Origin of the sequence: Sphingomonas sp. R86521 (assembly GCF_042466235.1) — a bacterium.
Lineage (GTDB): Bacteria > Pseudomonadota > Alphaproteobacteria > Sphingomonadales > Sphingomonadaceae > Sphingomonas.
The window spans coordinates 174471-230915 of sequence record NZ_JAXHBY010000001.1 but is presented as its reverse complement, the minus strand read 5'-3'; the positions used below and the strand labels follow the sequence as shown (position 1 = coordinate 230915).

At 63.7% G+C, this 56445-nt stretch carries 54 protein-coding genes and 1 tRNA gene (2 of these 55 running past the window's edge); 16 read left to right on the top strand and 39 right to left on the bottom strand.

The window, feature by feature from the left end; all coding sequences use genetic code 11:
- A protein-coding gene (locus SJY20_RS01150) for a spermidine synthase (protein ID WP_380784771.1) crosses the window boundary here: on the bottom strand, positions 1–573 show its 5' portion. 111 nt of this gene lie to the left of the window's left edge; the window shows 573 of its 684 coding nt (coding positions 1–573); its start codon is at positions 571–573; its stop codon lies off the left edge, out of view.
- A 136-nt stretch (positions 574–709) separates the two neighbouring features.
- On the opposite strand from SJY20_RS01150, the gene SJY20_RS01145 reads away from it, so the two are divergent.
- A complete protein-coding gene (locus SJY20_RS01145) occupies positions 710–1606 on the top strand; it encodes a fructose bisphosphate aldolase (protein WP_380784770.1) in 897 nt (298 codons plus the stop codon).
- 1380 nt (positions 1607–2986) lie between these two features.
- Here the strand turns inward: SJY20_RS01145 and SJY20_RS01140 are convergent.
- Complete coding sequence (locus SJY20_RS01140) at positions 2987–3760, bottom strand: SDR family NAD(P)-dependent oxidoreductase (RefSeq protein WP_380784769.1); 774 nt, start codon at positions 3758–3760, stop codon at positions 2987–2989.
- Positions 3761–3971: 211 nt separating this feature from the next.
- On the opposite strand from SJY20_RS01140, the gene SJY20_RS01135 reads away from it, so the two are divergent.
- Positions 3972–4895, top strand: coding sequence for a LysR family transcriptional regulator (locus SJY20_RS01135; protein ID WP_380784768.1), 924 nt, complete (start codon positions 3972–3974; stop codon positions 4893–4895).
- A 337-nt stretch (positions 4896–5232) separates the two neighbouring features.
- On the top strand, positions 5233–5652 hold the full coding sequence (locus SJY20_RS01130) for a DoxX family protein (protein ID WP_380784767.1): 420 nt from the start codon (positions 5233–5235) through the stop codon (positions 5650–5652).
- Positions 5653–5955: 303 nt separating this feature from the next.
- Here the strand turns inward: SJY20_RS01130 and SJY20_RS01125 are convergent, their stop codons facing one another.
- From SJY20_RS01125 to SJY20_RS01110, 4 genes are all read right to left on the bottom strand, one after another.
- A complete protein-coding gene (locus SJY20_RS01125; protein WP_380784766.1) occupies positions 5956–8928 on the bottom strand; it encodes a two-component regulator propeller domain-containing protein in 2973 nt (990 codons plus the stop codon).
- Between the two features lie 1130 nt (positions 8929–10058).
- Positions 10059–10550, bottom strand: a complete 492-nt coding sequence (locus tag SJY20_RS01120; protein ID WP_380784765.1) for a DUF6438 domain-containing protein — start codon at positions 10548–10550, stop codon at positions 10059–10061.
- A gap of 32 nt (positions 10551–10582) precedes the next feature.
- Positions 10583–11011 carry a hypothetical protein gene (locus tag SJY20_RS01115; RefSeq protein WP_380784764.1) on the bottom strand — a complete coding sequence of 143 codons (429 nt, stop codon included), beginning with the start codon at positions 11009–11011 and terminating at the stop codon, positions 10583–10585.
- Between the two features lie 138 nt (positions 11012–11149).
- Complete coding sequence (locus SJY20_RS01110; RefSeq protein ID WP_380784763.1) at positions 11150–12049, bottom strand: LysR substrate-binding domain-containing protein; 900 nt, start codon at positions 12047–12049, stop codon at positions 11150–11152.
- 92 nt (positions 12050–12141) lie between these two features.
- Here SJY20_RS01110 and katG point away from each other — a divergent pair, with 92 nt between their 5' ends.
- The 5 genes from katG (at position 12142) to SJY20_RS01085 (ending at position 19762) form a co-directional block, all read left to right on the top strand.
- Positions 12142–14370: a catalase/peroxidase HPI gene (katG, locus tag SJY20_RS01105; protein WP_380784762.1), complete on the top strand. Its 2229-nt coding sequence runs from the start codon at positions 12142–12144 to the stop codon at positions 14368–14370.
- A 265-nt stretch (positions 14371–14635) separates the two neighbouring features.
- Entirely contained in the window at positions 14636–14764 is a 129-nt protein-coding gene (locus SJY20_RS01100; RefSeq protein ID WP_380784761.1) for a hypothetical protein, read from the top strand.
- 231 nt (positions 14765–14995) lie between these two features.
- Entirely contained in the window at positions 14996–15628 is a 633-nt protein-coding gene (locus SJY20_RS01095; RefSeq protein ID WP_380784760.1) for a response regulator transcription factor, read from the top strand.
- Between the two features lie 159 nt (positions 15629–15787).
- On the top strand, positions 15788–16405 hold the full coding sequence (locus tag SJY20_RS01090; RefSeq protein ID WP_380784759.1) for a response regulator: 618 nt from the start codon (positions 15788–15790) through the stop codon (positions 16403–16405).
- A gap of 387 nt (positions 16406–16792) precedes the next feature.
- Positions 16793–19762, top strand: coding sequence for a triple tyrosine motif-containing protein (locus SJY20_RS01085; RefSeq protein WP_380784758.1), 2970 nt, complete (start codon positions 16793–16795; stop codon positions 19760–19762).
- 192 nt (positions 19763–19954) lie between these two features.
- On the opposite strand, the gene SJY20_RS01080 is transcribed toward SJY20_RS01085, so the two are convergent.
- Positions 19955–20662, bottom strand: coding sequence for a FadR/GntR family transcriptional regulator (locus tag SJY20_RS01080; protein ID WP_380784757.1), 708 nt, complete (start codon positions 20660–20662; stop codon positions 19955–19957).
- Between the two features lie 422 nt (positions 20663–21084).
- Between SJY20_RS01080 and SJY20_RS01075 the strand changes: the two genes are divergently transcribed.
- Entirely contained in the window at positions 21085–21837 is a 753-nt protein-coding gene (locus SJY20_RS01075; RefSeq protein WP_380784756.1) for a polysaccharide lyase family 7 protein, read from the top strand.
- Positions 21838–22061: 224 nt separating this feature from the next.
- On the opposite strand, the gene SJY20_RS01070 is transcribed toward SJY20_RS01075, so the two are convergent.
- Entirely contained in the window at positions 22062–23675 is a 1614-nt protein-coding gene (locus SJY20_RS01070; RefSeq protein WP_380784755.1) for an FAD-dependent oxidoreductase, read from the bottom strand.
- 542 nt (positions 23676–24217) lie between these two features.
- On the opposite strand from SJY20_RS01070, the gene SJY20_RS01065 reads away from it, so the two are divergent.
- Entirely contained in the window at positions 24218–24874 is a 657-nt protein-coding gene (locus SJY20_RS01065) for a sulfite oxidase-like oxidoreductase (protein ID WP_380784754.1), read from the top strand.
- Positions 24875–25045: 171 nt separating this feature from the next.
- Here SJY20_RS01065 and SJY20_RS01060 read toward each other — a convergent pair whose 3' ends face one another.
- From SJY20_RS01060 to SJY20_RS01050, 3 genes are all read right to left on the bottom strand, one after another.
- Positions 25046–25711 (bottom strand): LLM class flavin-dependent oxidoreductase, encoded by a 666-nt coding sequence (locus SJY20_RS01060; RefSeq protein ID WP_380784753.1) that lies wholly within the window; start codon positions 25709–25711, stop codon positions 25046–25048.
- A gap of 54 nt (positions 25712–25765) precedes the next feature.
- Positions 25766–25921, bottom strand: coding sequence for a hypothetical protein (locus tag SJY20_RS01055; protein ID WP_380784752.1), 156 nt, complete (start codon positions 25919–25921; stop codon positions 25766–25768).
- A 457-nt stretch (positions 25922–26378) separates the two neighbouring features.
- The gene (locus SJY20_RS01050) at positions 26379–27077 is read right to left on the bottom strand and encodes a pirin family protein (protein WP_380784751.1); all 699 of its coding nucleotides are present in this window, start codon (positions 27075–27077) and stop codon (positions 26379–26381) included.
- Positions 27078–27189: 112 nt separating this feature from the next.
- Between SJY20_RS01050 and SJY20_RS01045 the strand changes: the two genes are divergently transcribed.
- Entirely contained in the window at positions 27190–28119 is a 930-nt protein-coding gene (locus SJY20_RS01045) for a LysR family transcriptional regulator (protein WP_380784750.1), read from the top strand.
- 179 nt (positions 28120–28298) lie between these two features.
- Here the strand turns inward: SJY20_RS01045 and SJY20_RS01040 are convergent, their stop codons facing one another.
- Positions 28299–28901, bottom strand: coding sequence for a response regulator (locus SJY20_RS01040; RefSeq protein WP_380784749.1), 603 nt, complete (start codon positions 28899–28901; stop codon positions 28299–28301).
- 26 nt (positions 28902–28927) lie between these two features.
- Positions 28928–29533 carry a M17 family peptidase N-terminal domain-containing protein gene (locus tag SJY20_RS01035; protein WP_380784748.1) on the bottom strand — a complete coding sequence of 202 codons (606 nt, stop codon included), beginning with the start codon at positions 29531–29533 and terminating at the stop codon, positions 28928–28930.
- A 196-nt stretch (positions 29534–29729) separates the two neighbouring features.
- Between SJY20_RS01035 and SJY20_RS01030 the strand changes: the two genes are divergently transcribed.
- A complete protein-coding gene (locus SJY20_RS01030; protein WP_380784747.1) occupies positions 29730–30752 on the top strand; it encodes an alpha/beta fold hydrolase in 1023 nt (340 codons plus the stop codon).
- A 243-nt stretch (positions 30753–30995) separates the two neighbouring features.
- Here the strand turns inward: SJY20_RS01030 and SJY20_RS01025 are convergent, their stop codons facing one another.
- The 8 genes from SJY20_RS01025 to SJY20_RS00990 all read right to left on the bottom strand — a co-directional run bounded on the left by SJY20_RS01025 (position 30996) and on the right by SJY20_RS00990 (position 38185).
- The gene (locus tag SJY20_RS01025) at positions 30996–31145 is read right to left on the bottom strand and encodes a hypothetical protein (RefSeq protein WP_380784746.1); all 150 of its coding nucleotides are present in this window, start codon (positions 31143–31145) and stop codon (positions 30996–30998) included.
- Between the two features lie 500 nt (positions 31146–31645).
- Complete coding sequence (locus tag SJY20_RS01020; RefSeq protein ID WP_380784745.1) at positions 31646–32524, bottom strand: alpha/beta fold hydrolase; 879 nt, start codon at positions 32522–32524, stop codon at positions 31646–31648.
- Positions 32525–32577: 53 nt separating this feature from the next.
- Positions 32578–33204, bottom strand: a complete 627-nt coding sequence (locus SJY20_RS01015; RefSeq protein WP_380784744.1) for a hydrolase — start codon at positions 33202–33204, stop codon at positions 32578–32580.
- A gap of 154 nt (positions 33205–33358) precedes the next feature.
- The gene (locus SJY20_RS01010) at positions 33359–34825 is read right to left on the bottom strand and encodes a sensor histidine kinase (protein ID WP_380784743.1); all 1467 of its coding nucleotides are present in this window, start codon (positions 34823–34825) and stop codon (positions 33359–33361) included.
- A 220-nt stretch (positions 34826–35045) separates the two neighbouring features.
- On the bottom strand, positions 35046–36527 hold the full coding sequence (locus SJY20_RS01005) for a mechanosensitive ion channel family protein (RefSeq protein WP_380784742.1): 1482 nt from the start codon (positions 36525–36527) through the stop codon (positions 35046–35048).
- A gap of 116 nt (positions 36528–36643) precedes the next feature.
- The gene (locus SJY20_RS01000; protein WP_380784741.1) at positions 36644–36919 is read right to left on the bottom strand and encodes a hypothetical protein; all 276 of its coding nucleotides are present in this window, start codon (positions 36917–36919) and stop codon (positions 36644–36646) included.
- Positions 36920–36924: 5 nt separating this feature from the next.
- Positions 36925–37494: an NADPH-dependent FMN reductase gene (locus SJY20_RS00995; protein ID WP_380784740.1), complete on the bottom strand. Its 570-nt coding sequence runs from the start codon at positions 37492–37494 to the stop codon at positions 36925–36927.
- 91 nt (positions 37495–37585) lie between these two features.
- Complete coding sequence (locus SJY20_RS00990) at positions 37586–38185, bottom strand: YceI family protein (RefSeq protein ID WP_380784739.1); 600 nt, start codon at positions 38183–38185, stop codon at positions 37586–37588.
- A gap of 234 nt (positions 38186–38419) precedes the next feature.
- Between SJY20_RS00990 and SJY20_RS00985 the strand changes: the two genes are divergently transcribed.
- Both SJY20_RS00985 and SJY20_RS00980 read left to right on the top strand, forming a co-directional pair.
- The gene (locus SJY20_RS00985) at positions 38420–38734 is read left to right on the top strand and encodes a hypothetical protein (protein WP_380784738.1); all 315 of its coding nucleotides are present in this window, start codon (positions 38420–38422) and stop codon (positions 38732–38734) included.
- A gap of 9 nt (positions 38735–38743) precedes the next feature.
- A complete protein-coding gene (locus tag SJY20_RS00980; protein WP_380784737.1) occupies positions 38744–39664 on the top strand; it encodes a pirin family protein in 921 nt (306 codons plus the stop codon).
- A 68-nt stretch (positions 39665–39732) separates the two neighbouring features.
- Here the strand turns inward: SJY20_RS00980 and SJY20_RS00975 are convergent, their stop codons facing one another.
- The 11 genes from SJY20_RS00975 to SJY20_RS00925 form a co-directional block, all read right to left on the bottom strand.
- Positions 39733–40425, bottom strand: a complete 693-nt coding sequence (locus SJY20_RS00975) for a YoaK family protein (protein WP_380784736.1) — start codon at positions 40423–40425, stop codon at positions 39733–39735.
- Positions 40426–40450: 25 nt separating this feature from the next.
- A complete protein-coding gene (locus SJY20_RS00970; protein ID WP_380784735.1) occupies positions 40451–41797 on the bottom strand; it encodes an alginate export family protein in 1347 nt (448 codons plus the stop codon).
- A 40-nt stretch (positions 41798–41837) separates the two neighbouring features.
- A complete protein-coding gene (locus tag SJY20_RS00965; RefSeq protein ID WP_380784734.1) occupies positions 41838–42278 on the bottom strand; it encodes a DoxX family protein in 441 nt (146 codons plus the stop codon).
- Between the two features lie 2 nt (positions 42279–42280).
- Positions 42281–43186 (bottom strand): glyoxalase, encoded by a 906-nt coding sequence (locus tag SJY20_RS00960; protein WP_380784733.1) that lies wholly within the window; start codon positions 43184–43186, stop codon positions 42281–42283.
- A 20-nt stretch (positions 43187–43206) separates the two neighbouring features.
- Positions 43207–45051, bottom strand: coding sequence for an amidohydrolase (locus tag SJY20_RS00955; protein ID WP_380784732.1), 1845 nt, complete (start codon positions 45049–45051; stop codon positions 43207–43209).
- 83 nt (positions 45052–45134) lie between these two features.
- Entirely contained in the window at positions 45135–45401 is a 267-nt protein-coding gene (locus SJY20_RS00950; protein WP_380784731.1) for a DUF1427 family protein, read from the bottom strand.
- A gap of 24 nt (positions 45402–45425) precedes the next feature.
- The gene (locus SJY20_RS00945; protein WP_380784730.1) at positions 45426–46262 is read right to left on the bottom strand and encodes an alpha/beta fold hydrolase; all 837 of its coding nucleotides are present in this window, start codon (positions 46260–46262) and stop codon (positions 45426–45428) included.
- A gap of 75 nt (positions 46263–46337) precedes the next feature.
- On the bottom strand, positions 46338–47000 hold the full coding sequence (locus SJY20_RS00940; protein WP_380784729.1) for a hydrolase: 663 nt from the start codon (positions 46998–47000) through the stop codon (positions 46338–46340).
- A gap of 706 nt (positions 47001–47706) precedes the next feature.
- The gene (locus SJY20_RS00935; protein ID WP_380784728.1) at positions 47707–48132 is read right to left on the bottom strand and encodes a response regulator transcription factor; all 426 of its coding nucleotides are present in this window, start codon (positions 48130–48132) and stop codon (positions 47707–47709) included.
- 43 nt (positions 48133–48175) lie between these two features.
- On the bottom strand, positions 48176–48946 hold the full coding sequence (locus tag SJY20_RS00930) for a sensor histidine kinase (RefSeq protein WP_380784727.1): 771 nt from the start codon (positions 48944–48946) through the stop codon (positions 48176–48178).
- Positions 48947–48989: 43 nt separating this feature from the next.
- Entirely contained in the window at positions 48990–49523 is a 534-nt protein-coding gene (locus SJY20_RS00925) for a helix-turn-helix transcriptional regulator (RefSeq protein ID WP_380784726.1), read from the bottom strand.
- 310 nt (positions 49524–49833) lie between these two features.
- On the opposite strand from SJY20_RS00925, the gene SJY20_RS00920 reads away from it, so the two are divergent.
- Positions 49834–50424: a TMEM175 family protein gene (locus SJY20_RS00920; protein ID WP_380784725.1), complete on the top strand. Its 591-nt coding sequence runs from the start codon at positions 49834–49836 to the stop codon at positions 50422–50424.
- A gap of 389 nt (positions 50425–50813) precedes the next feature.
- A complete protein-coding gene (locus SJY20_RS00915) occupies positions 50814–51311 on the top strand; it encodes a Rid family hydrolase (RefSeq protein WP_380784724.1) in 498 nt (165 codons plus the stop codon).
- Between the two features lie 373 nt (positions 51312–51684).
- Here SJY20_RS00915 and SJY20_RS00910 read toward each other — a convergent pair whose 3' ends face one another.
- The 7 genes from SJY20_RS00910 to SJY20_RS00880 form a co-directional block, all read right to left on the bottom strand.
- Positions 51685–52047 carry a hypothetical protein gene (locus SJY20_RS00910; RefSeq protein WP_380784723.1) on the bottom strand — a complete coding sequence of 121 codons (363 nt, stop codon included), beginning with the start codon at positions 52045–52047 and terminating at the stop codon, positions 51685–51687.
- A 307-nt stretch (positions 52048–52354) separates the two neighbouring features.
- A tRNA-Val gene (locus SJY20_RS00905) sits at positions 52355–52430 on the bottom strand.
- A 63-nt stretch (positions 52431–52493) separates the two neighbouring features.
- Positions 52494–53417: a hypothetical protein gene (locus tag SJY20_RS00900; RefSeq protein WP_380784722.1), complete on the bottom strand. Its 924-nt coding sequence runs from the start codon at positions 53415–53417 to the stop codon at positions 52494–52496.
- Positions 53418–53484: 67 nt separating this feature from the next.
- A complete protein-coding gene (locus SJY20_RS00895; protein WP_380784721.1) occupies positions 53485–54918 on the bottom strand; it encodes an NAD(P)(+) transhydrogenase (Re/Si-specific) subunit beta in 1434 nt (477 codons plus the stop codon).
- Between the two features lie 138 nt (positions 54919–55056).
- Positions 55057–55356, bottom strand: coding sequence for an NAD(P) transhydrogenase subunit alpha (locus SJY20_RS00890; protein WP_380784720.1), 300 nt, complete (start codon positions 55354–55356; stop codon positions 55057–55059).
- Positions 55356–55727, bottom strand: a complete 372-nt coding sequence (locus SJY20_RS00885) for an endonuclease domain-containing protein (protein ID WP_380784719.1) — start codon at positions 55725–55727, stop codon at positions 55356–55358. The genes SJY20_RS00890 and SJY20_RS00885 overlap by 1 nt, the downstream gene beginning before the upstream one ends.
- Positions 55728–55869: 142 nt before the next feature.
- Positions 55870–56445: the 3' portion of an NAD(P) transhydrogenase subunit alpha gene (locus tag SJY20_RS00880; protein ID WP_380784718.1), read on the bottom strand. Its footprint extends 546 nt past the window's final position; the window shows 576 of its 1122 coding nt (coding positions 547–1122); the start codon falls outside the window, past its right edge — the gene reads right to left on this strand; its stop codon occupies positions 55870–55872.

The following is a 56445-nucleotide window of genomic DNA, read 5'->3' as shown; positions in this document are numbered from 1 at the left end:
TTTCCTGAAGACCGGATCGGCCGCGGCGGACCAGATCGAAAGAATGCCGCCGGGCGTCAGCGCCCGCTTGGCGGAAGCCAGCCCGCGCATGGAATAGAGGCGATCGTTGGCTTTCCGCGTCAGCCCGTCCGGACCGTTGTCCACATCCAGAAGGATCGCATCGTATGCTGACAGCGTCTCGGCGATGATCTCGGCTACGTCCCCCTGCACCAGCCGCACTCGCGGATCGTCCATGCAGTCAGCCGTCAGGTCCGTCATCGGTCCCCTCGCCCAGGCGATGATTTCGGGAACGAGCTCGACGACCGTGATCCGGGCGTTTTTGTCCAGAGCGGCGAGAGCCGCACGGAGCGTGAAGCCCATGCCGTAGCCGCCGATCAGAAGATGAGGCCCGGCCCGATCGTCCAGTCGAGCGCAGGTCATCACGGACAACGCCTCCTCCGACCCGCTCATGCGCGTGCTCATGAGCTCAACGCGGTCATGCAGGATCATGAAGTCGCCGCCACGACGGTACAGCCGCAGCTCCTCGACCGCACCCGGCACGGCCGCCGTTCCAAGGAGTTCTCGAGGATGCATGTGGTGCCTACCTTGGGGCTGCCGCACGGCGTCATGCGGGGGAGCAGGAGCCGAGCGTGGCGCGACGGAGCCAATTGTCCGTGCGCCCGTTTCGGAGAGGGGTTCGTTACCCCCAGAAGGCAAGAGAGTACATCGCATGTCATACGAGGAGATGGCGACCCGAATGTCGCAGAAGGCAGGCTTCATAGCTGCCTTGGACCAGAGCGGCGGATCGACGCCGGGCGCGCTCAGAGCCTATGGCGTCCCGGACGACGCTTACACCAGTGATGCTGAGATGTCCGCGCTCATCCATGACTTCCGGGTCCGAGTCATGACTGCTCCTTCGTTCACGTCGGACAAGGTGATCGCCGCAATCCTCTTCGAGGCGACCATGGACGGTACCATCGGCGAAACGCCCGTGCCTACCTTGCTCTGGGCCGAGCGAAGGATCGTGCCGTTCCTCAAGGTCGACAAGGGGTTGGAAGGCGAGACGGACGGGGTCAGCCTCATGAAGCCCGTACCTGGCTTGGAAACGGTACTCGGCCGAGCAGTGAAGCTGCGCATCTTCGGTACGAAGATGCGCTCTACCATCCGGCTTCCGTCACCCAGCGGCATTTCCTCGATAGTCACCCAGCAGTTCCAGTTCGCGGAGCGCATCGCCGAGTTCGGCCTCATGCCCATCATCGAGCCGGAGATCCTGATCGGAAGCCCCGACAAGTCCGGGGCGGAGGCGATCCTGCTCGACGAACTGCTCGCGAGTCTCGACGCGCTGCCGTCCGAGCGAAGCGTCATGCTCAAGCTAACCATTCCGGATGTGAGCGATCACTATGCTCCCCTGGCGGCACATCCTCGGGTTACACGGGTCGTAGCGCTTTCAGGCGGCTATTCCCGAGACGAGGCATGCCGGAGATTGTCGACCGATCACGGCATGATCGCGAGCTTCTCCCGCGCGCTCATCGGCGACCTGCGGCACGACATGGACGACGCGACGTTCGACGCAGTCTTAAAGACCGCGATCGACCAAATCTATCTGGCTTCGACGAAGAAGACGTAGACCGCCAGAAGCGGATAGCTCTGCACCCAGCGAGCAGGTGAGGCCGGTGGAGGCCACCTCGCAGTCCTCCAGAAGGTCGTTCCGCGGGCCTCGCGCATCAGCTGATGCGCGCTTTGCGCCAACGCGTCGATCCCGTCGGTCCGGTCAATCCCGTCGAGCGCGTTGCCGGGTTCGTGCCTCGGCGAAATGGGCTGCGTCGCGGTGTTCCGACAACCCTGTGGATAACTCGTGGCCCCGGACGGGGATAATCCGGATAGGGGGACGTTCCGAGGCACCGTTGTGGAGAACCCTGATGTTGTCCACACCTCCGCACACAGCAGCCGATTCTATCCTCAGGCTGTGAATAACGGGGGTGGCTGTATCGAATCGGCGGAATTCGCCGATGCGACGGTGGTCAACCTGTTGGCGATTCAGGGACCATGTCGTGGTGCCCGCGATCCACCCGCCAACTACTTCAACAATCTCTTTCTAGATTCTTCTTATAGAGGAAGGTATCCGCGGACCGGTGAATACCGACGTGCCGGAGAGAGCCTCTCGCGCTTTCGAGGGGAGCCAAGACGTTCGGGCTGGTTCGGCCGGGTTCCAGCACCGGATGCGCGAGCGTAGGCGGAAGCGCCGATCGGACGGACCGTCGCGGTACACTCCGAGGGCCTCAGTGAACGGGTTTGCCGAATTCGTGATCCGGCACGTCTGCCGGCGACCGTTCCACCGCTGGCGGTGGGGCGCTCGCGGACGCGATGGGCGTTCTCGATCGCGCTTTGGGGAACATGGGCTGCTGCACCATGTTCGTCGCAACGATCTCTCCTGAAGCCAGCCCGTGGCGCAACCTGTTCGCCTCGTGATCCCCGTCTCTTCGTCGGATCGGCCGTGCCGCCTAAGTGTTTCATGGAGCCTGCAACCTTGCCGTGGTTCGACGAAGATGCACCTTATTGCAACGTCGATCATGTGATCGGTCGAGCAGGATAACCCCGGAATCCGCTCCACGAAGGCAGCGTCGCCTTCCGCTATGTCAGAGGGCTCCATACGTTCCTCAGCGCCGTCGCGTTCGATCAGTTACAGACGCAGATCGCGTTCTCGGTGGAGACGGCGGTCGAGGTCTCGCCACGGAGGGGGCCGGCGGATTCGTCTCACTGGAGGACGAGGACTGGACCGGCTGGCTCCTCACGACGATCCCGCGCTCGCCTGCTCATCCGGACTTCGCAATCGCCGACCTGACGCCGTGGATCGCGTCCGCGCTGGCCCTTGCCGAAGAGATCGTGTCGGCCTGAACTGCGCAGAACGCCTCGGCGTGCAGGTTTGGCGACCTCGTTTGGAAACGACGTCCCGGCTCCGTGTCCGTCAGCGAATGCCAACGCTCGCAGTGGACGCCATGCTCTCCTCTCAGACGATGGTAGGAGTGATGCCGCCATCGACGCGCAGCGCCGCACCGTTGGTGGCCGACGACAGCGGACTTGCGACATAGGCGACCATCGCCGCGATCTCTTCGGGCTCGATCATTCGTTGAATGAGGGACGTCGCCCGGTCCTTCGCGAAGAAGGCCCGCTCGATCTCCTCGGCCGGAGCGTCGGGATCTTCGGCTACGCTCTTCAGGAAGTCGACGATGCCTTCGGAACGGGTCGTTCCCGGCATCACGGTGTTGACCGTCACGCGCGTCCCCTTGGTCAACCCTGCCAGTCCGCGAGAGATCGACAACTGGGCCGTCTTGGTCATGCCGTAATGGATCATGTCGGACGGGACCATCACCCCGGACTCGCTCGAGATGAAGATCACTCTGCCCCAATCACGTGCGATCATCCCCGGGAAGTACGACCGTGCCAGCCGGGCACCGGACAGCACGTTGATTTCGAAGAAGCGTCGCCAATCCTCGTCGGTGATCTCACCGAATGGTTTTGCCTCGTAGATTCCGAGATTGTTGACCAGCACGTCGACGTCGGGAACGGCCTCGACCAAAGCCTCGGCGCCCTCGGCGGTTGCTGGATCGGCAAGCACGCCACGCGCTCCGATCTCCGCCGCGACAGCATCCAGCTTCGTCTGATTGCGGCCGCAGATCACGACGTCCGCGCCCTCTGCCGCAAGGCGGCGCGCGATTTCCAGACCAATTCCGGCGGTCGAACCGGTGACGAGCGCGGTCTTGCCGCCGAGTTGCAGATCCATGTTGCTTCCTTTCAACCGTTCCAATCGGAGGCGTCCGAAGAGCCAGTCAGGCGACATTCCGCCCGAGCAAGCCGGGCGGGTCGAGCATTATCCGCGTCGCCCGTCGTCATGCCACTTCCGTGAGAGCGATATGGCGCCCGCCACTGCGGTTGATAACCGGCGACCGTTCCACTTAAGCATGGAAGCGAATTCACAGATCAGGACGAGCCGGATGGACAATCGCGCTGGCGAAATGCAGGTGTTCGTCGCAGTCGTCGAGACCGGAAGCTTCTCCGCCGCTGCGCGACGGCTGAAGATGACTCCGTCCACGGTGTCCAAACTCGTCGTTCGGCTCGAGGAGCGGCTGGGGGTTCGCCTGGTCGAACGGTCGACGCGGCGACTCTCGCTGACGACCGAGGGTCATCTGTACCACGAGCGCGCACTGCGGATGCTGTCCGACCTGGACGAACTCGAACGGGAACTCACGGTCGGCAGTGCAGGCGCCAGCGGCACCGTCCGCATAAACGCATCCGTAGCCTTCGGTACCATCGCGGTCGAACCTCTCCTTCCCGCCTTCTGGCAGGCGCATCCGAACATCGTGATCGACCTGTCGCTTTCGGACGAGATGGCCGACCTCTATCTGGAACGGACGGACATCGCGTTCCGCGTCGGTGGCATGGACGATTCGTCGCTCACGGCGCGAAGGATCGGCACGGCTCGACGTCTGATCGTCGCGGCCCCCGAGTACCTCGACCGCAACGGCATCCCGACGACGGTCGAGGACCTCGACCGGCACAACTGCCTTGGCTTCAACTTTCAGCGGACTCAGCCGGTGTGGCCCATGCGGACGGGCGGCCGCATAGTCGACCGCATGGTCGCGGGCACGCTGCTCGCCAACAACGGCGAGACAGTCCGGCGCCTGGCCGTCGCCGGCGCCGGACTTGCCCGTCTAGGGGAGTATCACGCCCGGGCCGACCTTGCCGCTGGCCGACTCGTCGAGGTCCTGGCCGACGCGGGCGTGGGCGACGAGGAACACGTCGCCGCACTCTATCTCGGTCCGCATCGGCTTCCCGCCAGGGTCCGCGTCTTTCTGGAATTCTTCGTGCCTCGGCTCCGGACGTTCATGATTGAAGGCGCAGTCCTCGATCCGAACTAGGTGACGTCGTTCTCCGTTGGAGCCACTGCGAAAACGCGTCCGCCCGCCCCCGAGCGCCAACGACTGGCAGGGCGTCCGAGCCGCCGAACGGGTCGGTAGCGGGACCTCCTTGGCGGAGGCGGGGCTGACGGTGAATGGCCGATGCAGTCGGCAGCGCGGCATCCCGATGATCGCGTCGGCGGATCGGTCGAACAGCGGCAAGGCCGCGACCGGTCCGCTCTGGCATTCCAAGATGTTCGAACGATCCAAACAAGATAATACGACTTTTCCAGATTGCAGGCAGGGCCATCTTCCAAGCATCCGGCGACCGCTTAGTGCCGCCGAAAGGAGATGTACAATGGCTACGCTGCCCTTCAATTCCACAGACGTTTCTAATCCGACCTCCAATGCACTGCCGCTGATCGGAAGGGTCGGCATCGCCACCATCTTCATCCTCAGCGGACTGTCCAAAATTGCAGCTCCCGCGGCAACCATCGGATACATCGAGTCCGTCGGGCTGCCGCTACCGCAGCTCTGCTTCGCCCTAGCCGCGCTCGTGGAACTCGTCGGAGGCGCAGCGCTCGCCCTCGGCTACCGGACGCGGTCAGTCGCTTCTGTACTGGCGGCCTTCTCCATCGTCACGGCGCTTATATTCCACTGCGAACTCGGTGATCAGAACCAGTTCATCCACTTCTTCAAGAACGTGGCGATCGCCGGCGGACTCCTGAACGTAGTCGCCTTCGGTGCGGGCACCTGGAGCTTCGACGGACGTCGTTGAACTTTCGAACGGCGTGACCGCGCGTTCGCACCCGGCCACGCCGTTCGATCAGATTCTGCGGAAGAGGCGCATGTCGCCGCTCGCACCACCTCAAGCGCTCTCGTTCACTCCTACGCGTTCAGTCGGCCGAACGGCCCGCTTTTCAAAGGTCGGCGCTTGGCCAGGTCGGTGGCTCCGAATTCTTGCGAAGCAACTCGAAGGATGGCGAACGGCAACGGCTGCAGTCCCGACTTTGTCTCCGAGGGATCCGCGTCGGCGGCAAGGATGACGGACCGTTTGAAAATCGAGCACATCATGGCTTCGCTAGCGGCTTCGGGGGCCGATCACCGGAGCAGTTCTCCACCATCGTTGCCGGACGTAGCAAGTTGACGATGGGACTACGACCTGCACGCTGGTGCCTCCGCTAGCACGTCGGGACACCACCAGCCGTGCCTTCAACACGCGCGCGCGCTCCCGCATGCCGATTAGCCCGAAGTGCCCGGGCTTGGCGCCGGCGAGTTCGATCGCGGGATCGATGCCGATGCCGTCGTCGGCGATCGTGACAGTCAGCGCTCGACTTTCGAACTCGACCGTGACGAGTATGTGATCCGCACCAGCATGGCGACGTGCATTGGATACGGCTTCGCTCACGATGGCGTCGATTTCTTCGACGACTTCATCGACGATCTCCCTATCCGCGCCGTTGAACGCGATGTCGGCTTCCCGACCCACCGTGGAAGTGAGGTTCGCCCGCAGGTCCCCCTGCACTCGGTCAGTGCGAAGGGACATCACGCGCTCGCGCCCTTCCAGCAGCACGTCGTCGCTCCGATTCAACGCCGCTTCCATCAACACGCGTTCCCGCGTCGTCGGCTTGAAGGTGTCCGCAATCGCCTGGAACCGCAACATCAGGCCCTGGACGCTCTGCAGGAACGTATCGTGGAGCTCGCGCGCAATCCGTTCACGCTCCTCCGCCTGCGTCCGCGCCCTACGACGCATGCGCTCGCCGATGACGCTCATTCTCCAGCGATGCCCGATCCAGATCAGAGTCAGCACGACGAGGCCGCTCAGGATCAGGAACCAGCGTGTCTGATAGAAGGCCGGGGCGACGGTGAAGGCGAGCGCGGCTCCCGGCTCCTGCCATTCGCCCATTCTCCCGTTCGTCTGGACGACGAACCGGTAGGACCCCGGGGAGAGATTGGCGAAGCTCACCTCCCTACCATCTTCCCGGTCCACCCAGCGGTCGTCGGCCCCCTGCAGCATCGTCCTGTAGCGGCGTTGGAGCGCGGTGGTCAGATCGAGCGCCCCGTAGACCAAGGTCAGCGTTCCCGGGTTGTTGGGTAGCTTGAGATCATGAGGGTCGGCGTACGTGCGTTCAGGGAGCTTGGCGCTTGCGATCCTGATCGAAAACGGCGGCGCCATCCCGACCGTCGTCACTCCGGCACCCACCGTCATCACGCCGCGACGCGTGAGCATCCACAACGAGCCGTCGCCTCCAGTCGCCGCCTGCAGCCCCACGTTCCGTTGGGGTACCGCGATGCGTGCGTCATCCTGATCGAACGTCTCGTGGGGGATGGGCCGATGCGGATGGGCGAACGCCTGATCGAGTGCCTTCGTCGCCACTCGGAATATTCCGTAATATCCGATGAGCCAGGTCCGCCCATCGGGTTGCGCCGTGATCCCTTTGATGTTTCGAAGCCAGGGATGATCAGAGACGTCGAGCTTTTCTGAACCGTGCTCGCCAAGGCGGAGGAGTCCCGTAACGCCGCCCAGCACGAGCTGCGGTGCGTCGTACCCGAATGCCAACGGCTGTTCGAACCCGATTCGATCCCCGTGCCATACTTGCAGCCGTGTGCCGTCCAACCTGACGATGGCGTTGAGCTTCGTAATGACGACCGGGCGGTTACGGCGATCGATTGTCACTATGTACGGCACGCCAAGCGACGCCGACAGCATGTGCCTCCGCCAAGCGCCGTTCCTCAGCTGAACGAGACCGAACGTGTCCGATGCCACCCAGAGCGCTCCTTCGCGGTCGACAGCGCAGGATGGCAGATCGCTGACGCTGTCAGGCAGACGAACTCGCTCCCCGCGGTTCGGCCCCGACACTGCGATAGCCTCGTCGTCGTCCAGGGCCCAAACCTGATGACTGGCGCCGGCGCACAGCGCGCTGACGCCCTCCCGTATGGAGACGGCGAGACGGCTCGGTCTTCCGACCGTCATGGACCAGACGGCGTCACCACTCGCGACGAAGACCCGACCGTCCACAACCGCCATATGGTACCCCATCGGGGCGTTCCGTGGCAGATCGGGGACGTCCTTGATGAGCGCAGTGCGAAATCTGTCCAGTCCTCGCTCGCTTCCGATCCATATGTTGCCCCCCCGGTCGGAAAGCACCGCCCAGGCACGGTCGGAAGCCAAACCGTTTGCTTCCGTGATCCGACCGATCTTTCCGTCGGCAGGGAGAACGCTGAAGGCACCGCTCGTCACCGTCACGGCCCAGATCCGAGCACGATCGTCCATGATGGCTTTGATGAACTGGTTTGCCGGAGATCGTGCGACCGGCGGCCGCGGCGCAGACCGAGCACCCTCGTCCCACGCCGGCAGGCCGCGCAACCCTTCCGTATCCAGCAGCCAGAGGACATCATGCCGATCCTCAAACAGGGACGATACCTTCTTCGGCTTGAACGGCGCCCGTTCCAGTATCCCGCTTCCCCTGCGCTGATAGAAGAGATCGCCCCATGCAGGTATCCACGTCGTACCGTTGCGAGCTACGAACACCTTTCCGGGTTGATCGATCGGCTGCCCGTTGGACATGACCGTTTCTCGCCACTCCCGACCTGCCAGCCGCCACAGACCGGACATTTCGCCGCTTCCGGATGCCCACAGGCGACCCGTCCGATCAAAGCTCAGATCGGTGATTTCCAGTGGCGGTTTTGGCATGCGTGCGCTCAGCATCACCCCGTTGGCGAAACGGGAAACTCCCCCATGCCCGCCGTAGCCGACCCAGACCCCCCCGCTGGGATCGGCCACCAGCGCGGTCACCACGATGGCAGTCCTTCGCTGCCCCGGCGGCGGCGTAATCCGTTCGAACACCAAACCATCGAAACGGAACAACCCGTCGTTGCTGCCGATCCAGAGGTAGCCGTCCCTGTCCTGCGCGAGTGCACCTATGAACCGCGGAGCATGATCTCGCAGCGTCCAGCTTCGATGGACGAGCTGCAGGTCCTGTCCGGATCCCGCCGACGGCAGCATACAGGTCGAAAGCAGCCCGGCAAGAAGCGCTATGAATGTCCGCAGCATGCTATTGTGCACGTAGCCGCCCGACCGCCCGCTCGCAGGCACCCTGTCGCAAGGTCTACCGACGCGGTAGCGGTTTCGCTTGATCGCTTGGCACCGTCGGATGTTCATCTTGGCCGCGGGGTCTGTACGGATTCGGACGAGCACGCGAACTGGCGGTATGCTTCGCTTTCGGTGGTCGCCGACGATCCATGTCTGTTCCAGACCGAGCAATGGTTCATGGCCGTTCCGATCGAGCGGAGAGAGACTCGCCATACGATGGTATCGCATTCCCATTCAACGTTGTGCCGACAGAACCGCTGACGAGCATGTCGATTTGTCGGTGCCGTCCTCATCTAACGATCGGAAACTAGGCGAAGGTCGCCCTCCTGCCTTACCGCTCGCCGCGTACCCGAACGTATCAACTAGTGCCGTGCCGGTCTGAACAATCACCGCTTCCGCAAGCGCGGTCGACATCAATCAGCTTATCCACGCGATCGGTTCGCTGAATCCGCAAGCGGTGACGGTGTGGCTCTGTCGATCGAGGACAGGACCGCCGCGGCGCACGCCATGCCAAGCACAACGACGACAATCCCCGGCATTACGCTCCTCCAGCTGCTGCGCTCGGATCGACGCGGACCAGCGACAGGAACCCGAGAGCCTCCACAGAGGACGACGATACCGAGCGCTAGACCAGGCAGAACGCGCGAGCTTTATCTCGGAAGCCCTGTGGGTCATTCGACGGAACGATGACCTCTCGGAGCTTCTGAGCGGCCGTAAGCCGACGATTCTCACGGCAAAGTTCACCAGGCAGCCGAGGCGGTCACCGCGGTTCGCGTCCTCGATCGGTGAGCGACCGACGCGCCTTTCCTGTCGATGCAGCTCAGCGGCGCTGGCATGCACTGGGAGAGACAAGGCATGTAAACCTCGTCCATCGGAACGGCGCGACGTTGGCCGCCGCCTTTTTTTTCTGCAACCGGGTGGAGGACGTGTATGTCCAAGCCGCTAGGCGACCTCCACCCAACCGTAGGCAGGCTCACCGAGAAGTCGATTGAATCGCCTTCTGAGCATCATCCGTAATAGGCACGTTGGTGACTACGGCCTCGCGATTGAAGCGTTTCTCGTCGCAGAACGCAACGGTATCGCAAGGGATGTCACCCGCGCGACTCACCTGGGCGCGTGGTCTGCTTCGTCCAATCTTCAATGCCGAGCCTTTTGGGAACGTCGCGGAGGATCCGTACAAGCGTGTTTCCCGGGCCGCCGGGACAGCCGCTCGGCACCGTAGCTACTGTTTTCCTGCCGTTGGCACCGGTCCAGGTGACCGTATATTCCGAGGTATCGGATATCGCTGCAGTGCATTCGATCGCCGCTTCCGCGCCGGTCGCCGGCTGGAACACCGCAAGGTCGCGTGCAAGTTCGCGGTAGGCTTCCGCACCGGCGTCCTTGGCTCGCTCGCCCAGAACGGCGGTATGGCGCTGGCCGAAGAAGCGCGCCGTGCCATCGGACGCGAAGCTGGCGGTGTAGACCGGGCAGAAGCCGAAGCACGGTCCTACGGAAATGGTGATCGTTTCGGAAGGGGCCGGTGATGATGCGAGAGGTGTGCTGACGGTTGGAGCGCTGACGCACGCCCCGAGCATCAGCGTCATGGCTAACGTCACCTTTCGAACTGATGACCCGCTCATCTCGCCGCACCGGGCATGCCGGCGGGAAGCATGTAGGCCGGGCAGTAGCGATAGGCAGAGGCGCCACGCCCCGTGCGCATCGTGAAGGTCAGCGCGTCCGGCACCGTGACGACCTGGCGCTGAACGACTCGCGGAGCGGGACCCGCACCAGCGTCGATGCACGACTGGCTGACTTCGTACGCTTCCCCACGTCGCGACAGGATGCGCGCGCGGCACGAGCGGGAGTGCGCATCGCTGATGCCGCGCCCGTCATATTGACGAATTGCGGAGTTGGGGGCGGTGCCGCACGAGACCCCCTTCTGCACGTAGATCCCAGGCTTCAACTTGTACACGCCGCCCGGCTTCGGCGACGTGTCAACACTCGCGGCGGCAGCGCCTGCCATCGCGAGGCCTGCAATAGCAGCAACGGTCTTCAAAAGAGGCATGTCGCTCCGTCCTTATGTACTGTCGGCGTCAGCCCCTAACGGGTCGAACCTGAACCACAGACGTTGGCGTTGGCGCAAAACCTTTATTCGTCGAGCGTAGCGAGGATTAATTAGGAGGTTCGGAGAGCATTTGCGGCGTTAAGCTGAGCCGCCCGCCGCTTGCCTGATCGTCTCGCCAAGCAGTCTGAAGTCGCTCGTACGCGGATGGCCGCTGCGCCAAACCAACGCGATCTGTCGCTCCGCGTTAAGGGCCGGCGCCGGCCGCGGCTCGACGCGCGTGCCGCCAAGGATGCCGGCGTCGATCGCCATCTGTGGGAGCAACGTGTAGCCTAGACCGGCATCGACCAGTTGTACGAGCGTGTGCAGCGTGGAGGCGACCAGCCGGCTTTCAGCCTCCGAAGCTGCCCGGTTGCAAGCCGCAAGAGCGTGCTCTTTGAGGCAGTGTCCGTTCTCAAGCAGAAGCAATCGGTCATCGTCGGGATCGCATAGCGGCGACGCCATCTCATCCTGTCCCTTAGCCGCGACGAGGATCAGGCGATCGACTGATATATTGATGCTTTCGACCTCGCCGCACTCGACCGGCAGGGCGAGCAGCACACAATCGATCGCACCCCGCTCCATCGCTTCACGGGCGACGCTCGTCACCATCTCCCGCACATACAGCTGCAGTCGCGGCCAGTCGCGCGCGATCGCGGGCAGGATACTGGACAACAAGAACGGCGCAACTGTAGGGATCGCCGCCAATCGCAGGCTGCCCACAAGCGGCTCGTACGAGCGCTGCGCAGCGACATGAAGGTCTTCGGCAGCTCGCACCATCTGCCGAGCGCGGACCACGATCTCCTCGCCGATCGGGGTGAAGCGGACATGGCGCTTGGAGCGCTCGACCAGGCTTGTCTCAAGCACACGCTCGAGCTCAGCTATGCTCGCGGAGAAGGCGGATTGTGAGATGAACGAGGCGACAGCCGCCCGTCCGAAATGCCCATGCTCGTGGAGTGAGAGCAGATACGACAATTGCCTGAGCGACGGGAGGGGCTTCATCGACTGAAGCGATAGCAGAAAACTCTTTAATTCATTGGATAAATTTGTTCCTCAAATTTAAACCTGGAATATCGCATAAGAGGAGTAGCTAAATGGCCGACGAAGATCCTAGCGCGCGCTGCCCGATGGGCGGAAAAGGCGGCGGTGCGGGCACTGTCCGTTCGCTGCTCGGCCGGACCAACAAGGATTGGTGGCCCGACGTTCTTCCGGTCGAAATCCTTCACCAGCATGGCGTGTCGCCCAACCCCATGGGCGAGGACTACGACTATGCAGAGGCGTTCCGGACGCTCGACTATGCGGCGCTGAAAGCCGATCTCACCGCGCTGATGACCGACAGCAAGCCCTGGTGGCCGGCGGACTATGGTCACTACGGCCCCTTCATGATCCGCATGGCGTGGCATGCCGCGGGCACCTACCGAGTTACCGATGGGCGTGGTGGCTCTTCGTCAGGCCAGCAGCGCTTCGAACCGCTCAACAGCTGGCCGGACAACGGGAACCTCGACAAGGCACGGCGCCTGCTATGGCCGCTCAAGCAGAAGTACGGCAAGCACATCAGCTGGGCCGACCTGTTTATTCTGGCCGGCAACGTCGCCATTGAGAGCATGGGCGGCCCGACCTTCGGCTTCGCCGGCGGCCGCAAGGACGTGTATCAGTCCGAGGGCGACACCTATTGGGGCGCCGAGGAGCAGTGGATCGGGCACGCCGAGCATAAGTCGCGGATCCGCCCGGACGAGGAGCTCGAGCTCGAAGGGCCGCTGGCCGCCGACTCGATGGGCCTCATCTACGTGAATCCCGAAGGCCCCGGCGGCAATCCGGATCCTCTCGGTTCGGCCCGTGACATGCGCGCCACCTTCTCGCGCATGGCGATGAACTCGGAGGAGACGGTCGCGCTTACTGCGGGCGGCCACGCCTTTGGCAAGACGCACGGCGCGAAGCCCGCCGAGAATTTCGGTAAGGAACCTGCTTCGGAAGCCGTGCACATGCAGGGCCTCGGCTGGCTCACCGACAGCGAGGAGATCGGCAAGGGCCACATCACCACCTCGGGGATCGAGGGTGCGTGGTCTAACAACCCGACGAAGTGGACCGGCGACTATTTCCGCCTGCTGTTCAAGTACGAGTATGAGCTGACGGAAAGCCCCGCGGGTGCGAAGCAGTGGACGCCGATCAACCAGGAATGGGAGGACATGGCTCCCGACGCGCGCGACCCGAGCAAGCGCGTGCCGACGATCATGACGACGGCGGATATGGCTCTGAAGATTGACCCTGAGTTCCGCGCGATTTCCGAGCGGTTCCGTGACGACCAGGCGGCGCTCGATGACGCCTTCGCGCGTGCCTGGTTCAAGCTGACCCACCGCGACATGGGTCCGAAGGTCCGTTACCTCGGGCCGGAGGTGCCGGAAGAGACGCTGATCTGGCAGGATCCGGTGCCCGAAGGAACGACGCCCAGCGATACCGATGTTACGTCGTTCAGGGAAAAGGTCCTGGCCTCTGGCCTCAGCGTTGGTCAGCTCGTGAAGACCGCCTGGGCCTCCGCCTCGACCTACCGCAAGTCCGATCACCGGGGCGGTGCCAACGGCGCGCGTATCGCGCTGGAGCCTCAGAAGGATTGGGCGATCAACGAGCCCGCGGAGCTTGCGACGGTGCTTGCCAAGCTTAATGAGTTGCGCGGTGCGATGTCGCTTGCCGACGCGATTGTTCTCGCGGGTTCGGTGGCAATCGAGAAGGCGGCGAAGGATGCCGGTTTCGAGATCAAGGTGCCGTTCACCTGTGGTCGCGGGGATGCAACACAGGACTGGACCGACGTCGAGAGCTTCGCATGGATGGAGCCGCAAGCCGATGGCTTCCGCAACTATCTCAGGACGCGGCAGACCGTGAAGACCGAGGAGTTGCTTCTCGACAAGGCTTCGCTGCTCGGTCTGTCGGCTCCCGAAATGACGGTTCTGCTCGGTGGTCTGCGCGTGCTGGGCGCCAATCACGGCGACAAGCCCGAGGGCGTGTTGACCGATCGCAAGGGTCAGCTGACCAACGACTTCTTCGTTAATCTGCTCGACAACGAGACGTTCTGGCAGCTCGTCGACACGGCGAGTGACGAGGAATTCATCGGACACGACCGTGGCGGGAAGGGCGAAAAATGGCGCGCCACCCGTACGGACCTGGTGTTCGGCTCGAACTCGCAGCTGCGCGCGACGGCCGAGGTCTATGCTGAGAATGGTAACGAGGAAAAGTTCGTCAAGGACTTCGTCAAGGCCTGGGTGAAGGTCATGGATGCCGACCGTTTCGACGTGACCGCCAAGCCGGTGACTTCGAACATCGCGACCTGACCGCGGCTAGAACGGGAGAAAAGGCGGTCGCGAGAGCGGCCGCCTTTTTTTGTTTGGAGACCGCTGAGCGCACTGGCTGAAGGTATCCCACCCTTGGCAGTAAACGGGACACGCTACTAACATCGCGAGGTTCACCGCGGATAGCGAACGCCAATTAGCGCTGATATCCACAGACAATTTTTGAGCGATACGTCCAAACGGCGTGTCGTAAATCCAATATGAGGCGGAAACCGTGCGCTATGGCCCTTGAAAAAGGAGCCGGCCGATGAACCCCCTCGAACCACAGGACGTCACACCCGAGATCGATCGCGAGCATGTTGATGCTGCGATCGACGAAGCCGAGGAGGAGAGCTTTCCAGCCAGCGACCCCCCGTCCGGCTCGCGGTTCGACTAGGCCGTGCATATGACCGGAGTTCAATTCGGAGCGGTCGACGTCCAGCAAAACCGGCAATCGGCCAGTTGATTGCGGACGGCTTCGTGGGCGACCCGGGCGGAAAGGAGTAGCGGATCTATCAGACGGACGTCCCATGGTCCCATTGCACGGCCCAACGAGCTAAGCGCTAGTACGACAGGCTCATTTCGCGGTACCTAATGCGTTGCCGAACGAAGAGGAAGAGATCACGCCATGCACGACACAACCACGGCGTTGGTCATCATCGTCGACGACGATCCGCTCGTCCGCGGTGCTCTCGACAGCCTGTTTCGATCCGTCGGCTTGGCAACCGCCTGCTACGGCAGCGCCGCCGAAGTCTTGGGCGCGCCCATGCCCCAATCGCTGTGCTGTATGGTCGTCGACGTCCGGATGCCGGGCATCGGCGGTTTCGAGTTTCATGATACGCTTGCCGCGCGGGGCGTCAGCGCCCCGATCATCTTCTTGACGGGCCACGGTGACATCCCGATGGGAGTAAGGGCGATGAAGGCCGGCGCCGTCGACTTCCTGACGAAGCCCGTGCGCGACCAGGACATCCTGGACGCAGTGAACACGGCGCTGGCGAAGGGCCGTCAGCGTTTCGCGAGCGATCGCGATGTGGCGTCGTCGGTCGCGCGACATAGCGCGCTGACGCCGCGCGAATCGGAAGTCATGGCAGGCGTCGTTCGGGGTCTGCTCAACAAGCAGATCGCCGGTGAGCTCGGCATCGCCGAGATCACGGTCAAGATGCACCGCGCTAACGTCATGAAGAAGATGGGGGTCCGCACCGTCGCCGATCTCGTCCGATCGGCAGAACGCCTTGCTCGAGCAACCGACCAACATGGGTGATCCCTTCTTCTTCGCGCCACACCGACGCACGGTGCAGGAAATGGGAGGCAAGCGCTTCAGCGGCGCCATCGCATTGCGAGTCCAGATCGCGGCATCGGCACTGGTTGGACGAATGCCGGGCGGGGATGAGGCCTCGAGCGGGGGATCGGAACCATCAGCATGACCACGCCGATCCGCATAGCCGTAGTCGACGATCATCCTTTCCTGCGGGACGGAGTACGTGCCGTTCTCGACACCCAGGCCGACATGGTCGTCGTTGCGGAAGCGGAGCGGGGCGAACAGGTGCTCGAAATGTTCGAGCGTCACAATCCGGACATCATCCTCATGGACCTGCAGATGCCCGGCATGGGCGGAGTTGCAGCGATCGAGGCGTTGCGCGCCGTGCATCCCGGGGCCCGAATAATCGTACTGACCACCTATGCCGGCGATACGCGAGCTCTACGAGCACTGCGATCCGGCGCCGCCGGCTACCTGCTCAAGAGCAGCATGCGCAGAGAGCTGCTGCTGGCGATACGCTCGGTGCACGCCGGCAAGCATACGACCGTGAAGCTCGAAACGGATCTTCGCGGTCAGACTGATGAGGCCATAACTACGCGGGAACTCGAGATACTGAAGCTCGCGGCCGATGGAAATTCGAACAAGATGATCGCCATACGCCTTGGCCTGACCGAGAGCACGATCAAAGGGTATATGAAGACGATCCTCGCCAAGCTCGGTGTCGCCGACCGAACCCACGCCGTGATGATCGCCGCAAAGCGAGGCATCATCAATCTATAGTTCGCGCCGCAGAGGCGGTTCTGCGCCCAATGAACCAGATGCAAGGGACTGCTCACCTGCCGATGCTCGCAACGTACTGAGTTGGACATGACCGCCGATAACGAAAGTGGAGGCAACACGGTGCAAGGTGCCTGCAGATGTCGCCTCGATTTTGCGGACCAGGTACGCCTCGTAAACCCCGGCCTTGCAAGCACCGACGAAACCCATGTTCACAGAATTCAATACTGCGCCCATGCTACGTCCATGAATTCGAAGCGGCGACTGCGGCATCCGACGATCATGCGAGGTTCTCGGCCCTTTCGATCCATGCGGTCGAGCATGCTGGCCCTATCGTTCGGACTCAGCGCAGTGCCGGCTGCAGGACGAATAGCACTCGATCATGCCCCCATGAACGACGTGAAGCACGTCAGCTGGCAGATGGAGAACGGAGCGCCAAGCCGGATCGGCGCGTTGGGACAGTCCCGCGACGGCTATCTTTGGATCGGCAGCGTCGAGGGGCTTTTCCGTTTCGACGGAGCGGCCTTCGAGAAGATCCGACCCGAGCACTGGCGCGGGGGACCCTTCGTCGTTTCTGCAATCCTGGGCGCCAGTTCCGGCGACGTGTGGGTGGGACTCGGACGTAGCGGCGGCGCGATGATCTACCGTGCCGGTCGGCTCCTCGACACGCATATGCCCAACCCGTCTCGCGAGGTGGTTGGCATGGCGGAGACCCGTAACGGTGCCGTGTGGGTTGCTCGCGGCGGCCGGATCGTCGACACCCTGGCTCTCTACCGCAATGGCCGCTGGGAGCGGGCCGGCGCCGACTGGGGGCTGCCGACTCAGCGCGCATGGCAGCTGCTTGTCGCTCGAGACGGCGCTCTCTGGATAGTCCTGAACGACAGAGTGATGCGTCTAGCGCCCGGGGCCAGACGCTTCGAGAAGACCGGAGGATACGTGACATGGAGGGCAAACATCGCCGAAGATGCGTCGGGGCGGATGTGGGTGTCCGACGGCAACGGCACGCGCCCTTTGGATCTGCAGGCTCAAAAGGGGCCCTCAGCCGCATCAGGGCATTCGCCGCGACGCCGTTCGAGCACTACCATCCGGTTTGACGGCAAGGGGCGGCTTTGGGGCACGACCCCGGCCGAAGGCCTGTTTCGAATGGACGCTCCGCACGACCCGGGTTCAGCGAACCGTCGTGCGGTTTCGCAGTCGAGGAAATGGTTCACCGACGCCGACGGAATGACATCCGACCAGGCACGCTCCCTGTTCGTCGACCGTGAGGGGAACGTATGGGCCGGGACCGAACTCGGACTGGACATGCTGCGAGACGCCGACGTGAACGTCGAAACGGCCATCCCGGCCAATTCGGCGGAAAGCTACCACATCGCGGTCGCAGACGAGGGAACCGTCTACGTCACCGATGCCGACACCCTGTATCGAATCAGAGCAGGACGGTCTCCCGAAAAAGTCCTGCGAACGGCTACGAACCCGGCGACGTTATGCCCGGCGCGCGACGGCGGAGTCTGGCTGACGCTCCGCGATCGTCTCCTTCGGGTCACCGCCGACCGGGTCGAACGGTTCGCAAAGCCGATAAACTCGACCTACTACGGCTGCGCTGAAGACCGTGACGGGCGGCTTTGGCTGCCAGCCGTGGACGCCGGCTTGCTGTGGCGTCAAAAAAGCGGTGCCTGGCAAAGCTGGCCCGGTTTCCGCGCCGGTGTCGGAGTGCCTGGCGACGTCGCTCTCGATGCACGCGGTAAGGCGGCCATACTGTTCCGCAACAGGCCTCCGACGTTGAAGGGCGCTCCATTCATAAGCGTCGTCAAAGAGCGGCTGCGCGTCGGCAATCTCGAAAGCCTTCTGCCTGGACGCAGGCTACTGATGGTAGGGGGCGCGCAAGGCTTGGCGGCGTTGACGGAAGGTCGGGTCCTGACGCTGAGCGCCAAGGAATATCCATGGGTCGGGTCGATCAACGGCCTCGTCCAGACCGTATCCGGGGACACCTGGACCATCGGGGACGCTGGAATTGTCAGGATGCGCACAGCGGCGTTGGACGCCGCTTTCAAGGCACCCGGCGTGCCCCTTCCCCGCCGGATATTCGACTTCAATGACGGCGTGAACAGCTTCGCTCAGAAGGCGTCAGGACCACAGGCGGTTGCGGGGGGAGACGGCAGGCTGTGGTTCCTGACGCGTCGCAACGTTCTAACCGTCGATCCGCGGAGGCTTGAACGCAACTCCATGGCGCCATCGGTCTCCATCAGGTCGCTGATCGTAGGAGACCGTCACTTCCGCGACCCGCTGAACATCGAACTGCCTGGAGGGACGACGACGCTTGCGATCAACTACACCGCGACGAGCCTTACCGTCCCTTCGCGGGTCCGGTTCCGCTACCGGCTTGAGGGAGCCGACGCGAACTGGATCGACGCGCAGAACAGGCGCGCTGCCAGCTATTCCGACCTTGGGCCCGGGACGTATCGCTTTCGCGTCATCGCCAGCAACAACGATGGAGTGTGGAACCGGGATGGAGCGGATGTGCGCTTCACCATTCTCCCGACCCTCGTCCAGACATGGCCCTTCCGTCTGGCGGTCTTGGCGGCGTTCGGCCTTCTCCTCTGGATCCTGTATTCGCTGAGGCTGAGGCAGGTGAGCGCACAGATACGCGGGCGCACGGAAGCGAGATCGGCCGAACGCGAACGCATAGCACGGGAACTGCACGACACCCTCCTGCAGGGCATGCAGGGACTGATCATGCGTTTCCACGCGATCGGCGAACATCTGTCGGAGAGCGATCCGACCCGGACTTCGATCGATCAGACCCTGGATCGGGCGGATGATCTCCTTATGGAGGGACGCGAGAGGGTGCGAGATCTGCGCAAAACCCACGACGCCTGCCTGGAAGCGTTGCTACGCGAACTAGCCGATGCACAGCCGTTCGATCCGTCCACGAAGGTACAGGTCGTGAGCAATGGCAACGCTCGTCCCATAAACGGTCCGATCGCCGAAGAAGTAGGACGCATCGCAGGCGAGGCAATGTTCAATGCCGCCCGGCACGCGGAGGCGGACCGCGTCGAAGTCCGGGCGGATTACGGTCGCAAGCGTCTCGTGGTCACCATTCTGGACAACGGCATCGGCTTCGACGGGGATGGCCCGCGACGTGCCCAACAGCAGGGACACTATGGCATGCTCGGGATGCACGAGCGCGCTGGTCGGATCGGAGCACGAGTCGACATCGTCGGGCGGCTTGGACAGGGAACGACCGTGGTCGTCACCATCCCCGCATCACTTGCGTATCGATCGGAAGCTGGCAGCCATTCCAATCCGTTCGGGCGCCTCTGGTACTTTCTGACCAAAGGATCCCAGGCTCGTCCGGTCTGAGCGCGGGCGACCACACAGACCTGTGCCTTCCTTTGACCGTGTGGCTTCACTTCGCGCGTGAACCGCACATCTTCTATCGTTCCAGGCGCGGAAGTGCACGGCATCACCGAAACTCCAGAATCGGGTTTCGCGTTCGCAGGGCCGGCGCGAATTAGCGTCCGGGACTCTCCCCCTATCGGAAGCTCGACGATCTCAACCCCTGGTCGAGAGGCTCTCATACCGCTCGAAGCTCTTCTGCATGTGTGCACGTGCTGCACGAAATGCTCGAGATGGATCTCCTGCTTCGATGGCGGCGTAGATCGCCTCGTGGTCCTGGTTGATCGTACGGGCGTGGGCTTTGTGCGTCTCGGGATCGTCCGCCTGAAGATAGAGCTTTCGCGACGGAACTAGTCGAACGCCGAGGAATGACGTGAAGCGCTCGAAATAGTCGTTCCCCGTGGCCCTTGCGATCGCGGCGTGGAAGGCGGCATCAGCCATCACCGAACCGTCGACTTCCTCGCTGCTGTCCATCGCCGCGAGAGCTTCGCGCATCGCTGCGAGATCGCTTGCCGATCGACGCTTCGCAGCGAGTTCCGCCATTTCGCTCTCGAACCCCATCCGCATTTCGAGAAGCTTCAGGACGTCCTCGATCGCCTCCACTTCCTCCGGTGCCAGCTGGAATGCTCTATAATGCGCGGCGGGAGCGACGAACGCGCCGGCGCCGCGGCGAGACTCGAGCAGTCCCCGCGCGGATAACCGCGCGAATGCTTCACGCACTACGGTTCTACTGACGCCGAAATCATCTTCAATCTGCTTTTCGGTGGGAAAGCGGTCGCCGGGATTGAGGGCACCCGTCTCGATCCGAGTTTCGAGCTGCCGAACGAGATCATCGGCTAGCGTGGCGGCCTTCGTCACTTTCATACGCGTCTTTATCACCCTAAAGAGGGAGTGGCAGCCCACTCTTTAGGGGGCTAGCGGGCTCACCACCAACTGCTTCGGTAAGCCTCGAGGATCAAAGCGATTTTCTGTTCGCATGCCGCCGGACACTCCGCGGCGCACCGACGATCATCCGCATCGAGCTCTGAGTCAGAGTTGCCGCCCTTGCTGGCGGTGTCCTCGACGCGGAAAGACCAATCATCCAGCAACGTTGTCATACAACTCGTTGACGGGTCGCGTGAACCGTGCTTGTATGCCGACGGCGACAACGAGCGCCATCGAGTCGTGCGGCTAGATTGGGCTCAGGCCACATACCATGCCGTCGATGCGAGAGGATGATGTCTCCGAGGCATCCCGGGAACGCCGAAGGCGTGCCGAGATCGCGACTTCGGACAGGAGGGCAAAAGATGACGTATCCGACATACAGCGTTTTGCGAATGACATCGATCATCGTGGCCGTAGCAACAAGTTGTTCCGCTGCGTTCGCCGAGTGTTCGATTACGATTCCCACCGCTACCAGCACGGCTTCCTATGGAACGCTGCAACTGCCGGTCGACGCCAATGGCGACGGGAAGCCCGATACCGTTTCGGGTAGCCAACTGCCGAGCTACTCTAGCCAGTTCTTCGAACGGCAAACCGCCGCCCGCGTCGTCATGAGGGTTCCCTCCAGCGGCTTGGCCACTACGCCGAACTCGAAGTATCCGCGGTCTGAACTCAAGGAGAACCGGACTTGGAACGTGAACGACGGCTGCGCCGCGCAGGCGGCGCGGGTTAACATCTACGACCTCCCGGCAAGCGGCGACATCGTCATCGGTCAGATACATCAGGAGGCTACGACGCCACGCCCGCCGGTCGAGCTGCACTACACCAACGGGACGATCCATGCGGACGTGCTACAGAAGAACACTACCGAGTCGGGAAGTCCGCGCACGCGCCTGACCATCAAGACCGGGATCCCTACGCACCAGTTCTTCAGCTATTCGATCACTCTGGAAAAGGGTGGCCTGTTGAGGGTCACCGTCAACGACAAGTCGCAGACGACTTATCTCGACTCGAGCTTCGACAACAGCAAGCTGTACTTCAAGGCGGGGAACTACACGCAGGACACCAACGGCGGCAGCTCGGTTGGGTTCGAGGGGCTCAGCATCAAGCACAACTAGGAACGACACGCGCGCTTCCGTCTCAGACCGGCACGTAGCGATCGACATCGCGAGAATCGACCTCGGTCGTCGCGATGTCGGTTGCGCGGCAAGCCTTCCTGCGATCAGATCGCCGTTCGACGAATTGGCTCGGAACAAGCCGAACACACCGCCTGGTCGGCGCGTCGGCCACATGGCAGAGTACGGAACGCGTCGCGCGCGATCCATTTCGGCTTGGCGGCGTACTAGGTTACTTCGACGGGCGAACCTCGCTTCGACTGCTCCATGGCTTCGATATAATGGTGGATCGCCTGAACGACGACGGAGCCTTCGCCCACCCCGGCGGCCACTCTCTTGACCGAGCCGGCCCGTACGTCGCCGATCGCGAAGATCCCCGGCTTGGCGGTAGCGTACGGACAGCCCAGCGGGCGTCCGGACTCGTCGTTGCCCGTCACGACGAAGCCATTCGCATCCAGCGGCAGGCAGTCCTGTAGCCAAGCGGTATTCGGCTCGGCTCCGATCATGACGAACAGTGCGCCGCACGTTATGCGGGTCGTCGCCCCCGTCCGTACGTCGCGCCACTCCACCTCATCGAGCGTGGGATCTCCATGGAGGGCACTCACCTCGCTGAATGGGTGCAGCGTGATCGTGGGAGACAGCGCGATCCGTTGCACGAGATAGTCCGACATGGTTGCAGCGAGTCCGGACTTCCGGATCAGCATGTGGACGTGCCCCACGTGTCGGGACAGGAACATGGCCGCCTGCCCGGCGGAGTTCCCGCCGCCGACCACGACCACGTTCTGGTTCTCGCATAAGGATGCCTCCATCGCGGTAGCGGCATACTGTATGCCAGCGCCCTCGTAGAGTTCGTAGCCGGGTACCGAGAGGCGCCTGTACCGCGCACCTGAAGCGACGACGACCACGGACGCCTGCAGGGTCTGCCCATCCTCGAGCTCGATCCTGTGGGGTGTGCGGGAGCAGTCAAGGCGCGTCGCCGCTCTCGACACGGCGATGCGCGCCCCGAACTTCTGAGCCTGTATCTGCGCGCGTCCCGCCAACGCCTGACCGGAGATTCCGGTCGGAAAACCAAGATAGTTCTCGATGCGGGAGCTCGTGCCGGCCTGTCCACCGGGCGCCAGACCCTCGATCACTACGGTCCTCAGACCTTCGGATGCGGCGTAGGTCGCTGCGGCCAACCCGGATGGACCCGCGCCGACGACCGCGACGTCCCAGACCTCCTCGGAAGAGAAGGGCTCGGTGAGACCCAGCTTGTCGGCGAATTCCATTATGCTCGGATTCCGCAGCACGGCTCGATCGCCGGTCACGACGGCCGGCAGATCGGAGAGCTCGAGACCGGCTGCTACCATCGCATCCGCGGCGCTCACGTCGGTCATGGTGTCGATCAGCCGCACCGGGTACCCGTTCCGGATGGCGAAGCGCTCGAGCCGGAGGGTATCCGCCGAACCACCGGGTCCGATCAGGGTCACGCCGGCTTCCCCATGATGGACGAATCCCATCCGACGCAGAATAAAGGCGCGGATGATCAACTCGGCTATATCTGGTTCCGAGGCCATCAATCTGCGGAAGTCCATCGCAGGCACGCGCAGGATGCGGGCCTGCGTCAGAGCACAGGCGCCCACCAGGAGCGACCGGGCGCTGAGGTGATCGAGTTCGCCAGTGAACTGGCCCTGGCGATGAACGGTCAACAACCGTTGCGTGTCTCCGTCGTCTGCCCGGAAGATGCCGATCTCGCCATCCAGGACGACGAAGAAGTCGGCCTTGCGTTCGCCACGGGCGAAGAGGACGGCGTCCTTCGCAACCGTCTCTTCGCGACCGTACGCACGAACCCGCTCGATCATGGCTTCGGATAGAACAGGAAAGATCTGTCCTGCCCGGGCGTACGGATCCTCGGTGGGAGTCGGCGCGTGGCGCATGAGTCGAGATCTCTTCGATGCAGGGAGCCCATCGGACCCTGGGAACTGACTTCAGGTATCCGTTCGGTCCGCCGACCGATTGGCCGGCACTGATCAGACTTGTACTGGAAGCCCACATTCGCGAGCTGATCGATCCTGGGTACGCAATCAACCTCGCGGACGCCTATGCGTTGCACGACCGCAACTTGTTCGACATGGCGCTAAAGCGGTAGGCGCTTACCCACCGCGTAGTAACGACAACGCCCACCATCTTGCCGGAGGCGACGCCGGTCGATTGATCGAAGGGATGCCTCGCTCGGAGCGGGTCGAACTCGTGCCGGCTTCGAAGAAGGGATAGCCTGTGCGGCCCACCCCGTATGCGCGTCGACCGTTGTAAAGTTACGCGGAGGAGAACGTGGCGTCGGATTCCGATGACGCCGTCGCTTTCATACAAGACATCAGTAGGCGAATGGCATGAGGATCGCCGGATGAACAACGAGATCGATCCCTCGAAGAACAAGCTCACCCGGAGCAAGATTGCGCGAGCGAAGGCTCACCACACCACGGTTGCGACGCCTGACCTGTGGTCGGTCGAACGCCTGCCGCCGGGGCAGCATCTGACCGAAAAGTGGCCGGTACTCGATCTCGGCATCGTGCCGGAGATCGCTCCGCGGGACTGGACGTTGTCGATCGACGGCATCGTTGGCGGACCAGTGGTTCTCGCCTGGCATGATTTCCTGGACCTTCCCCAGGTCGAGCTTCGGTCGGACATCCACTGCGTCACCGCCTGGTCGCGTTACGACAACGAATGGGCAGGCATCGCCACGTCCACCTTGGTCGTCGAGTTTCCGCCGCTGCCGGACCGGGCTCATGTCGTCCTGACGTCCCACGACGGCTATACCACGAACCTGACGCTTGCGGACTTCTCCAATTCGGGCGCTCTGCTTGCCCACAGCTGGTCCGGCGAACTTCTCGCACGCGAACACGGAGGCCCGGTCCGCGTGGTCGTCCCGCATCTGTATCTTTGGAAAAGCGCCAAGTGGCTGCGGCGGATCAGCTACGTGTCGTCGGACGAGCCCGGCTTCTGGGAGACCCGAGGCTACCACAACCGGGGAGACCCTTGGCGTGAGGAACGCTATTCGTAGGCCCGTCTCGCACTGTAGCCAAACGTGCGGCCGTTCCTTCGCCTCCTGGCTCACCGCCAACCGAGTGCCGGCGCGACGTGCTTCAGGATCGCGTCGATCACATGCGCACAGTAATCCACGCCGAGCTGGTTGGGGACCGTCAACAGCAAGGTATCCGCTTCCTCGATAGCTTCATCCGCTCGCAGCTGTTCGACGAGCCTGTCCGGTTCGCCCGATTACGACCTGCCGAAGATCGCGCGCATTTCGTCGATGATTCCAATCTGGTCGCTGCTCTCGCCGCGACCGAAATATGCTCTGTCCCGATCGTCCATCAGCGCGAATAAGACGCAGCAGGCCGGGTGGGTTGGGAAACATCGGTCTCGGGCTCGGTTGCGCGAAGCCATCGCCCTTCAGCAGGTCCAGGAAGACCTCGGCGTGACGCCGTCCCATGTCCGCGTCGGTCTCGCCTTCTTCGGGAGCGTACCCGAAATGACGCCAGCCATTCACGACCTGCTCGGGCGAGCCACGACTGAGTCCGAGCTGCAGCCGGCCACGGCTGATCAGATCGGCGGCGCCCGCATCCTCGACCATGTAGAAGGGGTTCTCGTAGCGCATGTCGATGACGCCGGTGCCGATCTCGATGCGGCTCGTCTTGGCTGCGACCGCGGCCAGCAGCGGGAAGGGCGAGGCGAGCTGCTGCGCAAAGTGATGGACGCGGAAGTAGGCGCCGTCGGCACCCAGTTCCTCGGCCGCCACGGCAAGGTCTATCGACTGCAGCAGCGTGTCGCCCGCGGAGCGAGTCGCCGACTGCGACGACGGCGACCAATGGCCGAACGACAGGAATCCGATCTTCTTCATATGACCTCCATAAAGCAACGTGGCTGACGGTGGGGACCAGAGCCCGGGCGGCGATCAGTTCCTGTTGCGCTCGAGCCGTTCGATCGTCACCGCCAGCGCGGTCGATACGTTGGCTGCGATGAGATGCTCGCCGATCGAGTCAGCGAACTTCAAAGTATCGTCCAGAAGCGTGCGGATCTTCTCCAGAAGCTGTGAATTCTCGACACTCATCTGGCACTCCTCTGCCACGCCCATCGCAGGGCCTTCGCGACCGGAACACGCGTCAGCGCGACAGCGGTCAGCAAGACTGTTCGCAAACCGCCGGAAAGTACCGTCGATGCACGGGCCAGAGCGTTCCACGACCTTCCTTCGGGATTGGACTACGCGGGGACCATGAGCCAGTCGCGTGCGCCGAGCTTGGCGATTCGCTTGGCGATTTGGATGAAGCGCACATGCTGCGCTGCGAGCCGGGCGCGCTCCCGATACAACGGAATCAAGCCGGCCTTCGGGTCGGCTGACGGAATGAACGGATCTCGGGGGCTCAGCCGCGATCGCCCCGGAAGCCCGAACTCATAGCCGACTCGTCGGTATCCCCGACCTTCCGGCTATGCTTCGCGATGCTGCATCGCGGTGCAGGTGAACATAGGGTCGTAGTTGCGCCGCCGGCGATGCCGGCGGCGCAGAGCATTCAGGCCGCGTCGACCAGGACGATCTCGCTGTCCTCGATGGCGGTGACCCGCAGCGTCTCGACCTCTGAGATCGCGACGCCGTCGCGCTCTCCTACGCGCTGTCCTTCGATCTCGACCGCGCCCGATGCCGGCACGAGATAGCCGCGACGGTTCGCGCCGAGGGGATACTCGGCAGTCTCGCCGGCTTTGAGCGTCGCGCCGACGACGCGGGCGTCGGTACGGATCGGAAGCGCGTCGTCGTCACTGTCGAAACCGCTGGCCAGCACCACGAACTGCCCGGAACGCTCGCCCTTGGGGAACGGCTTCGCACCCCAGGCCGGCTTCTCGCCCGAACGGCTCGGCTGGATCCAGATCTGGAAGATCTTGGTGGTGACGTCCTCCTCGTTGAATTCCGAATGGGCGATGCCGGTGCCAGCCGACATGACCTGGACGTCGCCGGCCTCGGTCCGTCCGGAATTGCCCATGTTGTCCTTGTGCGTGATCGCACCCTCGCGGACGTAGGTGATGATTTCCATGTCGCGATGGGGGTGGGCCGGAAAGCCGGACTTCGGCGCGATCGTGTCATCGTTCCAGACGCGGATCGAGCCCCAGTTCATGCGCGAAGGATCGTAGTAGCTGGCGAACGAGAAGTGATGCTTCGCATCGAGCCAGCCGTGGTTGGCGCCGCCGAGCTTCGAGAAAGGACGAACTTCGATCATGTCGTATCTCCTGGATGCGGGGACATCGATCCTCGCTGCCCAACCCAGATAAGCCCTATCGACTTGCCCGTTCAGGGCGATAAAGTCTCGGGTGTCATTCGAGGAAGTTGAAATGTCGAACCCGGGTACGCCGACCTACGAACAGCTCCGGACATTTCTAGCGGTCGTCGACAGCGGCAGCTTCGCCGCCGCGGGTCGGCGGCTCAACCGAGCGGTTTCGGTGGTCAGCTACGGCATCGCCAACCTGGAAGCGCAGCTCGGAGTGCTGCTCTTCGATCGGGAAGGAACTCGCAAGCCGAAGCTGACAGTCGCCGGACGAGCGGTGCTGGCGGAGGTGAGAGCCATCGGCGAAGGATTCGATGGACTGCGTGCCAAGGTGAAAGGACTGCTCGAGGGGCTCGAGGCGGAGGTCAATCTGGCCGTCGACGTCATGGTCCCAGCCGACAGGCTGGGCGCGATCCTCCGCAGCTTCAATGCCGAGTTCCCCACAGTCGCGCTGCGACTGCATGTCGAAGCGCTCGGTGCGATCACATCCCTCGTTCTGGAGCAGAAGGCCGTGATCGGCATCTCAGGTCCGCTTTCCGCCGGCGTTGAGGGCGTGGAGAGCGTATCGGCCGGATCACTAGCGATGGTGCCCGTCGCGGCCCCCGACCATCCACTTGCACGCCTGGAGCGGATTCCGCCCGGTGCGGGACGCGAGCACATCCAGCTGGTGCTGACCGATCGATCGCCGCTCACCGAGGGTCGCGACTTCTCGGTCATGAGCTCGCGGACCTGGCGGCTCGCCGACCTTGGCGCCAAGCACTCGCTGCTGCGCGAAGGCGTCGGTTGGGGCAACATGCCCCTTCCGATGATCGAGGGCGATCTCGCCTCTGGAACTCTCGTCCGATTGGCCATGCCGGATCACCCTGGGGGCATCTATCGCTTCTCGGGCGTCTGGAGGCGGGACCTGCCGCCAGGACCGGCGGCCTCGTGGCTGTTGCAGCAGTTCGTTGCGCGTGGAGCGTCCGATGGAAATACAGAAGAGCTCGGCGACGTATGATGCATATCCAACGGCATTGGCCGGGACCGATACTTGGGATCCGATCACAGGTAAGATCGCCAAGGGGACGGTCGTCCGCGTGAACGAGTAGCTTCGCGCAGGAATCCTCGAACACGGCAGGTCGCTACGACTTCGCGAAGCGCGGCACCTGGCGCGACCCTCGTCCGATTAGGTGAAGGTTAAAGTTCGATCAGACCGCGCCGCGCTGCAAGAGCAACGGCGTGCGTCCGATCGACCGCATCGAGTTTCTGGAATATCGTCTTCATGTGGCTCTTGATCGTTTCCTCGGAGACCCCCAGGCGAGCGCCGATCTGCCGGTTCGAACTCCCGATCGCTGCAAGTGCAAGTACGCTGACCTCGCGGTCGCTCAAGGGGTCGCCTACGGCGTTCAAGGCAATGTCGGTCGCTACCGCGGCGTTCAGGTGCTTGCCTCCGGCATGGACCGACCGGATCGCGTCGAGGAGCTCGGTGCGAAGACTGCTCTTGAGCAGATAGCCCATCGCGCCAGCCCTGAGCGCCTTCAACGCCTGAGCGTCGCCGGAATAGGTCGTCAGAACGATTATCCGCGCATCGGGGCTCACGGTTCTGATCCGCGTGATGGCTTCGACGCCGTTCATTCCCGGCATCTGCAGATCCATCAGGACGATGTCTGGCAGATGTTCGGCATACAGCCGTATCGCTTCCGTCCCGCTGCATGCCTCGGCTACCACGGTCAGATCCGGCTGGACTTCGATCATGGCGCGGACCCCGTCGCGTAGGAAGGGGTGATCGTCGACGATCATGACGCGGGCAGGATCTGGCACGGGGACTATCTTCCTGCGATCGTTTTGAACGCCGACCGTAATTCATCCGCATGCGTCTGGAAATCCGTCGCGCCCGAGCAGAAGGTCCAGCGTTCCAGTACATGCGCACGACGGGCGGGAAGCGTACCCAGCAGTCCTGCCATCATCGGCTCCCCTGTGCCAGCAGACAGTCTACGCGGCATCCCGCTGTCCGAAAGCGAAGGAGAGAATGCGACGCTCTGCTTGTCGAGGCGCAACGCCTCTGCCGCGGCCACCGCCACCGCATCCCGGAGCACGGACGGCGACCAGTCCTGCGGCGTGCCCAGGCCGACGATCAGGACCGCATCGGCCTTCACCGGCGCGGCGGGCGCGCCGAGAACCATGGTCTCCCCAAGCGCGCAGCGAAAGATGCCGTCGGCCCGTAGACGGGTCAGCGCGCCCTGAAGGGCCTGGTCCAAGCGAAGAAGCGCGCCGGTCGGACTGTCTCCTACGAACTCCCGAGTGAACATGCCTACCACCGTAAGCGACACATCCGCATCGACGGCGTTGCAGATGTCGATCTGGACATCCGTATTTTCCCACCGGCCGATGGTCTGAGGGGTGATGGGCGAGTGATTGTCCGTCGATGCCAAACGCTGAACTCCCGTACCCGGCGAAGCATAGCCGGATGTTGAACGACAACTTGGTCGTCGACGTGGGGTTGGCATCGGGAAGGCATCACGTCGTGGACGCGAATGATGTTTTCGGACGATCGTTGCGATAAATTTCATCCGGGCAGCATGGGACGTCGACATGTGCCGTCCGTCCAAGTCCCGTTCGGTGCGCACAATGCGCGATGCGGACCTTAAGCCATCTGGAAGCATCATCATTAAAGGAACGACGATGGCCTTCGACCCAACGAACCCTTCTGTTTCGACGGTCTCGCGGCGCGGCCTGATTGGCGGCGCGACCATGGCGATCGGAGCGGCGGCGGTTCTCGGCGAGACCCCTTCGGTCGCTGCGGTCGCTCCGGCCGCAGGAAACGTCGGAGACGGCTTCGTGACCGCGACCGACGGCGCGCGGCTCTTCTACAAGGATTGGGGCAAGGGACAGCCCGTGATGTTCCATCACGGTTGGCCACTGACCGCTGACGACTGGGATGCGCAGATGCTGTACTTCCTGGGCCACGGATACCGCGTGATCGCCATGGATCGGCGCGGGCACGGACGTTCCACGCAGACGACCAGCGGCAACGACATGGATACGTATGCGAGCGACGTCGCGACGCTCGTGAAGGCGCTGGACCTTCGCAACGCTATCCACATCGGCCACTCGACCGGTGGCGGGGAGGTGGCACGATATGTAGCGAGGCATGGCCAGGGGCGCGTAGCGAAGGCCGTGCTCGTCAGCTCGGTACCTCCGATCATGGTCAGGACGCCAAGCAATCCCGGCGGCCTGCCGAAATCCGTGTTCGACGGGTTCCGCAGCCAACTCGCAGCCGATCGAGCCGAATTCTACTGGCAGGTCCCGGTTCCGTTCTACGGGTTCAATCGACCCGGCAAGCCGGTGATCGAGGGGGTCCGCAGGAACTGGTGGCGTCAGGGCATGATGGGCGGAGCCAAAGCGCAGTACGATTGCATCGCGGCGTTCTCGGAGACCGATCAGACCGGCGACCTCAAGGCGATGACGGTGCCGGTCCTCGTTCTCCAGGGGGACGACGATCAGATCGTGCCGTACAAGGATGCGGCACTTCTTCAGGCGAAGCTGATCCCGAACAACACGCTGAAGATCTACCCGGGCTTTTCGCACGGGATGCTGACGGTCAACGCGGACGTGCTGAACCCGGACATCCTCGCATTCCTCAAGAAGTAGGAAACGACCGATCTACGGCTTGATGGAGACCCTGCCGTCAACGACGGAAGCGTCTCCATCGACTTTCGGACTCTGCGTCGCGATCGCCAGCGGTGGACGTCGCGCGGAAATGCGACCCCAGGTCTGGGCGGCGACATCGGGCTCTTCCGAAGCATATCGCGAAATTTGCCCAGATGGAATCGAACCTGGGTCGTATCCTGCACTGGTGCGGAAAGAACGCTCTCGGGTCGGCGACGGCCGTCGTCAGCGGCGGCCCGCCTCGAAGTGACGCGCCGCGTCCGCCCATTCCGATGCGGCACGGTTCGGCGTCGGACCGACGATGCTGAACAGATTGCCCATGTACTCGGCCGACGCGGTCCAGGTGCCGTCCCCGGACGCCCGTATCTCCACCATCACTCGACCGCCGCCGACCGACACCAGCCGTCTCAAACGATTTGACCATGATGGCCGGCGAGTGCCGACGTCTGCGACTGGGAATGGCGCAAGGAGGTCATGACGGTCTCCCCGCGCCTGAATCTTGCGGCCTATGAACGTATCGGATGCCGCCACTACAACGCGGCCTGACGATGCCAATGAACCCGACGATTGTGGAGAGCGCGATCAAGGCTCGGCTGCGATGGAGCTCCCGGAAATCCATGCGAACGTCTCCTTCCTGAACGGTTCCGGTCCTCGTCCGACCCGAGGGGAAGGAGGTCTAGGATATGCAGGCTCCGCTTCCTGAGCGAGGCTCGGGGACTCTCCGATATGTCGGCTCGGAAACGCCGCCTCGGCATTGGGACGGGACAGTGCAGGTGAGCTGCTACGGAATTTTCCAAAGACCCGACCCGCAGCGGCAGTCGGTTGAACTAACATCGAACCCGGTTCGGCCCCGGCGATCGCCGGGGCCTCTCCGATCAACGGGCAGTCGCCGCCTCTTCGATGAGATCCGCAACGGCCTTCGGGTTGGACGTCATCACGACGTGCGACGCGCCGGCGATGACGACGGTCTTCTTGGAACCCGCGCGCTTCGCCATGAAGGCCTGGACCGCCGGCGGGATGTTCTTGTCGGCGGAGCCGTAGATGAACCAGTTGGGTCGCGTCTTCCAGCTCGGCGCCACCGTGGGTTCGTTCAACGCGCCCTCAGTGATGGGGCGCTGCGTCGCCGCCATCAGGGCCGCCTCGGGGGCGGGAACGTCGGCCGCGAACTGAGACGGAAACTTGTCCTGCTGAATGTACAGATCCTTCGAGCCGTCCGGAAGGACGACTGGGGGAGCCAGGGTGGCGCCAAGCGTCGCGCCCGGGAACTTCCCCGTCAGCCCGGCGCTCGTCTCGCCCGCCTCGGGAGCGAACGCGGCGACGTATACGAGCGCCTTCACGTTCGTCGCGCTGTTTGCGGCGTCTGTGATGACGGCACCGCCGTACGAATGCCCGACGAGAACGACCGGAGCCTTGATCGAGTTGACGACGCTGGCGACCGACGCGGCATCCGTCTTGACGCTGCGCAGCGGATTGGATGCCGCGACGACGGAATAGCCGTCGGCGCGGAGGCGCTCGATGACGCCGTTCCAGGATCCGGATTCCGCGAACGCTCCATGGACGAGCACGATCGTCGGACGCTCGGCAGGACCGGCCTTGCCGGACTGGGCTGTCGCTGCCGTTATCGGGAACAACATGGCCATGGCCATCGGGATATACGCGAACGTCGTCATTCCGGGTCTCCTAAGTACAGAGGCGAAGGCGCCTTCCATATCGACGTTGCTCGCACCGCCGATGTCGGTCTTGGCGAATATCATCACGAATAGTACGGTCGGATCACACTATCTCGCTTGCCCACGCCGCACCGCGATCAGGCGGGCTTGATCATGTCGCGAGCATAGTCGAGACCGATCCCGTATCCGCCCCCATGATCGACGACGATGGAACGAGACGCCTCGTAGGTGTCGTGCCGGGTCCAATCGCGCTGCAGTTCAAGCAGAAACTGGAGCCAGGAGGTCATGACCGCTCCGGCCTGTTCCATACGCCGGAGCGCGGCGTCGTGGCTGGCGGAGGTCAGCCCCCCACAGGCATCGGCGACGACGCGGACCTCGTGGCCCTCCGCCAAAGCCGAAAGCACGGGAAAGCTGACGCAGGCTTCGGTGAGAAGGCCGGCAATGACGATCACCCTGCGGTCCGAAGCCAGTATGGCCGACTTCGTCGCTTCGTCCTCCCACAGATTCATGTTCCGACGTTCGATCGGGGTTGCCCCCGGAAGAACCGCTCGCAGCGGCGGCATCAACGGGCCGCTGTAGACCTTCGACGCCGACGTGCTGACGACGATGGGCACCTCGAAGGCGACGGCGGTGCGAGCGAGCGCCACTGCATTGCTTCGAAGCACCTGTCGGTCTGAGGAGCCCGCTGCGAAGGCGAGTCCCGCCTGCTCATCCACGAGCACCACGGAGCAGTCTTCGGGACGGAGAAGTGGGCTGCCGGTCATGGGGACCTCCTGTGTTAACGTCTCCGTCTAGAGCTTCGTGCCAATTCGCTCTTGGTCAGAATGCGCACGGCTTGGATCAACCGACTGAGAATTGCCGGGCAACAGGGTGACGGCCGTCGGACGTGTTGCCGGCCGCTAGATCAACCGAACGCGCCTATGCTACCTCGACCTCGTGGGAATGGCTCCGTGCGCTGCGTGACTTGGACTCCGACGCATGCGGAAGAGTCAGTTCGACGACTGCGCCTCGCTCGTCCCCGTTGCGCAGGAGGATCGTTCCTCCCAAGCTGTCCATCGCGGCCTGGCAGATCGAGAGACCGAGACCCATGCCGGCCTCCTTCGTCGTGAAGAACGTCTGGAACGCGCTTTCCTGGGAGCCTTCATGCCACCCGGGTCCCTGATCGGCCACCATGATCACCGCGTTGGTGCCGCCGTTCAGCCCGGAGAGCGTCACCACGCGTTGGTTCGGCGGCACTGCTTCCATCGCCTGCAGGGCGTTGACCACCAGATTCACCAGCACCTGCTTCAGGAGGATCGGGTCGCCCTGGACCGCGATCGGGGTCGGCGGAAGATCGAGTACGATGCGTGCCTCGTGATCCGCGACCTCGCGCGCGACCAGAACCGCAGTCTCGTCGAGCAGTGCGTTCAGGTCGATCGGAATGGAGACCATGTCGGCCTTCCCAACCAGCGACCGCACTCGCTGGACGACGTCCCGGGCATGACGGGACGCCTCGCCCAGATGGATCAGCGCTGCGGTGACCTCCTCGAGGTTCGGTTGGTCCCGCCGCATCCATCGGAGAGCTGCATCCGAATAGCTGTGGATGGCGGTCAGCGGTTGATTGATCTCGTGAGCGATCAGTGCCGACATCGCACCGAGGGCGCTCGCACGCTGCGCATGCGCCAGTTCGGCGGTGGTCCGCACGACCTGGGCCTGCAGCGCCTTCTTCTCCGCGATGTCGAGGATGCTGCCCGGCACACGGTCGAGAGGCTTGTCGCCGCCAAGACCGAAGGCGACGATGATGTCGATCCTCCTTCCCGACAGGGCCTTTACGCAGGTCTCAGCTTGGAAGACGGTTCGCCGTTCGTCAATCGCGACGATGCAGTCGGCAAAACTCTCGTCCGTCTCCGGAAGGAACATGTCGAGATGCGAGAAGAACGCCTGCTTCGTCGCAACTCCCATCATCTCCAGCGCGGTCGCGTTGACGTCCGTGATGCGGACCATTCTGCGGGCCTCGATCACGAAATCGGGGTTTTCCGCCACATAGCGCCGCATGTCGGTGCAGCCGTTCCGCCTGACCTCGGCTATCGCTGCCTGCACGCGCGTGAAGTCGTGCTCCCAGATCGCGACGGCGAGCGTGTTGAATACGGTTTCGTAGCGCGCTTCGCTGTCCGTAAGTCCCGCAGCGATGTCGCGAGAACGAATGAGTAGACCAGCCGTAACGAAGTTCGCTGCCAGACTCACGCCTAGCCGAAGTGCCGCCCCGACGTTCAGATTCGAGCCGCTGTCGAGCACGAATGCCATTACGGTCAGCGCGGCGCAGGCCGAAGACCAGATCACGACGCGCGATCGCTTCGCGTCGTCGCTGGCGGCAAGAAGGAGCACCAGAACGTAGAGGACGGCCACCGCGCCGCTAAGCCGGCTGAGAAGGTCGCCGGCAAACACGCAAAGGGCCGCAAGTGGAGCCGCAACGCTGCCGAGTGCAGGCTTGGCAGCCTTCCATCCGTGACCGGACGTTCTTTCGAACGGTTTGGCTGGGCTCTTCGTCACGCCGTCCAACGTAGCGCGCGACACGTCTTGCGTTCAGCCCCGCGTGGGGGCTTCCGCGCCCCCCCATTCGTACCGTTCAGTCCTTTCCGGTTGAGTTCCGCCGGCCGGAGGGCCCGCTCGATGCGAAGAATCTTCGGATGTTGTGCAGCAGGGCACCCGGGCCCTGCGGGTATGCGCTCGCCTCCGCAGCGACCTTCCTATCCAGAAGCGTCAGCCCACGATGCACGGACTGTTCGAACGCCACCGCCAACTCCGGGTCCGCGGCGAGGATCGGCAGCAGCGCCGTCGGCGGCAAGGAGTATACGGCGCTCGGCGTGAACGCGGTCGCGGTCGCCGCATGAGGTGCGCCGGTCAGAAGGCCGATCTCTCCGATGTATTCGCCAGCGCCGATCCTGCCGATCGACGTCACCCCCCCTTGTCCGTGGCGGGTGATCTCCACGATCCCCGATCCGACCATGTACAGCGTCTGATCCTCGTCGCCCTCGCGAAAAAGGACTTCGTCCGTCTTCAGACGCCGATGCTCCATGCGCGCGGCGAGTTCGGTCTGCTGCTCGGCCGTCAGGGACGCGAACAGTTCGATCTCGCGCACGAGTCGGAGGGCCGGCGGAACGGCATCGAGCAGCGCATTAGTGGGCGATACTTCATCGAGAAGCCCCGCGTGTCGAAGCTGCCGATGCGCATGCTGAAGGAGGAAGCTCTTCGTCGTGGCTATCTCCCGGGTCGTGCATACGAAGAAGTCGATCGCATAGGCATTCGTCCGGACGCCGAGCCTCACGACCGTCACGACGGCCGGGGGTGAGGCAAGAATGTTGGGGCAGAGCAGCGATGCGTGCTTCAGGAGCACTATGATCCTTTCAGGCGGGATCCATGCCGGACAGTTCAGCATGACCCTGGCCGACCGTCGCTCGGTGGGAAAGCTACGGTTCAGGATCTGAGCCTTCGCCACCACGCTGTTCGGTATGGTCGCGACGTCCTCGCCATCCGTCTGTATGCGGATGGATCTCCAATTGACCTGGACCACGAGGCCTTCGACACCCTCGCCCAGCGTCACGCGGTCGCCCACGCTGAACGGGTGCTCTATTCCTACGGCGATGCCCGAGAACACGTCGGCGAGCGTGTTCTGGAGCGCAAGGCCGATCACGACCGCGATGATGCCGGAAGTCGCGAGCAGGCCGTTCACGGGCAACAGAAGGACGAAGTTCAGAACTATCAGGATTGTGGCGATGTAAACCGCGGCCGAGAGGAGGTCCGACGTTATGCGCGCTTCACGCGATCGCTCGTCGTGGCCAAGGAGCCGCCCGATCCCGGCCGTCGCCAAGCGGGCCGCAGCATACCACCACACGATCCCGACCGCGCGGAGCCAATGCCCTTCCGGACCCATCGGAACGTTCGCACCGGTGAGAATCGGCGAAGTGTCCTCACGGAACAGTACGCAGCCCAGCAGAACGAACAGCGCAAGATCGAAGGTCGCCCGGATCGCCTCCGATCTCGATCGGACCAGCAGGGTCCCGACGAGCGTCACGACGAGAAGGCCGATCGGGAGAATGAACGTCGTCATGGGTGCGTCCTCCGACGGATGGGCATCGTTCGCGCGTAGGAGGCCTCGTCTCTCGCTCCCTCCGAGCATTGAACGTCACTCGGACGGGATCGTGCTGTCGAGCGTGACATCGGTCGTCAGCGCCGCCTGCCGGACAACAGCGGAGCGATTACCACGACGAGAAGCAGGACCGCGATCGTCGCGATCAGGTGGTCCTCCAGGTAGCTGTCGAGTCGCAGCCACAGCATGAAGGCGAGTACGAGTACGAAGGCGGCGCCGGCCAAGCCCCCGTTGCGACCGGCCGCGCCGTAGCGGACCGACGCAGGGGAAACGTTCGGCGCCTTGGCGGTCCCGCGTCGCGTTTCTGTCTTCAAGTCGTGCAAGGCAGGCCTTCCGGTGACGAACGTGTCCATCGTGGTCACCTCCTGGCCATTGCCGCGAGCGCCGCGAGCTGCTGCGCGATCAGCGCCTTCGTACTCTCATCCGTGATCTTCTGCGCTTCGGCGTCGATCTTCGACGAGACGTTGCCGATCATGATCTCCGGCTTGTTCAGGACGTCCCCGTCGAGGAACACCATCACCTGACGAAGGTGATACTGTGCGCGGGCACCGCCGATGGCACCGGGCGATGCCGTCTGGATCGCGACCGGTTTGCCTGCGAACGGAGCTGGAGTCGTTCGCGAGAGCCAGTCGAGCGCGTTCTTCAGAGCGCCCGGCACCGAATAGTTGTATTCGGGCGTCACGATTATCACACCGTCGGCAGAACGGATCCGTTCCGCCATCTCCAGCACGGCCGGGGGAAACGCCTCGGCCTGAACGTCCGCGTCGTAGTGCGGAATGTCCGCCACCGAACCGAGAGCATCGATCGTGACGCCCTCGGGCGCGAGCTCCGCCAGCGAGCGTGCGACGGCGTAATGGTAGGAGTTCCTCCGGAGGCTCCCGAGAAGCGTGACGAAACGGAGGGGTCTTGAAGAGTTCATCTGCGTCATCCTTGAGCGAGAAAGGTTCTGGTGTTCGAGAGGGGCGGTCCTGACCGTGGTCGATGAAGGGCCGCCCCGGCACCGTGCGTCGCCTCAGCGACTAGCTCGCCTTCTCGAAGGCGCCCGCGATGGTGATCGTGACCTCGTCTCCGACGAGCGGCGCATATTTGCTGACGCCGAAATCGGTACGCCTGACATGGCCGGTCGCCTTGAACCCCACCGTGTACGCCTTCGACAGCGGATTGACGCCGGCCCCGCCGAAGGTCGCATCGAGAACAAGAGGCTTCGTGACGCCGTGCATCGTCACGGTCCCCGCGATCCTGGCACTGGCCACACCCGTGCGCGTCACGGTCGTCGAGACGAACCGAATCGTGGGGTACTTGGCAACGTCGAACCAGTCCGCGCTGCGCAGCTCCTCGTCCAACTTGGAATTCGTCGTCGAGACGCCTTCCACGGGGAGCGAGATGTCCAGCTTCGTCTTCGCGATCGCCTTCGGGTCGAGCTCCAGCGTGCCCGTCGCGCGGGGAAACACGCCGAAGAATTCGCTGAACCCGAAATGATTGACGTCGAACGCAACGAGCGTGTGGTTCGGGTCGGTCCTGTACGTTCCGGCCTGCACGTCGGAAGCGGAATGGGTCACCTGCGCAGCGAGGGGTCCCGCCAGCGCAAGGCTGATGATTGCGAAATAGCCGATCTTCATTTCTGATCTCCAGACCTTCTGCCGTCCCGATGGGCGGGACGATCACGATGGACGGTAGTTGGGCACCCACGTCGGCGCAGAACACTGGGGAAATGTCGGCGGAAACGTTCAGGAAAATAGAAAGGCCCGCGGTTTCCATCATTTCTATTTTGTTGGACGTTTCCATTGAATTTATCCGGCTGCCGGTGCGGCCGGCAGGGCGGTATTCAGTGATCGCCAACTAAGGAGGTTCCCATGGACGACGCAGCCAGACCCAAGCTCACCGACTCGGAATGGTCGGCCGTCTCGGTTGCCCTCGACGCAGCCAGTCAGTGCGGCTGCGTAACCATGCGATCCAGTCCTGGAGGTCTGACGAGCCGTCTCGGTCGTGCCCTGCTCGGTCGGCGCAACAGACCGAACCTCCCCGTTGATCCGAAGCTGGAGGCCATTCAGCGGTTCGTGTGTGCGACCAGTCGTCGTCGCAGGCCCGCCAGCGAACTGGCACCGGGCCTGGTCGCCCAGGGCTTCAATCACGCGCAGATCGACGCGATCGCGCTGCTCTCCATCTGAGGAAACGACATGTCCATCCGTTCCAGTGATCACGACGCCGTCGACACGGTCATCCTGCCTCCCGTTCGCGACCTCGGAGACGGCTTCAGCGTTCGCCGCGCGCTTCCCTCGGCGCACCGGCGAATGGTGGGACCGTTCATCTTCTTCGACCAGATGGGGCCGGCCGCATTCAATTCGGGAGAGGGGCTCGACGTGCGACCACATCCGCACATCGGCCTCGCCACCGTCACGTACCTGCTCGAAGGCGAGATACTCCACCGCGACAGCGTCGGCTCCGTGCAGTCGATCCGGCCAGGCGAGGTCAACTGGATGACCGCCGGTTCGGGCATCGTCCATTCCGAGCGAACAGCGCCGGACATGCGCGTTCAGGGCGGTCCGCTCTTCGGTCTGCAGACCTGGGTGGCGCTGCCAGCAGCGCGAGAAGAGGCGAAGGCGGGGTTCTCGCATCACAAGGCCGACGCAATCCCGAAGACGGACGCGGACGGCGTCGCGATGACGGTGATCGTCGGGAAGCACGACGGGCTGATCTCGCCCGTCGAGACCTTCTCGGACATGGTGTATGCGGACATCGCACTGGCGCCCGGCGCGCGCTACCAGCTGCGGGCCGAGCACGTGGAACGCGCGATCTATGTCGTCGGCGGACATGTCGAGGCGCGGGGCCAGAGCGGCGGGTTCGACGCCGGAGAGCTGATCGTCTTCAAGCCCGGTGCGGAGATCGTCCTTCATGCGGAGCGGGGCGCCCGTCTCATGCTCATCGGCGGCGAGCCGTTTCCCGAGAAGCGCCACATCTACTGGAACTTCGTCTCCAGCCGCCCCGAACGCATCGAGCAGGCGAAACACGACTGGCGGGAGCGCAACTTCGCAGGAGTACCGGACGAAGCCGACTTCATTCCGCTCCCCGACGAGCCGAAGCCGGTCAGCTATCCCTGACCGGCGAAGCCCGGAATCCTCGATGCCGGCGGATCGAAGCGTTGGGCCGAAGCGGAGCGACGCGACGGTCACGTTCCGACGATGCGCTTCGAGGCCGAATGCAGCGTGCAGGCCAGCGTACCGAACAGAACGAGGACCCCGGCAAAGGCGAGAGGCGCAGCCAGCCCCACGTTCAGTAGCAGCCAGGCGCCCATCGCGGCGCCCAGGAATATCGCGACCACCGCCCCGATGCGGCGAGCCCAGTTCGGGTTGACTCCGCCTGCCGCGCTGGAGTCCGCGCTCAGACCCGTCAGCGTCAGCGTGAGTACCGTCGTGGTCAGGTCGGCGACCTTGAGCTGACGGATCGTCGCATTGCGGTACCCCATCGAGACGCCGGTCAAGGCGATGATCGCAAAGAGCCGGCCTTCGGGAGCCTGCAGCGCGACGTCGAACCCCAGAGCGAGGACCGCCGCCAACCAGAGCAGCGCGGTCTCGACGATGGCAGACGTCATCAGCCATCGCCGCTCCGGACGGCCGATGTGCGCCTTGCCGGTTCGTCCCGCGACGAGCGCCCCGAGCATGAAGCTCACGATGGCGGCAACGAACGGCAGTATCTTGAAACCGGGCGCACCGGACGCCGCGAAGCCCAGGAACACCACGTTGCCAGTCATGTTCGCCGTGAACACCTTGCCGAGTCCGAGGACGCTTGCCGCATCGACTAGGCCGGTAGTGACCGACAGCAGAAGCAGAAGCGGGACGCGCGGATCGAAGGGCGCCTTCATATCGTCGGGCATGCGTATCTCCAGATCAGAAGCGGAAGTTTGATTCGAGGCCGAGCATGCCGATCGTCCGGCCCGATCCGGTCTCTCGGATGAACCGGCCGGCGGTGAACGCGGAGAGCGACGTCGAGAGTTCGAGTTCCGGCGTGGCCTGCCACGCAAGCGTCGCCTCGATCTCCTTCCCGATGAACCTAGCACGCGAGGCGCCTGGCGCTCGGATCAGGTTGCCCGGCACGTCGTAGACGCCGTCGCCGCGCGAGTAGCGCCAGTACGCCATTCCGGCGACGCTCGCCGATACCCCGCTCCCGACCGTCATCGCGACGCGCGGATTCGCACTGACTATGTTGTAGGGTCCCACAGGCGACAGCTCGCCGAAATACTTGCCCTTGGGAAACATCGCGTTGAACGTGCCGAGGCGGTCGTCGCCGGCGTGCCGGTCGCCGCTTACGACGTTGACGCGCATCACGGCGTCGGGTGAGAGCGGCGCGGACGGGAAACGACGTCCGACTTCGGTACCGAGCGTCCAGGCTCCGATGCGGCCGCCCGCGAAGCGGCCGAACTGCGCGACGCCCTCCACGTTCCAATGCCAGTCGGCTGCGGTCCCGAACGTGCGGGCGCCGACGCTGTGGCGCCGTTCGCGACCTCGGCGTCCACCGAACCGGGCATCGTTGTTGCCGTAGCCCAGATAGTAGAAGTCCAAGCTCGGAATCGTGACGTAGGCGCCCCATAGGGACTTGGTCCGCGAACGCCGATCATCGAAGGTGCCGACGCCCGGCTGGATGGGGCGTACGGCGATCAGGCTGACGATAGCGCCTCCGACCGAGACAAGACCGCGGAAGCCGTCGAAGGCGAGCGGTACGTTGGGCCCGTAGCGGGTGCCGACCAGCCGTTCCGAACCCAACGACAGCATCTGGCGACCGGCGCGCAGCGTGAGGCCGGTGCCGGTGGCAGCGCCGGTATCGGCGTCCCCAAGGCGCAGGTCAGCGAACCCCTGCAGGAGATCGAAACGGGTCTGGTCTATCGGACCCGCGGAGGGGGCGACCCCTGCGGCGTAGGCTATGATGGGCTGTACGAAGCCACGTAACCGTCCGACGTGCAGATCGGCATGCGGCATGGCGCGCATCCAGAGGTAACCGTCGTCCGGCGCGTCGGCGTCGCCCCAGAGGTTCGCCCTGTACTTTTCATTTCGAAGCCGGATCTCGACGCCGGTCGTCAAGTAGGCGTCCTGGCCTAGCGGGACGTATTTGAACGGCTCCGTCCAACGTCCCGTGCGTTCGCTCGGGTCGGCGAGCTTGGACCAGTCCTCGTCGTACCGGGTGGTGGTAAGGGTCGGCGGCTGCCATGCCTCGCGGTCCTGAGCCGACGCCGGCTTCATGAGCAGAAGCGGCGAGATCAGAAACGCGACGAGCAAGCGGCTATGCACGCCGCCGTCGATTCGCATGCTCGGCGACGAGCGCGGCGAGCACGAAGCCTCCGATCAGGCCGAGATGCTCGAAGAAGGCGTTCGTGGCCATGAACCGCTCCTGCCCCGCAGGCATCGCCCAGAACGCGTTCGCGGTCACGGCCGCCAGCAGCGTGAACACGCCAAGCATGCCCGCACCGAGCCACACCAACCGGCCGGAAAGGATCAGGATCGGACCTATCAGTTCGATTGCGATGGTCAGCGCGGCCCACATGGCCGCCGGTTGCATGCCGAAATGCGCCTGTTCCGCTACGGCGGCCGGCCAATCGGTCAACTTGACGATGCCGCCGAGTAGATATGCGCCGACGAGAGCCAGGCGTGCGAGCAGTGCCGTCCAGCGCCAGTCCAGTATGGCGTCCACGAAGCGCGGATCGTGGGTTTCCAGCGTGGCCACGGCTACTTCGCCACGCCGCTATGGATCTCGGCGATGTAGCCCCCGGGAAAGCGGACGATCGCGGTCTGTCGATCTCCATCGGCCTGTGGCGGCACCAGGGTCTCGGCGCCGGCTGCCGTCGCTTTGGCGAGGGTGCCCGCCAGGTCGGCCACTTCGTATCCGGTCAGATCGCGCCCGTAGGGCCAGGGTAGTTGTCCGTCCGAGACGATGACGGCCATCCGACCATATCCGGACTCAACGCGAATCCGGCGATAGCTCTTTCCGGGCTGACCGATCGAGGCGCCCGGTACGGCCTTGTCGTCCGCGACGACCTTGCCCTTCGAATATCCGACCCAGGTCCGCACGAAGGCGTCGGCGGCGTCCGCGGTCAGATAGACCCGGTTCTCGGGCACGGTTGTCAGTGCGGGATAGTTCGGGGTGGCGGTGTGCCAGTAGAGCTGCATGTTGACGCCGCCCGGCCACTGAACGAGCGCATCGCGGCCGATCGGATCGGGAAAGGTCGTCACGAGCCGCGTGGCACCGTGCTTCACCGCAGCGGCGACGGCAGCGTCCAGGTCGCTGACGAGATAGCCCGTCCTCTCGTGACCGAATGGGTAGGGGATCGGCGTCTTGAACCCGAACACGGACACCGTTCCGGCGGGCGTCAGTATCAGCTGCGACATCGTCTGGCTCGGCGTCGGCGTCACCTGGAACACGCCCTGCTTGCTGGTCCTGCCGCCGAACGTCGCGACGAAGCTCGCAACGAACCGATCGAAGTCCTCGGGCGCGACGTAGACGTGCGTCGTGTCGTACTGCGGTCCGATCGCGTAGCCCGCCGCAACGGCCTGCGGCGCATCGCGCGCGAACGAAGGCGCGGAGGGCGCACCGCCGATCAACGCGGCGGCGAACAGGATGGCGAAACGCTTCATCGTCTTTCTCCCGATCACGATCATACGGCCCAGCAGCCGCAGCCGAACGAACCCCAGAAGCTCTGGACGTCGGCCACGGGCACGTCGCGGCCGAGCGCCGCGGCATGGTCGTGGCCATGCACCGAGCAGCCGCTGGCGCATCCGCAGGCAGCGGCGAGTTTTGCCGATGCTTCGGGCGTGCGGTGATAACCGCCGAATGTCGCGACCGGCGACCAGTCGGGCATCGGTTTGGGCAGCGCCGGCGCGAGCGGGCCATAGTCGCCCTCGCCGAAGACCACCTTGCCGCCGAGCAGCGTCAGCACCGAGCGCAGGTGCGGAATGTCGGTCTCCGGCACGCTAAGGTAGTCGCCCGACAGTATCGCCAGGTCGGCCAGCTGGCCCGCCTTGATCCGGCCCTTCTTGCCGACCTCGTTCGAGAACCAGGTGTTCTCGTGCGTCCACATCGCCAGCGCCTTCTCGCGGCTGACTCGGTTGGCGCCGGGGTAGAGGCCGAGGCCGCCGACGGTCCGACCGGTCACCAGCCAGTTGAGAGAGACCCACGGATTGTAGCTCGCGACGCGCGTCGCGTCGGTGCCGGCGCCGACATGCAGCCCTGCCGCGAGCATCTTGGCGATCGGCGGTGTGCGTTCGGCGGCCTTCGCCCCGTAGCGCTCGACGAAGTATTCGCCCTGATACGCCATGCGGTGCTGCACTGCGATGCCGCCGCCGAGCGCCGCGATGCGGTCGATGTTGCGGTCGCTGATCGTCTCGGCATGGTCGAAGAACCAGTTGATGCCGTCGAACGGAATGTCCTTCGCCACCTTCTCGTAAACGTCGAGCGCGCGATCGATCGTCTGGTCGTAGGTCGCGTGCAGGCGCCACGGCCATTTGTGCTCGGCGAGGAGACGGATGACGGGCTCGAGGTCGCCTTCCATGCTCGGCGGCATGTCGGGACGCTCGACGCGGAAGTCCTCGAAGTCGGCGGCCGAATAGACGAGCATCTCGCCGGCGCCGTTGTGCCGGTACTTGTCGTCGCCTTGGCCGGGCGTCACCTGCTTCACCCAACCCTGGAAGTCGGCGAGCTCCTCCTTCGGCTTCTGCGTGAAGAGGTTGTAGCTGATGCGCAGCGTCAGCAGATCGTCGGCGTGGAGCTTCTCGATGATGTTGTAGTCGTCGGGGTAGTTCTGGAACCCGCCGCCGGCATCGATCACGCCGGTGACTCCGAGCGAATTCATCTCGCGCATGAAGTGGCGCGTCGAATTCAGCTGATACTCGGGCGGCAGCTTCGGGCCCTTCGCGAGCGTCGAATACAGGATAGTCGCATTGGGCTGCGCGAGCAGCAGGCCGGTCGGGTTGCCGGCCGCGTCCCGGACGATCTCGCCGCCCGGTGGGTTGGGCGTGTCCTTGGTGTAGCCGACCACGCGGAGCGCCGCGGCGTTCAGGATCGCGCGGTCGTAGAGATGGAGGATGAACACGGGCGTGTCGGGCGCGACCGCGTTGAGTTCGGCGATCGTCGGCAGGCGCTTCTCTGCGAACTGGTGCTCGGTGAACCCGCCGACGACGCGCACCCATTGCGGTGCCGGCGTGTTGTCGACCTGTCGCTTCAGCATGGCCATCGCGTCGGCGAGGCTCGGTACGCCGTCCCAGCGCAGCTCCATGTTGTAGTTCAGCCCGCCGCGGATGATGTGCATGTGGCTGTCGATCAGCCCGGGGATGACGCGGCGGCCCTTGGCGTCGATGACGGTCGCATCCGGTGCGGCAGCGCGAACCTCGGACTCGGAACCGACTGCGAGGAACCTGCCGTCGCGCACGGCGATCGCCTGAGCTTCCGGGTTCTCTCTGTCGAGAGTCGTCACCTTGGCGTTGACGATGATCAGATCGGACATGGGTGTTCTCCGTTCGCGCGCACCGATCGGTGCCGCGATGAAAGTCATTGCGGCACCGATCAGCGCATCGCGCCTGGTCGGGTTCACGCTACGTCGCGTTCTGCCGGCGGTGCCGAAGCATCACCCGGCAGACGCCCGAGCACCGTTCCGGAGCAGGTGCCGGCGATCGAGGCGACCACCGGATGCCCGGCAGCAACGCGACGCGCGATCGGCACGATCTGTTCGCCGAGGAGGATGCCCAGCAAGCCGACCAGCGCGATCGTGGGCGGCGCTGGCGACTTGACGCCGAGGAGACTGTAGATGCCGCCGATCAGCAGCCCGGCCGCAAGCGAGATCAGATATGGTTTCATGACGTTCTCCTCGGCGCTGCGCGATCAGCTGCGGATGAAGGCGAGCAGATCGGCGTTCAGGACGTCGGCGTTGACGGTCAGCATCCCGTGCGAATAGCCTGGGTACACCTTCAGCGTCGCGTCAGGCAGAAGCTCGGCCTGAAGGACGGCAGCGTTCTTGTACGGCACGATCTGATCGTCATCGCCCTGCATCACCAGGGTAGGCACCGTCATCGCCTTCAGGTCGTCGGTCTGGTCCGTTTCCGAGAAGGCCTTGATGCCGGCGTAGTGCGCAAGGGCGCTGCCGGTCATGCCCTGGCGCCACCAGTTGTCCACCACGGCATCGCTGACCTTCGCTTCCGGACGGTTGAAGCCGTAGAACGGACCGGATGCGACGTCCCGGAAGAACTGCGCGCGATTGGCGGACAGCGCCGAGCGGAATCCGTCGAACACGTCGATCGTCAGCCCGCCCGGATATCGGTCCGTCTTGAGCATGATCGGCGGCACGGATGCCACGAGCACCGCCTTGGCGACGCGACCCTTGGGGATTCCGTGCTGGGCAACGTAGCGCGCGACCTCTCCGCCGCCGGTCGAGTGGCCGATATGGACGGCATTCTTCAGGTTCAGATGATCGGTGACAGCCGCCGCGTCCGATGCATAGTGGTCCATGTCGTGGCCGGTTGGAACCTGCGCCGAGCGGCCGTGGCCGCGACGATCGTGCGCGACGACCCGGAAGCCGTTTGCGAGGAAGAACAGCATCTGAGCGTCCCAGTCGTCCGACGACAGCGGCCAGCCGTGATGGAAGACGATCGGCTGGGCGTCCTTCGGACCCCAGTCCTTGTAGAAGATCTCGGTGCCGTCCTGCGTGGTCACGTAGCTCATGAAGGTAATCCTCTGTATGTCGCCAGCGGAGCGACGAAGCGCTATCGGCGCGGGCATCGGCCCGCGCCGAGACGGTCAGGCGTGGCCGCCCTCGGAGGCGCCGAACATGGTCTTGGCGTAGGTGACGCCGAGGCCGTACGAACCGCCCCACTTCTTCGCGATCCCGGTCGTCGACTCGTAGGTTTCGGTACGAGCCCAATCGCGCTGTAGTTCGAGCAGATACTGGAGCGAGGTCATCGGCTTCGCGCCGAGCTGGATCATGCGCTGCACCGCGCGGTCGTGCGCCTCGGTCGAGATGTCGCCGCATGCGTCCGCGATGAAGTAGCAGTCGAAGCCCTGGTCGATAGCCGAGGCCACCGGACCGACGATGCAGACGCTGGTCCACAGACCCGCGAATACGATCCGCTCCTTGCCGATCCGGTTGACCTCCTCGATCACACCGGCATCCTCCCAGGTGTTCATCGACGTGCGGTCGAGCATCGGCTGGCCGGGAAACGCTTCCTTGATCTCGTCGAACATCGGACCCGAGAAGCTCTTCTCGGCGACGGTCGTCAGGATCGTGGGAACGCCGAACGACTTCGCGCCGCGGCTGATGAGCGCGGCGTTGTTGCGCAGCAGTTCGGCGGAGATCGACTTCGTCGCGAAGGCCATCTGCGACTGGAAGTCGATCAGGACGAGCGTGTGGTCGGTCGGGGAGATCAGCGACTTACCAGGTGCTGCGGTGGCGGTGAGGGTCATGACGGGTTCCTTGCGATGAGGGGCCGCTGTCCGCGGCCGGTGGTTCGGTGTAAGGCAGGACCTCGGCCAAGGTTCAGGCGGATAAGTTCGCCCGGCCTGTTCGACGAAGTTGAAAAGCTGGCTCAGGTGCTGCTCTTCGATCCGCTTTTCGCCAATCGCATCCGCCCGGTCTTGTACGGGGATGATGCGAACCGTTCACGTTTGACGTTTAAGCAGCCGCGTTCGGGTAATCGGGGCCATCGTGCGGAACCGCGAGGTCGCCCTCGCCCAGTATCTATGACTGAAGCAGCTCAGCCGCGCGGCCGAAAGCTACTGGCATCAATCACGGATTGCGCCGCGCATAGCCGTTCGAAACCGGGCGATGGCCGATGCCTCGCCCGACCGCCGGTGCGAATTGATCCGCTAACGCAACACAGAAAGCTGCGGGCAGGATGACCGCGGTGAACGGCCGTCATTCCTCGGAGGACTATCATGTCGGCAAGGATATGGTTCTTGGTCGGCGAGCGGACGACAGCACATGTCTGCGTGGGGCATCGACATCCGCGAGGAGCGTGACGCTGCCCTCGACGTCCTTGCGCGACCTGACCGAGCAAGAAGCCGCTGCAGCTCGCAGGCTGGACGAAGCTCCGGCGAACGCCAGCGTTCGAGGTGCGCGTCCACCAGACACGCAGCGCAGAAAGCCTCGATCCAGCCTGCCTTTGGACCGCTACCGCAGTACCGATTCCAGAAGCTGGAGCAGCCGATCGCTGTCCACGGGCTTCTCGATGAGGGCAAGCACGCCCACGGACAGTGCGGTCGCGCGGAGTCTTTCTCCGGGGAACGCCGTCATCAGGACTACCGGTGGCGCGTTCGAGCGGAGTCGAAGGCGTTGCTGGAGTTCGACGCCAGACAATTCGGGCATGTGGACATCGCTCAGGACGCAGGCGACTTCGCCAGTGTCAGCCTCCAAGTACTCGACCGCCGATGCGAAGCTACGCACGTCGAATCCGAACGAGCGTACCAGACTGGCCACCGCCGACCGGACCAGACTATCGTCATCCACGATCGCGATGGCGTATGATGTCGTCAATGCCATCTCTTTCTTCAGTGCGTTGTCATATCTCGGCCGATGCGTGCCCTGGGGTGTAATCATCGCGGCCCTAGAAGCTACTATACTAGCGTCTAGGCTCCGGCCGTCAGCCGGACGGAACGCCCACGATGAAGGTCGAGCCACGTCCCACCTGGCTCTCCAGACGCAACTCGTGGCCCAAGGTGCCGCACAGGGAACGAACGAGGTATAATCCGAGGCCCGAGCCCTCCGCATCGGAATCGATCTGTTCGAACGGCGAGAAGACGCGAGCCCGGTCGCCGTCGGATATGCCACATCCGCCGTCGGCCACGACAAGATGCAGACGCGTGCCGCTGTGCCGGCACCCGACCACGATCTTCCCCGATCCGGTGTACTTGATCGCGTTGCCGACGAGGTTGCCGAGGATCGTATCGAGAAGGGACCGATCGCTGGTTATCATGGCCGAACATCTGACGACGCGCAGGTCCAGTCCCTTCGTTATGGCGGCTATGCGCCACACGTGATGCAAAGAGTCCAGAACGTCTGCGACTGGAAAGCGACGGAGTTCGGGCATGTCGATATGGTCACTGGTGCGCCCCCCCGCCACCGCGAGGTTCGTCAGCCCCTGTGCCAGTCGGGCGATCTCCAGGCCCGCAGCTTCGGCCCACATGACGTCCGCATTGCTGACCGCGTACGGAGCCAGTCTCTCGAGCGCCCGGCTTATGATTTGGAGCGGCTGCTTGAGATCATGACCCGCGACCGCCATCATCAGACTGCGCTGAGCGACTCCGGACCGGGCGAGCGCCAGTTGGTTATGCAGTTCGCCCATATGCAGGTCGCCACCAGCGTGATCACTCGTGGATGGAGCGGACGGCGTCTGCTGCACGACTTCAGGCATGTTCGCTCTCTCCGCGGAATCAATGCGTCGTCCGCATTCGAAATCAAGCGGCCTGCCGCCACGTACGGCGCCAGCTTAGCGGCGTCTGGTCGACGAACCTTCTGAAGAGCCGTGTTAGATGGGCCTGATCTGTCAGCCCGCATGCGTAGGCGATCTGGCTCAGCGTATCCGTAGTGGTCAGCATCAGCGTCTGCGCGCACTCGATGCGCCGGCGTGTGATGTAGGTATGCAGGGTTTCCTTAGTGGTGACTTTGAACGCGCGACACAGGTGGCCGCAGCTGATCCCGGTGATGCCCGCCAGATCACGGACTGTGATCGTCGCCTCGATGTTGGTTTCGACGTAGGCTGCGATCCGCCGGACCTGCCACGTGGCCAACCCTCCACGGATCGGTTCGTCGACGACGACCGGCATCGCAGACTCGGCCTTTCGATTGGTCTCTGGTTGGAACATCGGCAGTCCAGCCAACTGCTTGAGATATCGCCGCGCCTGTTCCAAGTCATGGTCCAATGCAGCGGTGGCATCGGCTAGCAAGCTGGCGGCGCTCAACGCACGGGCCACTTCGACGGGGAATGTCATGGGAGGGTCTCCGGATCTGATCTGACGATCCGAAACTAGGCTAACGACGACCTGCCGCCTGCCTGATCACTCGTACGCTTTACCTATCTATTGTGATCGGGGCGGCATACGAAGGTATAGGCGACGTCCAGCTGGCCACCTGATAGGGCGGGTTACAAGCGGACCATCTATCGAAACCCTAGGGAAAGACACAAGCGGCCTGCTGGGTGTGTCAGAACTGTGACGATGCGTTTCTGGTTCAGATCGAGCGTGTCCACGCGCTATTGTACCTTGCCCTGCCAATACGTCGCGAGGACCGGAAGGAAAGAACGTGACAAGGCAATCCATCGGCAAAGGACGCATCGAGGCCTTCAGTGACGGCGTGATCGCAATCATCATCACGATCATGGTTCTTGAACTCAAGGTACCACACGGTACGGCATTCGCCGATCTGATGCCTACTTTACCGGTGCTGCTGAGCTATGCTCTTAGCTTCGTCTATGTCGGCATCTACTGGAACAATCACCACCATCTATTCCAAGCTGCCCGCGGCGTCACCGGCCCGATCATGTGGACCAACCTCCACCTCCTATTCTGGATGTCGCTCATACCCTTCGTCACCAGCTGGATCGGAGAGACTCGAGACGCTGTCGCACCGGCGGCGAGCTACGGCCTTATCCTGCTGATGACCGCTGCCTCCTATCAGTTGCTGGCGACGATGCTGGCTCGTCATGACGGACCGCAGTCGCGACTGGCGGAGGCGATAGGAAACGACCGTAAGGGCATGATGTCGCTAGGGCTCTATGCCACCGGCATAGCCATCTCCTTTGTCTCGCCGGATGCTGGACTTGCGGTTTATGTAGCCGTGGCAATCATGTGGTTCATTCCTGACCGCAGGGTGGAGCGCGTCCTGTCGAGTTAGTGCTCGTATGGCGGCCTACGCCAGATTTTTCCACGCAACCCATATCACTCGTGCGTGCTGGTTCGATGACGTAGCGCAGTCAGTCGATTTGAATTCAGTGTGTATTTGGCGCCTTACTTCGTTTGCGACACCGTCGAGGTCGAACGCCACCGCGGGGTGTAGATCCCGTATATTTCAATCCTCGCAGGTATAGATGTCATGATGCGAGTCATACGATCATCCACCGCTTACCACATGCAACATCAGCCGTTCGAGACACGGCGAAACTGATCGACGAAACACCCGCCTTAAGCATGAAGCAACCAGTTTCAGCCTCGCGAGGGAATGTCGGTGTTGGCCGGAACGTCGACCAAACTTCCTCAGTACTTCTCTGCATGAAGGATCTAATTATGAATAAATTGATACTTGCACTTTCAACGGTCGCAACTCTTATGACCACACAGGCTCATGCACAGCATGTAATCCGACGCGAACTCTCCCCGACGGATCTGATCCTACAGTCCGTCAAGGTCACGCCCGCAGCGACGATGGTGTTCGTAAGCGGGCAAGTCGCCTCGCCTCAGAGCCCGGAAAAGTATGAGGTCGGGTCCAAAACGTCCGTAGCGGCATTCGGTGACACGAAGGACCAGACCATCAGCGCGCTGAACAAGATAAAGATCATCCTTTCCAAGGACGGAATGACGATGGCCGATGTTGTAAAACTCACGATATTTGCCGCAGGTGATCCCAAGCTGGGCCGAATTGATATCGCAGCAATCAACGCGGGCTTTCGAGAATTCTTCGGCACGAACGAAAATCCATCGACCGTTGCCCGATCGACGGTTCAAGTAGCAGCTTTGGTAGCGCCCGAATATCTGGTGGAGATCGAAGCTATCGCGGCGAAGTAGCGCTCCAACAACACCATCTGCAACTGATAAGATCGTCACGTCAGTTCAACGGAGAACGACGATACTATTTTCGCTATGGGCCTGCTCCGATCGCAGCTGTCCATTAAGAGGCCGGGCTCTAAATTAGGCGCATCATCCCGGAAGAGCCCCTTCTTGCCATCGGTAGCCGCAAGCTGGCTGATTTCAGCCATATGAGGTGCATAAATCAGCGAATCCCATGCCGCCCGGTTCAATAGGTAGATGTCACCCTCAGGCATGACTACCTCGAAAAGGCTCCTTGGCGCCTCTAGCCTCGCTACAGACGCGAGACCTGGCTCGAAGATAATCGATCTCCACCCCTGCCGGGCTCCGCGGACCAGAAAGTTTAATCCAGTCATCCCGCGCCTACCAGGCTTGCACGGATGCATGAAGTCTGGCGAACGGAGGCGCTGAAGCGGACGGATGCGTCCATGCCGAAGTCCCGCAGCCGGGCGTGGGGCACCATGCGCCGTGCGTTGAGGCTGCAAGTCGAACCAGTCCGAAGACGTTGCGACACACCATCGCGACCGAACTGCGCCGTCGCGGCGTGCAGGGCCAGGAGCTTTCCGTGCTCCTCGGCCACCGCCCCGCTTAGCTGCAGCCGAAGACGGAAGTCTATGGCAAGTATGATCCGAAGTATCTCATCACGGCGCTCGGATCGGTCGACGTCATCCTGGGAGAGATCGATGCGCCCGCCCGCGAATGAATCCGGACGCATGAACGGATCGTCCTTTGGCCTTCCGTCCGTCGAGCCTGGCGTCGACTGGCCTGCTGCCCAAGGGCCGTACATCGCACGCGGCTCGAAACAGAGGGCGGAATGCCAAGCCAGCGATCAAGTCGCGCTCCTACGATGGCGCTCGTCGCATCCGATACGAGCGGTCCAGAAGGGGATCGACCGATCGATTGATCATGCAAGACACCCTAATTCGTATCCGCTGCTGACCACTTGCTGACCACGGCTCTGACGTCGATCCGCTGCGGCTTCGCCAGCAGGCGAGAAAATCCCTTGAAATCAAGCAGGAGGATGGTGGGCGATGACGGGCTCGAACCGCCGACATTCTCGGTGTAAACGAGACGCTCTACCAACTGAGCTAATCGCCCTCTCGGGAACCCCGCAATAGCGCGGTTTTGGCATAGGGCAAGGGTCGCGGTGATCGGCCGGCGCTAGCTCAGTGCGGTATCGGTGCGCCGTACCGCTGCCATATAGCCCTGCATCGCTTCGCTCGCGCGCAGCGACAGCGCCATATAGGCGCGGCGCCGGTCGAGGGGGTCGGGGCGGCGTTCGAACCAGCCGGCGTCGGACATCCGGCCGATCCAGCGCAGCGCCGTGGTGGGTGCGACCGCAGCGGCGATGCACAGGCTGGAGACCGAGACCTGCGTGCCCTCGAGCTCGGCGGCGTAGAGGTCGAGCAGCATGTCCCAGCCCGGATCCTCGAAATACCCCGTGCCAAAGAACTGGTCGCGCAACCGCCGGGCGCGGATGGTGCGGCGGAATTCGCCGGCCGTCGGGGTCGCTTGCGTGGGTGCGGCGCCATAGCGGGTGGTGCGGTCGCCGACGATCGGGGGCGGTTCGTAGTCCTGTTCGGCGCGCGTCAGTCGGGCGAGCGTATCGGCGATCCGTGCGACCTCGGCGTTCAGGCGGTGGAACCGTGCGGTGTCGCTTTCCCGCCCGATATCGGAGACGCCGGCAGGGGTCCGCGCGCGTTCGGCGGCGATGGTCAGCGCGGCGGCACATTCCGCGACGTCGGGGTCGACCAGCAAGTCGATCGCGCCGCCCAGCGTCACGGCCGTTACCGTGTCGATCTGGTCGGGCGACATCGCCACCACCAGCGTCGCGCCGCAGTCGCTGGCCCAGTCGGCGATGTCTGGCAAGGTCGCGCGCAGCACCGCGTCGTCGACGCCGGCCGCCTCGATCGCCACCACCTGCGGGATTGCGAACGGCGCACGGGGCTGGTTCCAGTCGAGCCGCACCGCCGCCCATCCGATCACCTCGATCGCCGCCGCCAGCCGATCGGGTGCGGTCGGCGCGACCAGCAGCATGATCGTCGGGCCGGTAGCATAACTCAGGTTTGGATCGCCGCCGGTCATCCCACCAGACTAGCGGGATAGCGCGACCGGTTTACACCCGAACCCGGTCGGTTTTCGTCCGATCAACTCAGTCTAGCGACTTGATGATATCCTCGACCATCTTCTTGGCATCGGCCAGCAGCATCATGGTGTTGTCCATGTAGAACACGTCGTTGTCGACGCCGGCATAGCCGACCCCGCCCATGCTGCGCTTAATGAACAGCACGGTCTTCGCCTTTTCGACGTCGAGCACCGGCATGCCGTAGATCGGCGAGGTCTTGTCGGTCTTGGCGGCGGGGTTGGTGACGTCGTTGGCGCCGATCACGAACGCGACGTCGGTCTGTGCGAACTCGCCGTTGATGTCCTCGAGCTCGAACACCTCGTCATAGGGCACGTTCGCCTCTGCCAGCAGCACGTTCATGTGCCCAGGCATGCGCCCCGCGACGGGGTGGATCGCGTATTTCACGCGGACGCCGTGTGCCTTCAGCTTGTCGCCCATCTCGCGTAGCGCGTGCTGCGCCTGCGCGACCGCCATGCCGTAGCCGGGGACGATGATGACCTGTTCGGCCTGGCTCATCAGGAACGCGGCATCCTCGGCCGAGCCGCGCTTCCACGGGCGCTGTTCCTTGGCCGCGCCACCGCCGGCATCGGCGACCGCGCCGAACCCGCCCGCGATCACGCTGAGGAAGCTGCGGTTCATCGCGCGGCACATGATGTAGCTGAGGATCGCCCCCGAGCTGCCGACCAGCGCGCCGGTGATGATCATCGCGGTGTTGTGCAGCGTGAACCCCATCGCGGCAGCGGCCCAGCCCGAATAGGAATTGAGCATCGACACCACCACCGGCATGTCGGCGCCGCCGATCGGGACGATCAGCAGGAAGCCGATCACGAAGCTGAGCGCGACGACGATCCAGAAGTCGATCGGCGCCTGGCTCATGTAGAAGCCGAAGCCGTAGAACAGGATGGCGAGGCCGACCGCCAGGTTGATCCAGTGCCGCGCGGGCAGCAGGATCGGCTTGCCGCCCATGTTGCCGTTCAGTTTGAGGAACGCGATCACCGACCCCGAAAACGTGATCGCACCGATCGCAACGCCCAGGATCAGCTCGACCCGGCTGACCTGATGGATCGCGGCAAAGGGCTGGCCGATCATCGGCGTGACGATATCGGCGATGCCGAACGCTTCGGGGTTCAGATAGGCGGCGACACCGACCAGCACTGCGGCCAGCCCGACCAGGCTGTGGAACGCCGCGACCAGCTGCGGCATGTCGGTCATCGCGATTTTTCGCGCGGTGGTGAGGCCGATCGCGGCGCCGATCGCGATCGCGACGACGATCTCCCAGATCCCGACGTTGAGGTGCGTGACCAGCGTGGTGACCACCGCGATCGTCATGCCGATCATGCCGAAGCGGTTGCCGCGCTGGCTGGTCGCCGGGCTCGACAAGCCGCGCAGCGCGACGATGAAGCACACCCCTGCGACGAGGTAGGCGAGCGCCACCCAGGGATTTACCGCGACGTCGTGCATTATTCTTCCCCTTATATCCTCCCCTGCAAGGGGAGGTGGCAGGCCGGAGGCCTGACGGAGGGGTGACCCCGCCGATAGCGTGTCACCCCTCCGTCGCTTCGCGACACCTCCCCTTGCAGGGGAGGATTTGACGGATCGTTACTTAGGAACGGCCGCCGGCCGCTCCTTCTTCTTGTACATCGCCAGCATCCGCGCGGTGACCGCGAAGCCGCCGAAGATGTTGACGCTGGCCAGCACCACCGCGAGCAGCCCGAGATATTTGGCGACCGTCGAACCCGCCGCCGCCGACGCGATCAGCGCACCGACGATGATCACGCTGGAAATCGCATTGGTCACCGCCATCAGCGGCGTGTGCAGCGCCGGCGTCACCGACCAGACCACGTAATAGCCGACGAAACACGCCATGACGAAGATCGACAGGATCGCGATGAAGTCCATTATTCCTCCTGTGCGGCGAGCCGCTTGGTAGCGAACGCCACGATTCCACGCACGGCGGCGTCGGTATCGCGCAGAATGTCCGCGGCGGCTATCCGCATGACGGCGATAGTACGGAGCGCGAACCAGCGGTCCCGCGCCGCATCGCGCGCTGGTCGGTTCCCATAGTCGTGCGCCGTACCATCGACTTCGACGATCATCCGGGCATCGTGGCAGTAGAAATCGGCGACGAACGGGCCCGACGGATGCTGTCTGCGAAACTTAAGGCCGGCGGGTCGCTGGCGGAGCGCCATCCACAAGGCGATCTCCGGTGGGGACATCGTCCGCCGCAAAACCTTCGCTTGCTCGTTGCTGGCCCCGGTTCCCTGCAACATCACATCCTCCCCTGGAAGGGGAGGTGGCAGGCGTCAGCCTGACGGAGGGGTGTCCCCCGTCGGATACGCGCGCGTGATAACGGCGGGCGACACCCCTCCGTCGCGCTGACGCGCGCCACCTCCCCTTCCAGGGGAGGATCGATCATGCGAGCAACCGTGGGTTCACGACCTTGCCGCCCTGGGTCAGGCGGATCGCGTCGCCGATCTCGGCGTCGAGTACCGGCCTGCCCGCGTCCTTGTCCCAGAACGCGCTGAGGAAATTGAACAGATTGCGGCTGAACAAGGCGCTGGTATCCGCCGCGAGGCGCGACGGCACGTTGCGGTGGCCGACGATCTTGACGCCGTTGACGACAACGACCTGGCCCGCGACCGCGCCCTCGACATTCCCCCCCTGTTCGACTGCGAGGTCGACGATCACGCTGCCCGGACGCATGCTCGCGACCTGCGCCGCCGAGATCAGGCGTGGCGCGGGACGCCCCGGGATCAGCGCGGTGGTGATGACGATGTCCTGCTTGGCGATGTGCGCGGTCACCAGTTCGGCCTGCGCCTGCTGGTATTCGGGGCTCATCTCGCCCGCGTAGCCGCCCGATCCCTCGCCCTCGATCCCGGCGACATTCTCGACGAAGATCGGTTTCGCGCCGAGCGACTGGATCTGCTCGCGGGTCGCGCTGCGGACGTCGGTCGCCGAGACCTGCGCGCCGAGCCGCCGTGCGGTCGC

Excerpts from the sequence above, each read along its gene's own strand:
- SJY20_RS01145 (WP_380784770.1), top strand. The coding sequence starts at position 710 with ATGTCATACGAGGAGATGGCGACCCGAATGTCGCAGAAGGCAGGCTTC.
- SJY20_RS01140 (WP_380784769.1), bottom strand. The coding sequence starts at position 3,760 with ATGGATCTGCAACTCGGCGGCAAGACCGCGCTCGTCACCGGTTCGACC.
- SJY20_RS01135 (WP_380784768.1), top strand. The coding sequence starts at position 3,972 with ATGGACAATCGCGCTGGCGAAATGCAGGTGTTCGTCGCAGTCGTCGAG.
- SJY20_RS01130 (WP_380784767.1), top strand. The coding sequence starts at position 5,233 with ATGGCTACGCTGCCCTTCAATTCCACAGACGTTTCTAATCCGACCTCC.
- SJY20_RS01125 (WP_380784766.1), bottom strand. The coding sequence starts at position 8,928 with ATGCTGCGGACATTCATAGCGCTTCTTGCCGGGCTGCTTTCGACCTGT.
- SJY20_RS01120 (WP_380784765.1), bottom strand. The coding sequence starts at position 10,550 with ATGACGCTGATGCTCGGGGCGTGCGTCAGCGCTCCAACCGTCAGCACA.
- SJY20_RS01115 (WP_380784764.1), bottom strand. The coding sequence starts at position 11,011 with ATGCCTCTTTTGAAGACCGTTGCTGCTATTGCAGGCCTCGCGATGGCA.
- SJY20_RS01110 (WP_380784763.1), bottom strand. The coding sequence starts at position 12,049 with ATGAAGCCCCTCCCGTCGCTCAGGCAATTGTCGTATCTGCTCTCACTC.
- katG (WP_380784762.1), top strand. The coding sequence starts at position 12,142 with ATGGCCGACGAAGATCCTAGCGCGCGCTGCCCGATGGGCGGAAAAGGC.
- SJY20_RS01100 (WP_380784761.1), top strand. The coding sequence starts at position 14,636 with ATGAACCCCCTCGAACCACAGGACGTCACACCCGAGATCGATCGCGAG.
- SJY20_RS01095 (WP_380784760.1), top strand. The coding sequence starts at position 14,996 with ATGCACGACACAACCACGGCGTTGGTCATCATCGTCGACGACGATCCG.
- SJY20_RS01090 (WP_380784759.1), top strand. The coding sequence starts at position 15,788 with ATGACCACGCCGATCCGCATAGCCGTAGTCGACGATCATCCTTTCCTG.
- SJY20_RS01085 (WP_380784758.1), top strand. The coding sequence starts at position 16,793 with ATGAACGACGTGAAGCACGTCAGCTGGCAGATGGAGAACGGAGCGCCA.
- SJY20_RS01080 (WP_380784757.1), bottom strand. The coding sequence starts at position 20,662 with ATGAAAGTGACGAAGGCCGCCACGCTAGCCGATGATCTCGTTCGGCAG.
- SJY20_RS01075 (WP_380784756.1), top strand. The coding sequence starts at position 21,085 with ATGACGTATCCGACATACAGCGTTTTGCGAATGACATCGATCATCGTG.
- SJY20_RS01070 (WP_380784755.1), bottom strand. The coding sequence starts at position 23,675 with ATGATCGAGCGGGTTCGTGCGTACGGTCGCGAAGAGACGGTTGCGAAG.
- SJY20_RS01065 (WP_380784754.1), top strand. The coding sequence starts at position 24,218 with ATGAACAACGAGATCGATCCCTCGAAGAACAAGCTCACCCGGAGCAAG.
- SJY20_RS01060 (WP_380784753.1), bottom strand. The coding sequence starts at position 25,711 with ATGAAGAAGATCGGATTCCTGTCGTTCGGCCATTGGTCGCCGTCGTCG.
- SJY20_RS01055 (WP_380784752.1), bottom strand. The coding sequence starts at position 25,921 with ATGAGTGTCGAGAATTCACAGCTTCTGGAGAAGATCCGCACGCTTCTG.
- SJY20_RS01050 (WP_380784751.1), bottom strand. The coding sequence starts at position 27,077 with ATGATCGAAGTTCGTCCTTTCTCGAAGCTCGGCGGCGCCAACCACGGC.
- SJY20_RS01045 (WP_380784750.1), top strand. The coding sequence starts at position 27,190 with ATGTCGAACCCGGGTACGCCGACCTACGAACAGCTCCGGACATTTCTA.
- SJY20_RS01040 (WP_380784749.1), bottom strand. The coding sequence starts at position 28,901 with ATGATCGTCGACGATCACCCCTTCCTACGCGACGGGGTCCGCGCCATG.
- SJY20_RS01030 (WP_380784747.1), top strand. The coding sequence starts at position 29,730 with ATGCGCGATGCGGACCTTAAGCCATCTGGAAGCATCATCATTAAAGGA.
- SJY20_RS01025 (WP_380784746.1), bottom strand. The coding sequence starts at position 31,145 with ATGGTGGAGATACGGGCGTCCGGGGACGGCACCTGGACCGCGTCGGCC.
- SJY20_RS01020 (WP_380784745.1), bottom strand. The coding sequence starts at position 32,524 with ATGATATTCGCCAAGACCGACATCGGCGGTGCGAGCAACGTCGATATG.
- SJY20_RS01015 (WP_380784744.1), bottom strand. The coding sequence starts at position 33,204 with ATGACCGGCAGCCCACTTCTCCGTCCCGAAGACTGCTCCGTGGTGCTC.
- SJY20_RS01005 (WP_380784742.1), bottom strand. The coding sequence starts at position 36,527 with ATGACGACGTTCATTCTCCCGATCGGCCTTCTCGTCGTGACGCTCGTC.
- SJY20_RS01000 (WP_380784741.1), bottom strand. The coding sequence starts at position 36,919 with ATGGACACGTTCGTCACCGGAAGGCCTGCCTTGCACGACTTGAAGACA.
- SJY20_RS00995 (WP_380784740.1), bottom strand. The coding sequence starts at position 37,494 with ATGACGCAGATGAACTCTTCAAGACCCCTCCGTTTCGTCACGCTTCTC.
- SJY20_RS00990 (WP_380784739.1), bottom strand. The coding sequence starts at position 38,185 with ATGAAGATCGGCTATTTCGCAATCATCAGCCTTGCGCTGGCGGGACCC.
- SJY20_RS00985 (WP_380784738.1), top strand. The coding sequence starts at position 38,420 with ATGGACGACGCAGCCAGACCCAAGCTCACCGACTCGGAATGGTCGGCC.
- SJY20_RS00980 (WP_380784737.1), top strand. The coding sequence starts at position 38,744 with ATGTCCATCCGTTCCAGTGATCACGACGCCGTCGACACGGTCATCCTG.
- SJY20_RS00975 (WP_380784736.1), bottom strand. The coding sequence starts at position 40,425 with ATGAAGGCGCCCTTCGATCCGCGCGTCCCGCTTCTGCTTCTGCTGTCG.
- SJY20_RS00970 (WP_380784735.1), bottom strand. The coding sequence starts at position 41,797 with ATGAAGCCGGCGTCGGCTCAGGACCGCGAGGCATGGCAGCCGCCGACC.
- SJY20_RS00960 (WP_380784733.1), bottom strand. The coding sequence starts at position 43,186 with ATGAAGCGTTTCGCCATCCTGTTCGCCGCCGCGTTGATCGGCGGTGCG.
- SJY20_RS00955 (WP_380784732.1), bottom strand. The coding sequence starts at position 45,051 with ATGTCCGATCTGATCATCGTCAACGCCAAGGTGACGACTCTCGACAGA.
- SJY20_RS00950 (WP_380784731.1), bottom strand. The coding sequence starts at position 45,401 with ATGAAACCATATCTGATCTCGCTTGCGGCCGGGCTGCTGATCGGCGGC.
- SJY20_RS00945 (WP_380784730.1), bottom strand. The coding sequence starts at position 46,262 with ATGAGCTACGTGACCACGCAGGACGGCACCGAGATCTTCTACAAGGAC.
- SJY20_RS00940 (WP_380784729.1), bottom strand. The coding sequence starts at position 47,000 with ATGACCCTCACCGCCACCGCAGCACCTGGTAAGTCGCTGATCTCCCCG.
- SJY20_RS00935 (WP_380784728.1), bottom strand. The coding sequence starts at position 48,132 with ATGATTACACCCCAGGGCACGCATCGGCCGAGATATGACAACGCACTG.
- SJY20_RS00930 (WP_380784727.1), bottom strand. The coding sequence starts at position 48,946 with ATGCCTGAAGTCGTGCAGCAGACGCCGTCCGCTCCATCCACGAGTGAT.
- SJY20_RS00925 (WP_380784726.1), bottom strand. The coding sequence starts at position 49,523 with ATGACATTCCCCGTCGAAGTGGCCCGTGCGTTGAGCGCCGCCAGCTTG.
- SJY20_RS00915 (WP_380784724.1), top strand. The coding sequence starts at position 50,814 with ATGAATAAATTGATACTTGCACTTTCAACGGTCGCAACTCTTATGACC.
- SJY20_RS00910 (WP_380784723.1), bottom strand. The coding sequence starts at position 52,047 with ATGCGTCCGGATTCATTCGCGGGCGGGCGCATCGATCTCTCCCAGGAT.
- SJY20_RS00900 (WP_380784722.1), bottom strand. The coding sequence starts at position 53,417 with ATGACCGGCGGCGATCCAAACCTGAGTTATGCTACCGGCCCGACGATC.
- SJY20_RS00895 (WP_380784721.1), bottom strand. The coding sequence starts at position 54,918 with ATGCACGACGTCGCGGTAAATCCCTGGGTGGCGCTCGCCTACCTCGTC.
- SJY20_RS00890 (WP_380784720.1), bottom strand. The coding sequence starts at position 55,356 with ATGGACTTCATCGCGATCCTGTCGATCTTCGTCATGGCGTGTTTCGTC.
- SJY20_RS00885 (WP_380784719.1), bottom strand. The coding sequence starts at position 55,727 with ATGTTGCAGGGAACCGGGGCCAGCAACGAGCAAGCGAAGGTTTTGCGG.